The 57,671-nt window shown below is 67.1% G+C and carries 47 protein-coding genes (2 of these 47 only partly in view); 25 read left to right on the top strand and 22 right to left on the bottom strand.

All coding sequences use genetic code 11. The features are described from left to right. Both ligA and Q0Q48_RS17855 read left to right on the top strand, forming a co-directional pair. Window positions 1-1,567, top strand: the 3' portion of a protein-coding gene (gene ligA, locus Q0Q48_RS17860; RefSeq protein ID WP_295140316.1) for an NAD-dependent DNA ligase LigA. 602 nt of this gene lie to the left of the window's left edge; only the last 1,567 of its 2,169 coding nucleotides appear in the window; its start codon lies beyond the left edge, outside the window; it ends in the stop codon at window positions 1,565-1,567. Window positions 1,568-1,727: 160 nt separating this feature from the next. Continuing rightward, window positions 1,728-7,829: an autotransporter-associated beta strand repeat-containing protein gene (locus tag Q0Q48_RS17855; RefSeq protein WP_295140313.1), complete on the top strand. Its 6,102-nt coding sequence runs from the start codon at window positions 1,728-1,730 to the stop codon at window positions 7,827-7,829. Between the two features lie 21 nt (window positions 7,830-7,850). Here Q0Q48_RS17855 and Q0Q48_RS17850 read toward each other — a convergent pair whose 3' ends face one another. Next, window positions 7,851-9,860 carry an aminopeptidase P family protein gene (locus Q0Q48_RS17850; protein ID WP_295140311.1) on the bottom strand — a complete coding sequence of 670 codons (2,010 nt, stop codon included), beginning with the start codon at window positions 9,858-9,860 and terminating at the stop codon, window positions 7,851-7,853. 211 nt (window positions 9,861-10,071) lie between these two features. Here Q0Q48_RS17850 and Q0Q48_RS17845 point away from each other — a divergent pair, with 211 nt between their 5' ends. After that, complete coding sequence (locus Q0Q48_RS17845; RefSeq protein ID WP_295140308.1) at window positions 10,072-10,479, top strand: DUF1127 domain-containing protein; 408 nt, start codon at window positions 10,072-10,074, stop codon at window positions 10,477-10,479. A 72-nt stretch (window positions 10,480-10,551) separates the two neighbouring features. On the opposite strand, the gene Q0Q48_RS17840 is transcribed toward Q0Q48_RS17845, so the two are convergent. From Q0Q48_RS17840 to Q0Q48_RS17820, 5 genes are all read right to left on the bottom strand, one after another. Next, window positions 10,552-11,439: a 50S ribosomal protein L11 methyltransferase gene (locus Q0Q48_RS17840; protein WP_295140305.1), complete on the bottom strand. Its 888-nt coding sequence runs from the start codon at window positions 11,437-11,439 to the stop codon at window positions 10,552-10,554. Beyond that, window positions 11,436-12,449 (bottom strand): ABC transporter ATP-binding protein, encoded by a 1,014-nt coding sequence (locus Q0Q48_RS17835; protein WP_295140303.1) that lies wholly within the window; start codon window positions 12,447-12,449, stop codon window positions 11,436-11,438. The genes Q0Q48_RS17840 and Q0Q48_RS17835 overlap by 4 nt, the downstream gene beginning before the upstream one ends. A 5-nt stretch (window positions 12,450-12,454) precedes the next feature. Beyond that, window positions 12,455-14,131 carry an iron ABC transporter permease gene (locus Q0Q48_RS17830; RefSeq protein WP_295140300.1) on the bottom strand — a complete coding sequence of 559 codons (1,677 nt, stop codon included), beginning with the start codon at window positions 14,129-14,131 and terminating at the stop codon, window positions 12,455-12,457. A 148-nt stretch (window positions 14,132-14,279) separates the two neighbouring features. Beyond that, window positions 14,280-15,605 (bottom strand): extracellular solute-binding protein, encoded by a 1,326-nt coding sequence (locus Q0Q48_RS17825; RefSeq protein ID WP_295140297.1) that lies wholly within the window; start codon window positions 15,603-15,605, stop codon window positions 14,280-14,282. 25 nt (window positions 15,606-15,630) lie between these two features. Further along, on the bottom strand, window positions 15,631-17,922 hold the full coding sequence (locus Q0Q48_RS17820) for an ATP-dependent helicase (RefSeq protein ID WP_295140295.1): 2,292 nt from the start codon (window positions 17,920-17,922) through the stop codon (window positions 15,631-15,633). Between the two features lie 79 nt (window positions 17,923-18,001). Between Q0Q48_RS17820 and Q0Q48_RS17815 the strand changes: the two genes are divergently transcribed. From Q0Q48_RS17815 to Q0Q48_RS17790, 6 genes are all read left to right on the top strand, one after another. Further along, window positions 18,002-19,021, top strand: coding sequence for a S1C family serine protease (locus Q0Q48_RS17815; protein WP_295140292.1), 1,020 nt, complete (start codon window positions 18,002-18,004; stop codon window positions 19,019-19,021). Window positions 19,022-19,112: 91 nt separating this feature from the next. After that, window positions 19,113-20,069 (top strand): MBL fold metallo-hydrolase, encoded by a 957-nt coding sequence (locus Q0Q48_RS17810; protein WP_295140289.1) that lies wholly within the window; start codon window positions 19,113-19,115, stop codon window positions 20,067-20,069. Between the two features lie 67 nt (window positions 20,070-20,136). Next, complete coding sequence (locus tag Q0Q48_RS17805; RefSeq protein ID WP_295140286.1) at window positions 20,137-21,723, top strand: FAD-dependent oxidoreductase; 1,587 nt, start codon at window positions 20,137-20,139, stop codon at window positions 21,721-21,723. 10 nt (window positions 21,724-21,733) lie between these two features. Next, a complete protein-coding gene (locus Q0Q48_RS17800) occupies window positions 21,734-21,952 on the top strand; it encodes a DUF2783 domain-containing protein (protein ID WP_295140284.1) in 219 nt (72 codons plus the stop codon). Further along, window positions 21,949-22,704 (top strand): glucose 1-dehydrogenase, encoded by a 756-nt coding sequence (locus tag Q0Q48_RS17795; RefSeq protein ID WP_295140280.1) that lies wholly within the window; start codon window positions 21,949-21,951, stop codon window positions 22,702-22,704. Before Q0Q48_RS17800 ends, Q0Q48_RS17795 begins: the two co-directional genes overlap by 4 nt. Further along, complete coding sequence (locus Q0Q48_RS17790) at window positions 22,694-23,200, top strand: GNAT family N-acetyltransferase (protein ID WP_295140277.1); 507 nt, start codon at window positions 22,694-22,696, stop codon at window positions 23,198-23,200. Before Q0Q48_RS17795 ends, Q0Q48_RS17790 begins: the two co-directional genes overlap by 11 nt. On the opposite strand, the gene Q0Q48_RS17785 is transcribed toward Q0Q48_RS17790, so the two are convergent. Continuing rightward, complete coding sequence (locus tag Q0Q48_RS17785) at window positions 23,175-23,693, bottom strand: thioesterase family protein (protein ID WP_295140275.1); 519 nt, start codon at window positions 23,691-23,693, stop codon at window positions 23,175-23,177. The two genes, Q0Q48_RS17790 and Q0Q48_RS17785, sit on opposite strands and share 26 nt — an antisense overlap. 8 nt (window positions 23,694-23,701) lie before the next feature. Then, entirely contained in the window at window positions 23,702-24,214 is a 513-nt protein-coding gene (locus Q0Q48_RS17780; RefSeq protein ID WP_295140273.1) for a thioesterase family protein, read from the bottom strand. A gap of 68 nt (window positions 24,215-24,282) precedes the next feature. Between Q0Q48_RS17780 and Q0Q48_RS17775 the strand changes: the two genes are divergently transcribed. Then, window positions 24,283-25,026, top strand: coding sequence for an SDR family NAD(P)-dependent oxidoreductase (locus Q0Q48_RS17775; protein ID WP_295140271.1), 744 nt, complete (start codon window positions 24,283-24,285; stop codon window positions 25,024-25,026). Window positions 25,027-25,035: 9 nt separating this feature from the next. Here Q0Q48_RS17775 and Q0Q48_RS17770 read toward each other — a convergent pair whose 3' ends face one another. Continuing rightward, window positions 25,036-25,758, bottom strand: coding sequence for an alpha/beta hydrolase (locus Q0Q48_RS17770; protein WP_295140269.1), 723 nt, complete (start codon window positions 25,756-25,758; stop codon window positions 25,036-25,038). A 64-nt stretch (window positions 25,759-25,822) separates the two neighbouring features. Here Q0Q48_RS17770 and Q0Q48_RS17765 point away from each other — a divergent pair, with 64 nt between their 5' ends. Beyond that, window positions 25,823-26,851, top strand: a complete 1,029-nt coding sequence (locus tag Q0Q48_RS17765) for an NADP-dependent oxidoreductase (RefSeq protein WP_295140268.1) — start codon at window positions 25,823-25,825, stop codon at window positions 26,849-26,851. Between the two features lie 4 nt (window positions 26,852-26,855). On the opposite strand, the gene Q0Q48_RS17760 is transcribed toward Q0Q48_RS17765, so the two are convergent. Then, a complete protein-coding gene (locus Q0Q48_RS17760; protein ID WP_295140266.1) occupies window positions 26,856-27,440 on the bottom strand; it encodes an HdeD family acid-resistance protein in 585 nt (194 codons plus the stop codon). A 106-nt stretch (window positions 27,441-27,546) separates the two neighbouring features. On the opposite strand from Q0Q48_RS17760, the gene Q0Q48_RS17755 reads away from it, so the two are divergent. The 7 genes from Q0Q48_RS17755 to Q0Q48_RS17725 all read left to right on the top strand — a co-directional run bounded on the left by Q0Q48_RS17755 (window position 27,547) and on the right by Q0Q48_RS17725 (window position 34,365). Continuing rightward, complete coding sequence (locus tag Q0Q48_RS17755) at window positions 27,547-28,386, top strand: NUDIX hydrolase (RefSeq protein ID WP_295140263.1); 840 nt, start codon at window positions 27,547-27,549, stop codon at window positions 28,384-28,386. Window positions 28,387-28,511: 125 nt separating this feature from the next. After that, window positions 28,512-29,954: an OB-fold domain-containing protein gene (locus Q0Q48_RS17750; protein WP_295140261.1), complete on the top strand. Its 1,443-nt coding sequence runs from the start codon at window positions 28,512-28,514 to the stop codon at window positions 29,952-29,954. A gap of 81 nt (window positions 29,955-30,035) precedes the next feature. Next, window positions 30,036-31,235: an acetyl-CoA acetyltransferase gene (locus Q0Q48_RS17745; protein WP_295140258.1), complete on the top strand. Its 1,200-nt coding sequence runs from the start codon at window positions 30,036-30,038 to the stop codon at window positions 31,233-31,235. 83 nt (window positions 31,236-31,318) lie between these two features. Continuing rightward, complete coding sequence (locus tag Q0Q48_RS17740) at window positions 31,319-31,780, top strand: MaoC family dehydratase N-terminal domain-containing protein (protein WP_295140255.1); 462 nt, start codon at window positions 31,319-31,321, stop codon at window positions 31,778-31,780. An 11-nt stretch (window positions 31,781-31,791) separates the two neighbouring features. Beyond that, window positions 31,792-32,220 carry a MaoC family dehydratase gene (locus Q0Q48_RS17735; protein ID WP_295140252.1) on the top strand — a complete coding sequence of 143 codons (429 nt, stop codon included), beginning with the start codon at window positions 31,792-31,794 and terminating at the stop codon, window positions 32,218-32,220. Between the two features lie 22 nt (window positions 32,221-32,242). Then, window positions 32,243-33,067, top strand: a complete 825-nt coding sequence (locus tag Q0Q48_RS17730) for an SDR family NAD(P)-dependent oxidoreductase (protein WP_295140250.1) — start codon at window positions 32,243-32,245, stop codon at window positions 33,065-33,067. Window positions 33,068-33,150: 83 nt separating this feature from the next. After that, window positions 33,151-34,365, top strand: coding sequence for an NAD(P)/FAD-dependent oxidoreductase (locus Q0Q48_RS17725; RefSeq protein ID WP_295140247.1), 1,215 nt, complete (start codon window positions 33,151-33,153; stop codon window positions 34,363-34,365). Here the strand turns inward: Q0Q48_RS17725 and Q0Q48_RS17720 are convergent. Continuing rightward, window positions 34,362-35,165, bottom strand: coding sequence for an AraC family transcriptional regulator (locus tag Q0Q48_RS17720; protein ID WP_295140245.1), 804 nt, complete (start codon window positions 35,163-35,165; stop codon window positions 34,362-34,364). The two genes, Q0Q48_RS17725 and Q0Q48_RS17720, sit on opposite strands and share 4 nt — an antisense overlap. Before the next feature lie 47 nt (window positions 35,166-35,212). Between Q0Q48_RS17720 and Q0Q48_RS17715 the strand changes: the two genes are divergently transcribed. Next, window positions 35,213-35,623: a DUF2000 domain-containing protein gene (locus tag Q0Q48_RS17715; protein ID WP_295140242.1), complete on the top strand. Its 411-nt coding sequence runs from the start codon at window positions 35,213-35,215 to the stop codon at window positions 35,621-35,623. Here the strand turns inward: Q0Q48_RS17715 and Q0Q48_RS17710 are convergent. The 8 genes from Q0Q48_RS17710 to Q0Q48_RS17675 all read right to left on the bottom strand — a co-directional run bounded on the left by Q0Q48_RS17710 (window position 35,620) and on the right by Q0Q48_RS17675 (window position 43,208). Further along, window positions 35,620-36,816: an MFS transporter gene (locus tag Q0Q48_RS17710; RefSeq protein WP_295140240.1), complete on the bottom strand. Its 1,197-nt coding sequence runs from the start codon at window positions 36,814-36,816 to the stop codon at window positions 35,620-35,622. The two genes, Q0Q48_RS17715 and Q0Q48_RS17710, sit on opposite strands and share 4 nt — an antisense overlap. Window positions 36,817-36,829: 13 nt before the next feature. Beyond that, the gene (locus tag Q0Q48_RS17705; protein ID WP_295140238.1) at window positions 36,830-37,198 is read right to left on the bottom strand and encodes a nuclear transport factor 2 family protein; all 369 of its coding nucleotides are present in this window, start codon (window positions 37,196-37,198) and stop codon (window positions 36,830-36,832) included. 28 nt (window positions 37,199-37,226) lie between these two features. Next, complete coding sequence (locus Q0Q48_RS17700; protein WP_295140236.1) at window positions 37,227-37,700, bottom strand: SRPBCC domain-containing protein; 474 nt, start codon at window positions 37,698-37,700, stop codon at window positions 37,227-37,229. Further along, a complete protein-coding gene (locus Q0Q48_RS17695) occupies window positions 37,681-38,061 on the bottom strand; it encodes a metalloregulator ArsR/SmtB family transcription factor (protein ID WP_295140233.1) in 381 nt (126 codons plus the stop codon). The genes Q0Q48_RS17700 and Q0Q48_RS17695 overlap by 20 nt, the downstream gene beginning before the upstream one ends. A gap of 68 nt (window positions 38,062-38,129) precedes the next feature. Then, window positions 38,130-39,944: a patatin-like phospholipase family protein gene (locus Q0Q48_RS17690; protein ID WP_295140230.1), complete on the bottom strand. Its 1,815-nt coding sequence runs from the start codon at window positions 39,942-39,944 to the stop codon at window positions 38,130-38,132. Then, a complete protein-coding gene (locus Q0Q48_RS17685) occupies window positions 39,941-41,032 on the bottom strand; it encodes a M14 family metallopeptidase (RefSeq protein WP_295140227.1) in 1,092 nt (363 codons plus the stop codon). The genes Q0Q48_RS17690 and Q0Q48_RS17685 overlap by 4 nt, the downstream gene beginning before the upstream one ends. Before the next feature lie 176 nt (window positions 41,033-41,208). Beyond that, window positions 41,209-41,736 (bottom strand): adenine phosphoribosyltransferase, encoded by a 528-nt coding sequence (locus tag Q0Q48_RS17680; protein WP_295140225.1) that lies wholly within the window; start codon window positions 41,734-41,736, stop codon window positions 41,209-41,211. A 14-nt stretch (window positions 41,737-41,750) separates the two neighbouring features. Next, entirely contained in the window at window positions 41,751-43,208 is a 1,458-nt protein-coding gene (locus tag Q0Q48_RS17675) for an amidase (protein ID WP_295140223.1), read from the bottom strand. A gap of 63 nt (window positions 43,209-43,271) precedes the next feature. On the opposite strand from Q0Q48_RS17675, the gene Q0Q48_RS17670 reads away from it, so the two are divergent. Next, entirely contained in the window at window positions 43,272-43,505 is a 234-nt protein-coding gene (locus tag Q0Q48_RS17670) for a DUF2798 domain-containing protein (protein ID WP_295140222.1), read from the top strand. On the opposite strand, the gene hrpB is transcribed toward Q0Q48_RS17670, so the two are convergent. Then, on the bottom strand, window positions 43,502-45,970 hold the full coding sequence (gene hrpB / locus Q0Q48_RS17665; RefSeq protein WP_295140220.1) for an ATP-dependent helicase HrpB: 2,469 nt from the start codon (window positions 45,968-45,970) through the stop codon (window positions 43,502-43,504). The genes Q0Q48_RS17670 and hrpB overlap by 4 nt on opposite strands. Window positions 45,971-46,052: 82 nt before the next feature. On the opposite strand from hrpB, the gene Q0Q48_RS17660 reads away from it, so the two are divergent. After that, window positions 46,053-46,457, top strand: coding sequence for a VOC family protein (locus Q0Q48_RS17660; protein WP_295140217.1), 405 nt, complete (start codon window positions 46,053-46,055; stop codon window positions 46,455-46,457). Between the two features lie 7 nt (window positions 46,458-46,464). Next, entirely contained in the window at window positions 46,465-49,884 is a 3,420-nt protein-coding gene (putA, locus tag Q0Q48_RS17655) for a bifunctional proline dehydrogenase/L-glutamate gamma-semialdehyde dehydrogenase PutA (protein WP_295140215.1), read from the top strand. A 9-nt stretch (window positions 49,885-49,893) separates the two neighbouring features. Here putA and Q0Q48_RS17650 read toward each other — a convergent pair whose 3' ends face one another. Further along, window positions 49,894-50,190, bottom strand: coding sequence for a hypothetical protein (locus Q0Q48_RS17650; protein WP_295140213.1), 297 nt, complete (start codon window positions 50,188-50,190; stop codon window positions 49,894-49,896). A 263-nt stretch (window positions 50,191-50,453) separates the two neighbouring features. Between Q0Q48_RS17650 and gltB the strand changes: the two genes are divergently transcribed. The 3 genes from gltB to Q0Q48_RS17635 all read left to right on the top strand — a co-directional run bounded on the left by gltB (window position 50,454) and on the right by Q0Q48_RS17635 (window position 57,102). Next, window positions 50,454-55,094: a glutamate synthase large subunit gene (gene gltB, locus Q0Q48_RS17645; protein WP_295140210.1), complete on the top strand. Its 4,641-nt coding sequence runs from the start codon at window positions 50,454-50,456 to the stop codon at window positions 55,092-55,094. A 65-nt stretch (window positions 55,095-55,159) separates the two neighbouring features. Further along, window positions 55,160-56,611, top strand: a complete 1,452-nt coding sequence (locus tag Q0Q48_RS17640; protein WP_295140208.1) for a glutamate synthase subunit beta — start codon at window positions 55,160-55,162, stop codon at window positions 56,609-56,611. A gap of 53 nt (window positions 56,612-56,664) precedes the next feature. Then, complete coding sequence (locus Q0Q48_RS17635; RefSeq protein WP_295140206.1) at window positions 56,665-57,102, top strand: type II 3-dehydroquinate dehydratase; 438 nt, start codon at window positions 56,665-56,667, stop codon at window positions 57,100-57,102. On the opposite strand, the gene Q0Q48_RS17630 is transcribed toward Q0Q48_RS17635, so the two are convergent. Further along, window positions 57,048-57,671: the 3' portion of a glycosyltransferase gene (locus tag Q0Q48_RS17630; RefSeq protein WP_295140203.1), read on the bottom strand. Its footprint extends 513 nt past the window's final position; the window shows 624 of its 1,137 coding nt (coding positions 514-1,137); the start codon falls outside the window, past its right edge; it ends in the stop codon at window positions 57,048-57,050. The genes Q0Q48_RS17635 and Q0Q48_RS17630 overlap by 55 nt on opposite strands.

Genomic DNA, 57,671 nt, shown 5'->3' with positions numbered 1-57,671 from the left:
CATGGAGCGCAAGGCGTTCCAGGAGATGAACGAGCGCCAGGAGGAGGCGGGCGAGAAGACCTTCGCCAATCCACGCAACGCCGCCGCGGGCTCGCTGCGCCAGCTCGATGCGAGCATCACCGCCAGGCGCCCCCTGCGCTTCTTCGCCTATGCCTGGGGCGAGGCCGAGCAGCGCAGCTGGAAGACGCACAGCGAATACCTGGAACTGCTCAAGGCGTGGGGCTTCAAGACCAATCCCCTGACGAAGCTGTGCCGCACGCCGGACGAGGTGCGCGCCTTCTACGAGAAGATCGGCATCGAGCGCCCGTCGCTGCCCTACGACATCGACGGCGTCGTCTACAAGGTCGACCGCATCGACTGGCAGGAGCGGCTGGGCTTCGTGAGCCGCGCGCCGCGCTGGGCGACGGCGCACAAGTTTCCCGCCGAGCAGGCCCGCACGCGTCTCAACGCCATCATGATCCAGGTCGGCCGCACGGGCGCGCTGACGCCGGTGGCCGAACTGGAGCCTGTGAATGTCGGCGGCGTGATGGTGTCCCGCGCCACGCTGCACAATGCCGACGAGATCGAACGGCTGGACGTGCGGGTCGGCGACATGGTGACGATCCAGCGGGCCGGCGACGTGATTCCCCAGGTGCTGGGCTTCATCGCCGACGAGCGACCGAAGAATGCGCGCAAGTACCACTTTCCCACGCGCTGTCCCTGTCCTCTCGAGACCGAGGTGAAGGCTGAGGAGGGCGGCGTAGTGCGGCGCTGCTCCGGCGGACTCGAATGCCCGTTCCAGCAGGTCGAGCGCCTGCGTTACTTCGTGTCGCGCAACTGCTTCGACATTGAGGGGCTGGGCGGCACGCACATCGAGAATTTCTTCAACGACGGCCTGCTCAAGGTGCCGGGCGACATCTTCCGCCTGCCCGAGCACGAGGCCGACATCAAGAAACGCGAGGGCTGGGGCGATCTCTCGGTGCGCAACCTGATCGCCGCCATCGAGGCGCGTCGCACGATCTCGCTCGACCGTTTCATCAACGCGATCGGTATCCCACTGATCGGCGAGGCCACCGCCAAGATCCTGGCCCAGGAATATGGCGACGCCGATGCCTGGCTATCGGAGATGCTGGCGGCGGCGAAGGAACGCAAGGCGCATCGCGATCCCGTGAAGAAGGAGAAGGCCCTCGAGGCCGTCGGTCCAAGCTATGGCCGGCTGTGCAACGTCGAGCAGATCGGCGTGACGACGGCGGACGCGATGTGTGCCTTCTTCACCGAGGGGCACAATGTGGAGATCATCCGCGACCTGCTGAAGCAACTCACGGTCCAGCCGGTCGAGCGGCGCATCATCGCCGCCGATGCCAAGCTCAAGGACAAGATCGTGGTGTTCACCGGCGAGCTGTCCACGATGACCCGCGATGCTGCCAAGGCGCGGGCCGAAGAGCTGGGCGCCAAGGTCACCGACTCGGTGTCGAAGAGGACAAGCCTCGTCGTGGTCGGCGAAAATGCCGGCTCCAAGGCCCGCAAGGCCGCCGAACTTGGCGTGCCGACGATGACGGAAGAAGAGTGGGTTGAACTTTCGCGTTGATCGTTTGCGGCTTTCCTCCTTTATATTTTCATCGTTGTTGCATTATTCTTCCCTCGATTGATCAGCGTACCTCGGGGGAGGCTCGGCGTTGTCGACTTCAGCTTTGGCATCAACTGCGCCGTCTCGTTCCCGTGCAAACGCGTGGCTCGGCCGCTTCATAGTGGCGCTTCTGGCATCGACGGCGCTGTCCGGCGCCTACCTCGCGTCGCCGGCATTGGCCGACAGTGGAGGAAACGGCGGTCACGATTCCGAAAATAATGGCGGGGTTGGTGGCGCGGGGAGTGCTACCGGGACAGGCGGTACGGGTGGAACCTCCAGCTTCGAGTATTCGGCGGGTGGCGGCGGCGGAGGCGCTGGAACGACGGGCGGCTCCGGCGGGCAAGGCACCGACCAAAGCGGCAACGTTGCAACGGCGGGAGGTTCCGGTGGAGCCGGCGCCGGCGCTTCCGGTTCTGACGGTGCATCGGCCGGATATCAATCTACAAACGGGCAGGCCGGCGGCGGCGGCGGCGGTGGTGCACATGGTGCGGTCGTCATGGCGACCACGACCAGCAATGCGGTTACGGTCGGCGGCAATGGCGGGAACGGGGGAACGGGTGGCGTCGGGGCGACTTCTGGCTCCGGCGGTGGTGGCGGCGAGGGCGGCTATGGCGTCGCCGTCAACGCACCAGTCACATTCACCAGTACGGCCAGCGTCACAGGCGGGACCGGCGGTATCGGAGGTGATGGTGGCGAGGGGGGCGGTGCCGGTGGCAGTGGCGGTGACGGTGGCTATGGCATCGCAGCCACGACCGCCGGAGCCAATGTGAACACAGCCGCATCCGTCGTCGGTGGCCGGGGCGGCAGCGGCGGCAGCAGCGCAGGTTTGAGTAATGGATGGGGTGGCAATGGCGGGGCCGGCATCTTTGGCAACGGGGTCGTCATCAACAACGTCGGCTCGGTCACAGGCGGCAATGGCGGTGCGATCGGAACGGGTAGCGCGACCCAGGGAACGCCGACACCAGGGACCGGCGGCGCCGGGATCGTCGGTTCGAATCTCACCGTCATCAATACCGGATCGATTACCGGCGGCATGGGCGGCAACGGCACCGGGCAGGCCAATGCAATCACCTTCACCGGCGGGGCGAATTCGCTCACACTCGCGGGTGCTTGGAGTCTGTCTGGCAATATCGAGGTCGACAACGGCAGCGTCGCCTTCAATCCGTTGGCCGCCCTGACGGTCGGCAATACGATCGTCGGCACCGGATCGGTGATTCAGACCGGTACCGGGACACTCTCACTCACGGGAACCAACAGCTACAGCGGGGGCACGGCGATCAATGCCGGGACACTGTTGATCTCGTCGGACGCCAATCTCGGAAACTCGGCTGGCGGCCTCGCGCTGAACGGTGGGATTCTGCAGACGACGGCCAGCCTGACGAGCAGCCGCTCCATCACGCTCGGCGGCACGGGCGGCGTCCTAAGCCCGAACGCCGGCACGACCCTGACCCTGAACGGGCCTATAGGCGGCTCCAGCCTGCTTGGATTGACCATGATCGGGGCCGGAACGCTAACGCTCGGGGGCAAGAATACATATGAAGGCGGCACGGTGGTTAGCGCCGGCACGCTGTCCATTTCGTCGGACAAGAACCTGGGCAATGAGAGCGGCACCTTGACTTTGAGCGGCGCGACGCTGCAGTCGACGGCCAGCCTGATGAGCTTCCGCGGTATCAATCTGGGTAGCGGCGCAATCATCAGTCCCGATGCGGGCACGACCCTGACACTGAACGGCCCTGTCGGCGGGAGCGGACTGAATATGGCCGGCTCCGGTACGCTGGTACTCGGAGGCACGAATACCTACACCGGTAATACGACGATCAACTCCGGCACCCTGTCGATCTCTTCCGACGGCAACCTCGGCAATGCAGGCAATTTCCTGCTGCTGAGCGGCGGCACGCTGCAGTCGACGGCCAGCATGGCAAGCGCACGTTCGATCACCCTCGGCGGCGGCACGTTCGCGCCCGACGCGAGGACGACGCTTACTCTGAATGGCAGCATCGGTGGGACCGGCGGGCTGACGATGGCAGGCCAGGGAACGCTGGTGCTCGCGGGCGCCAACACCTATTGGGGCGGTACGACCGTTAATTCGGGCACGCTGTCGATCTCGTCGACCAGCAACCTCAGCGATGAAGTGGGCGGTGTGACGCTCAATGCCGGCACGCTGCAGACAACCGCCAGCCTGGCGACGGCCCGCCCAGTCACGCTCGGCAGCGGCGGTGGATGGTTCACTCCCGACGCGGGGACATCGCTGACCCTGACTGGCTCCATTGGCGGCACTGGCGGCTTGACGATGGCGGGTGCTGGCACGTTGGCGCTGACGGGCGCCAATACCTATCTCGGCGGGACGACACTCAGTTCCGGCACGCTATCGGTCTCGTCCGACGACAACCTGGGCGCCGCGGGCACCGGCCTCACCTTCTTTGGCGGCGCATTGCAGACGACGGGGAGCTTTGCGACCAACCGGTCGATCAGCCTGGAAGTTGAGGGCGGTACGTTCATGCCCGCCGCGGGCACAAAGCTCACTCTTTGGCACGCGGTCACGGGAGCTGGCGATCTGCCGTTCCCCGGGAGCGGCGGACTGACGATGGCGGGAAGCGGCATATTGGAGCTGACGGGGGTCAACACCTTTACCAACACAACCACAATTGCCTCCGGCACGCTGGCGCTTTCCGGTGCCGGCAGCCTCGCGCAGTCGAGCGGCGTCAATCTCATGGGAGCTGGCGCGACATTCGATATCTCGGGCAGCAGCAACAACCAGACGATCCAGGGCCTGTCGGGCGTCACGGGAGCGACCGTCAACCTGGGAGGTCGCAACCTGACGATCGATGGGGCTGCATCGACGACCTTCTCCGGCACGATCGGTGGCGATGGCTCCCTGATCAAGCAGGGCACCGGAACGCTGACTTTGGCGGGCGTCAACACCTACGGCGGTGCGACCAATATCGCCGGCGGCACCCTGTCGATCGCATCGGACGCGAGTCTCGGTGGCCCGCTCAGCTATCTGCAGTTCAACGGCGGCACGCTGCAGACGACGGCAAGCCTGGCGAGCACCAGGTCGATCGTGCTCGGCAATGCTGGCGGATTCTTCACTGCCGGCCTGGGAACGACACTGACCCTCAACGGCACGATCGGCGGCAGCGGCGACCTCACGACCACCGGTCCCGGGACCGTCGCCGTGGCGGGAACGACGGCCTACACCGGCGCCAGCACCATCAACGCCGGTACGTTGGCGCTCATGGGTGCTGGCACCATCGAGCGGTCGAGCGGCGTGAACCTTGCCGGTGCGGGGACGGTCTTCGACATCTCCGGCAGCAGCAGCAGCCGGACCATCCAGGACCTGAACGGCATCACCGGTACGACGGTCAATCTTGGCTCCAATGGACTCGTCGTGGGCACGGCCGGCGCCTCGACTTACGCCGGGACGATTACGGGCTCCGGTGGCCTGACGATGGCGGGCGCCGGCACGCTGACGCTGGCGGGTGGGAATACCTACAGCGGCGGCACGACGGTGACTGCCGGCACGCTATCGATCTCGTCGCAAACCAACCTCGGCCTCACGAGCGGCGGTCTGACGCTCGATGGCGGGACGCTGCAAACGAACTCGAACATGAACATTGGGCATTCGGTGACTCTGGGAGCCGGCGGCGGCACGTTCAGTGCGGGCGGAGTGCTTGGCCTGTTCGGAACGGTTGGTGGGGGCGGTGGGCTGACGATGGACGGCACCGGCGTTCTGGCGTTGCGGGGAACCAATACGTACGGCGGCGGCACGACGGTCAATTCCGGGACTCTATGGATTACTTCGGACGCCAATCTCGGCAGCGCGAGTGGCGGGCTGACGCTGAATAACGGCACGCTGCAGGCCACGGGCACCTTCTCGAGCGATCGGTCGCTCACGCTGGGCGTGAACGGCGGCATCGTCATGAGCGACGCGGGCGGGACGCTGACCTGGAACGGAACGATCGGGGGAGCGGTGGGCTGGGGCTTCGGAGTACAGGGCGCCGGTACGGTCGCTCTCGGCGGGGTCAACACCTATAACGGCTGGACCAGCATCGGAAACGGTGGCCGGCTGTCGCTGGTTGGCAACGGCAGCATCGCCCAGTCAGCCGGTGTGATTTTCATGACTCCTGGTTCTTTCGACATCTCCGGCAGCAGCGGCAACCAGACGATCCAGAACTTGGTGGGCGTCTCGGGTACGACCGTGAACCTGGGTGCCAACACGCTCGCGCTGGGCACCGCCAGCCTGTCGAATTTCGCCGGCACGATCGTGGGCAGCGGTGGGTTGCTCAAGCAGGGCAGCGGCAGGCTGATCCTGTCCGGCCAGAACACCTATAGCGGCGGCACGACGGTCAATGCCGGCACCCTGGCGATCTCCTCGGACGGCAACCTCGGCAATACCGGGGGCATGCTGTCGTTGGACGGCGGTACGCTGCAGACGACCGCCGACCTCACGAGCGCCCGCTCGATCATGCTGGGCGGCGGCGGCGGGACGATCAGCCCCGACGCGGGCAAGACGCTGACCCTGACCGGCCCGGTTGGCGGCGCGGGCGGCCTGACGATGGCGGGTGCCGGCACGCTCGCCCTGACGGGCGCGAACACCTACGCCGGCGGGACACAGGCTGCGGCGGGGACGCTGACACTGAGCAACGCCAGCCTCGCCAGCGGCGTGACGGTCAATGCCGGTGCGACCTTCGGCGGCGTCGGCTCGGTGAACGGCAACGTGACCAACAGCGGCACGATGGCACTCCGCACCAGCGGCCGGATGGATGTCACCGGCACCTACACGAACAATGCCGGCAGCACCTACCAGGTGGAGGTGACTCCGTCGAAGACCGGTCAACTCAACGTCAACGGGAACGCCGTGCTGAACGGCGGCACCGTCGCGGTGATGGCGGGCAACGGCAACTATACGCGCGGCCCCATCTACACGATCCTCAATGCGTCGGCAGGCGTGACGGGAACCTTCGCCGGCGTCACCTCCAATCTTGCCTTCCTGACGCCGTCCCTCAGCTACGACGCCGACAACGTCTACCTGTCGCTCCTCCAGAGCAGCAACGCCTTCTCCAAGGGCGCGCAGACCGCCAACCACGGTGCCGTCGCCGCCGCGCTCGACAGGGCCAACAACAATGTCAGCGGCGATTTCGCCACCGTGCTGGACGCCATCGTGCAACTCGACACGCAGCAGGGACCGGCGGCGTTGAACGCGATCAGCGGCCAGTCCTATGCGAACCTCGGCACCTTCAACACGCAGACCGCCGGCGCCTTCATGTCCGCCGTTGGAGCGCAGCTGAACGCACTTCACGGCGGGCAAGGAAAGGGAGGGACCTACGTGTCGATGGGCTCACCTCTCGACGACGCCTGCAACACGACCTGCGATGTGCCGCCAGAGCCGACGCGCTTCGCCGCATGGCTGAGCGGCGTGGGCGGCCTGGGCTCGGTGCTGGGCAATGCCAACGCCGGGACCATGACCTACAATTTCGGCGGCGCCGCGGTCGGCATGGATTATCGCATGCGGCCCGACCTGCTGGTGGGAGTCGGAATCGGCTATATCGGCGGAACGCAGTGGGTGAACGGCTTCACGGGCCAAGCCTATACGGATGGGGTCAGCGGCAGCGTCTACGCGTCGTACACGCCGGGCAATCTCTACGTCGACGGCCTGGTGGGCTATGGCTACGCGAGCAACCGGATGACGCGCGTGATCGCGATTCCCGGACTGGCCGCGCGCACGGCACAGGGTACGACGGGAGCGAACCAGTTCCTGGGTCAACTCGAGACCGGATGGCGTTTCGACGTGCCGCTGTCGCAGCCCGCGTCGGTCACGCCGTTCGTTCGCGTTCAGGGCTCGACGACGACGCAGAACGGCTTCACGGAAAGCGGCGCCGACTCGCTCAACCTGGTCGTCCAGGAGCAGACGGTGAATTCGCTGCGCAGCACGATCGGAATGGACCTGGCGGCGACCTTCTCCAGGACGACGATCGGCCTGCGCCTCGGCTGGCAGCACGAATTCGCCGACACCAGCCGACCGATGACGGCCTCCTTCTCGGGCGCACCCGGCACGCCGTTCACCGTCTTCGGCGCCACGCCGCAACGGGATTCCGCGGTGCTTGGTCTCGGCGCCACCTTCCAGGTCGCCGACGCGACCGAGGTCAGCCTGCGCTACGACGGCGAGGTCGGCGGCGGCACCAACAACAACGCCCTCACCCTGGGCCTCAGAATGAAGTGGTAGGCGCCGGGCGACCGGCCCGGCTCAGATCGCGCGGGTCGCGCTATCGAGCCAGGCGCGGGTCGCTTCGTCGACGGTCGGACCGACGGTCTCTCGCACCCGGCGGTGATAGTCGTTGAGCCACTGCCGCTCGGCTTCCGTCAGCAGGCCGGTCTCGATGCAGGCGAGGTCGATGGGGGCCAGCGTCAGGGTCTCGAATTCGAGGTAGCGGCGGTCGGCGCCCGCGATTTCGACCTCCTTGACCGCCACGAGGTTCTCGATGCGGATGCCGTAGGCGCCGGTCTTGTAGTAGCCGGGCTCGTTGCTGACGATCATGCCCGGCTGCAGGGCGACCGAATTCGGCATCTTGGAAATGCGGTGCGGGCCTTCGTGTACCGAGAGATAGGCGCCGACGCCGTGTCCGGTCCCGTGATCGTAGTCGAGGCCGACCTGCCACAGTGCGTAGCGCGCCAGCACATCGAGTTGCGAGCCGGTCGTGCCCGCCGGGAAGCGGGCACTGGCCAGCGCAATGTGGCCCTTGAGGACGCGCGTGAAGCGGTCGCGCATCTCGGGCGAGGGCGTGCCGATGGCCACGGTGCGCGTGATATCGGTGGTACCATCGCGATACTGGCCGCCCGAGTCCACCAGATACAGGCTGCCTGGCTCGAGCGTGCGTTCGGTCGCCTCTGAGGCCCGATAGTGCACAATGGCGCCGTTGGCGCCGGCGCCGGAGATCGTGTCGAAGCTGAGGTCGCGCAGCTTGCCCGTTTCCTCGCGAAGCGCCTGCAGCCGGTCCGACACCTCGATCTCGCGCAGGTTCCCGGCGCCTGACTTCCGGTCGAGCCACTCGAGGAAGCGGCTGACCGCGGCGCCGTCGCGACGATGGGCGACGCGAATGCCTTCGAGTTCGACGGCGTTCTTGCAGGCCTTGGGGAGCGCGATGGGGTCGGCGTCGCGAACCAGGATCGCGCCGGCGGCCTGCAGCCGTGTCGCGGCCCAGTAGGGCGCCGTCGAGGTTTCGAGCAGGACGCGCTTGCCCATCTTGCCCAGCATGTCGAGCGCGCTGCCCAGTTCCCCAGGGGGCGCCAGGGTCACCGCATTACCCAGCCACGATACCGTGCGGTCGGGGATCTTGCGGCGGTCCATGTATAGATCGACATGGCCGTCGGCGTGGATCAGCGCGAATCCCAGCGCGAAGGGCGTGCGCGGGACGTCGCCGCCGCGCACGTTCAACAGCCAGGCGATCGAATCAGGTGCCGTGATCAGCGCGACATCGGCGTTCCGCGTCGCAAGCGCCGAGGCGATGCGCGCGCGCTTGCTCTCGCTGGTCTCGCCTGCGAATTCGACAGGATGGGGCAGCACCGGCGCGAGAGGGGCTGGCGGTCGGCCGCTCCACACAGCATCGACGGGATTGGCCTCGACGGGGACGAAGCTGCCGCCGGCCCGTTGGCAGGCGCGGGCGAAACGGTCGTAGCCGTCGACCGTCTGCAGCCAGGGATCGAAGCCGAGCTTGCCGCCCTGGGGCAAGTTGTCGGCGATCCACTGCTCGGCCGACTGTTCCGGAATCTGCATTGGCTCGAAGGCCTGGACGTCGACCTGGTCGCGGACCGCCAGCGTGTACCGGCCGTCGACGAAGATCGCCGCCCGATCGGCCAGCACGATGGCGAGGCCCGCCGAGCCGCTGAAGCCGGTGAGCCACGCCAGCCGCTGTGCGCGGCGCGGCACGTACTCTCCCTGGTGCTCGTCTGCACGGGGCACGACGAAACCGTCGAGGCCGCGCCGCTTCAGTTCGGCGCGCAGACTGGCGAGGCGCTCGCGCGGGGCCGGGCTCGCCTGCAGTCCGTCGTCGGCGGCGGCGAGTTCTGCCCGCCAGTCGGACAGCGCCTTGGTCAATTCGGCGTCAGCTGCCGGATCGACAAGCTCGACCCACTCCGGCCCGGACAGGCTTTCGGGGGCCGCCGCCACGCCTCGCATCAATTCTCCGAGCGCGGCGGGGTCGGCACCGCGGCCGTGGCGGCGGAGGAGGGCAATTACGTCGTCGGGAGCTGAGGTCATGATCGGATGGACCCTACGCGCGGCGATGGGTCCGATCAAATTGAGCAATAATATTTCGTTCGCAAGTGCGAAATGCTCGAATGAAACATCCTATGCATTGGGCGCATATCGACCTTTCGGAGTGCGCACTTATTGTTGTGCCTCAAGGCTCTATATTTGCTGGGTGCAGTGCAGCATCGACTATCGCGCCGCACAATAGAAGGAGAGACACATGATGACCCAGCCGATTCGGACCTTTGAGGATCTGACCAGCGAAACTGCGCCGGCGGGGGGAAACGCGAATACCAAGATCGGCTTCACCCTCGACGATCGCCGCCTGCTCGAACTGCGTGCCCGCTACGCGCGCGCGGAATGGCTGGCGAACGCGATGGGTGACGTGATCCTGTGGGCCGGCCGCCTTTACGATCGCGCCGTCGGCGGGATCAAGGCCGACCTCAAGCTGCGGGCCGCCGAGGCCCAGCTCCACCGCATGAGTGACCGTGAACTGTCGGACCTCGGCCTCTGCCGGGCCGACATCAACTTCGCCGTCCGTGAGGCCGCCGAGGGCGTCACCCCGGACTTCGAGCGGGCTGGCGGGCGGGTTCCTGCAGCAAACCAGAACCTGCGCCGCGCGGCGTAGCGACATTTTCGAGTAGTGTAGCGTAGCGTAAGCGTACGAGGGCCGGCGAAAGCCGGCCCTTTCGCTTTGTACTCACGTCCGGCGCAGGACCAGGCTTCGCCACCAGGCGCCACCCGTTTCGAGATCGATACGACGCTCGAAAGTGAAGCCGTGTCGCTTGTAGCCGGCGAGGATGCCGGCTGCCTGCTCGACCAGCAGCCCGCTCAGCAGCACGCGTCCTCCGGGGCGCACCGCCGCGCCGAAAGACGCCGCGAGATCGAGCAACGGCCCGGCCAGGATGTTCGCCACGATCAGGTCGTAGGGCGCGCGGGCGGAGAGCTCTTCGGCCTGCAGGCCGGCGGAGACGAAGAAGGAGCAGAGTTCCGGCACGCCGTTCAGCGCCGCGTTCTCCTGCGCGACCTCGACCGCTTCGGCATCGTTGTCGCCACCGATCACCGGCCGATTCCACAGCTTCGCCATCGCGATCGCGAGAATGCCGCTGCCGCAGCCCACGTCGACGGTATTGACCGTCTCCGCCGGATCGAGCGTCGCCAGCAGCTCCAGACAGCCGCGCGTGGTGGCATGCGTCCCCGTCCCGAAAGCCAGGCCGGCATCGATGCGCAGCGGAAGCAGGCCGGCGGGGCGGCCTTCACTCACGTGCGACGGGTGCACCCAGAAGGGCCCCACGGCGAAGGGTCGGAAGGAGCGCTGGTTCTCGGCCACCCAGTCGATGTCGGGCAGCTCTTCCCAGCGCCAATCCGGCGCGTCGAGGCCGAGTGCTTCTGCGGCGGCGTCGATCGCCGCCTCGACCAGCGCCTCGTCACCCTCGCCGAAAATGTCGATGCGCCAGGGACCGTCGCGCGAGATCTCGCAGCTCGCGACGATGAAGCCTTCCTCGCCCAGCCGTTCCTCCAGGAGGATTTCCCAATCGACGCGCTGCGCCGCCGGCGCGACGAAGCCCGCCTTGCGTACTTTGCTCATGCCGGAAGGAAGAGCATGCGTTGGGGGGGCAAGTCCACGCCGACCTGGTCGCCCACGTTGCGCAATTCGCTGCCGGACTGGAACGGCGTCTCGATCAGCACTTCATTCTCGCCGATGCGCACGGCATAGCGGACGGTCGCACCCAGGAATTCGCGATGGGTGACGGGGCCTTGCAGCGACGCACTTTCCGGCACCGACAGCGAGGCGTGCTGCGGCCGGAACACCAGGCGCTTGCCGGCGGGAACCGGCACGCCGCACCGCTCGTCGAGGATGTTGGCCGAGCCCAGGAAGTTGGCGACGAACAGGTTGGCCGGGTGTTCGTAGAGTTCCATCGGCGTTCCGATCTGCTGGACCCGGCCGCCATCCAGCACGGCGATGCGGTCGCAGATCGTGTTGGCCTCCTCCTGGTCGTGGGTCACGAAGATCGTCGTGAGGCCGAGCCTTTGCTGCAGCGACCGCAGCTCGCGCCGAACACTGACCCGCATCTTGGCGTCGAGGTTGGACAATGGCTCGTCGAGCAGCAGCACCTTGGGCTCGATGGCAATGGTGCGCGCCACGGCCACGCGCTGCTGCTGCCCGCCCGAGAGTTGCGCCGGCCGACGCTCGGCAAAGGCGGAGAGGCCGACCAGGTCCAGCGCCTGCGAAACCCGCCGGTCGATCTCGGCGCGCGGCAGGCGGCGCTCCTCCAGCCCGAAGGCGACGTTCTTGGCCACCGTCATGTGCGGCCACAGCGCGTAGCTCTGGAACACCATGCCGACGTCGCGCTTCCACGGCGGCAGCGGCGCCACGTCCTGTCCATCGAGCAGCACCTTGCCGCTCTGCGCCTGGGCGAAACCCGCGATCAGCCGCAGCAATGTGGTCTTGCCGCAGCCCGAGGGGCCGAGGAAGGCGAAAAACTCACCGGGCCGGATCGAGAGGGCGACGTCCTTCAGCACGTGGGTCGCGCCGTAGGAGAGGTTCACGCCCGTGATCTCGATGCCCACGGCCCGGGCCGGCTTCGACATGGTCATGTCCGTCATATATCCATGCCCCGCGCTCGTTGCGAGCGATCGACCGCGAGCTGCGACAGGCCCATGCAGACCGCCACGATGAGCACGGCGATCACGCCCATTGCCGCGCCGGCGCCGCGTCCCGCCGGGGTCTGCATCAGCACGTAGAGGCCGTAGGCCAGCGGCGCATCCGAATTCGACTGGACCAGGATCAGCACGGCCGACAACTCGACCGCGGCGGTGGCGAAGCTGGTGACGAATCCTGCCAGGAGCCCGCCGGTCATCAGCGGGATCACGACGCGCCGAACCGTGCGCGCCTTGCTGGCCCCGAGATTCTCCGCGGCTTCCTCGAGCGAAACCGAGATCTGTTGCAGGGCCGCATAGGCGGCGCGCAGCGCATAGGGCAGCCGGCGGATGGCGATGGCCAGCACGATCACGATCCAGAGGGTTGCGAGCGGCGTGCCGTCGGGCAGGCTGACGCCGTAGAAGGCGCGCAGATAGCCGATGCCAAGCACGACGCCGGGCACTGCGAGCGCGGTACTGGCGGCCCAGTCGAGCCATTGCCGGCCGGGCAGGCGCGTGCGCAGGACGAGATAGGCGATCGTGCCGCCGATCGCGACGTCGATGGCCGCGGCGAGGCCGGAATAGAGCAGAGTGTTCTTGATGTAGACCGAGCTGTCGCCCAGCACGCGCGCGTAATGCGCCAGCGTGTAGCCGTCGGGCAGCGGGCTGAACGACCAGACCGTGGCGAAGGACAGGAGCACCAGCCCGACATGCGGCGCCAGGACCAGTGCAAGGATCAGGATCACGACGGCATAGGCCAGCACCTTCTCACGCGGCTTCAGCTGCCGCCGGGCGAGGCCGCCGCCGCCGCGCTGGGTGGTGGCGTAGTCCTTGCCCTTCATGACCAGCGCCGTCGCCCACATGGTCGCCACCGCGACGAGGATCAGCACCACGGAGATGACGTAGCCCATCGGATCGTCGATGCCGATCGAGGTGATGCGCAGATAGGCCTGCGGCGCCAGCATCTCCTTGACGTTGAGCAGCAGCGGCGTCGCCACGTCGTCGAACACCTTCACGAAGACCAGGCTGGCGCCGGCGATGTAGCCCGGCAAGGCCAGCGGCAGCGCGATGCGGCGGAACAGGCGCAGCCCGTGCGAGCCCAGGTTCTGCGCCGCCTCCTCCATGCTGCGGTCGATGTTGCGCAGCGCCGCCGAGAGGTTGACCAGGATGAACGGGAAGTAGTGGATGGCCTGCAGGAAGATGACGCCGTTCAGCCCTTCCATGAAGCCGATCTTGAAGTCGAACCATTCGTCGAGCAGCAGGTTCACCGAACCGTTGCGACCGAACAGGAGCTGCATCGCCACGGCGCCGACGAAGGGCGGCATGATCAGCGGCAGGAAGCCCAAGGTCTGAACCAGCAGGGCGCCGCGGAACTCGAAGCGCGTGGTGAGATAGGCCAGCGGCAGCGCCAGCACCGACGCCCAGACGACGGTCATCCCAGACACGTAGACCGAGTTCCAGAACGAGCGCACGAACAGGTCGGTGCGGCCGAAGTCGAGGAAGTTGACCAGCGTCAGCCCGCCACCGCCCTTCTCGGTGAAGGCGACGTAGACGACGGTCGCCACCGGCACGATCAGGAAGACGCCGAGGAAGAGCGCGATCGCGAGCGCCAATGCGATCTGGCCGGGGGAGCGACTCATGCGCCTCCCCATTCACATGGGGAGGTGCCCCTGTCATCAGGGGCGGAGGGGTCATATGCGGTGACCCCGGACGCGGTGACCCCTCCGCCCGCGTGAGACGCGGGCACCTCCCCATGTGAATGGGGAGGCAGGTGATTTGCAGGCCGCACTAGCGTGCCAGCTTCAGCGCCTCGTCGGCCTTGGCCTTGGCGGCGGCGTACTTCTCCTTGGCGAAGGCGGCCCATTGCTGTTCCAGCTCGGCCTGGCGGGCCGACTTCTCCTTGCCACCGCTGAACGCGGCCTTGATCTCGGGCGAGGCGGCCTGGGCCTCGGTGATTGGCATGGCAGCGATCAGGTCGCGCGCTTCCTTGGCGAGCGCGCGGGCCTGGGCATTGTCCTTCTTCTTCAGTGCCGCATCGACTTCATGCAGCACTTTGGTCGCGGCCTTCAGCGGCTCGAGTTGGAAGGTGATGAGCTGGTCGAACAGCGTGTCGACGGCCGCCGTGCGCTTTTCCGACAGTTCGGCGTTGAACGTCAGCAGCCCCTGGAGGTTCTTGTCCTTGAAGGGGTTGGGATAGTCGGCCGGCGCCTTGGCGTAGGTCTCGGGGCGCACGGGCAGGCGGCGGATCGTCGGTTCGAGCAGCACTTCCTGGCCCGCGGGCGACAGCAGGAACTCGATGAAGGCCTCGGCGCCCGCCTTGTTGGGGGCGTTGGCGACGACGCCGACATTGGCCGGCACCAGGGTCGTCACCGACGGATAGACGAACTTCACCGGGAAGCCCGCTCCCTGCGAGGAGAAGGCGAAGAAGTCGATCACGATGCCGTAGCCGACCTGGCCGGAGTTCACGGCCTCCGGCACGCCGAACGAGCGATCGGTCACGGTGCGCAGGTTGCCGGCGATGTCCTTGGTGGTGCGCCAGCCCTTGTCCCAGCCTTCACCCTGCAGGATCGTCTCGATCGTGAGATGCGTCGTGCCCGAACGCGACGGCGCCGAGATCGACACATGGTCGAAATAGGGCGCCTGCGCGAGGTCCTGCCACTCCTTCGGCGTCGGCAGCTTGTTGGCCTTCACATAGCGCTCGTTCCACATGATGCCGTAGCCCGAGGCCGCGAAGCCGGAATAGAAGCCGTCCTTGTCGTTCACCGGATAGGAACCGACCTTCTCGGCGATACCCGTCGCCTTGGGTTTGTACGCCGACAACAGCTTCTTGCCCTTCAGCACCTCGAAGGCGTCGGGCGCGGAGGCCCAGAACAGATCGACCTGGTTGTTGCCCTTGGTCTCCTCGATGAACTTCACCCCGGCATTGGTGTTGCGGTTTTGCACTTCGAGCGTTGCGCCGGGCACGGCCTTCTCGAAGGCCTTCTTGATCGGGTCGGTGACGTCCTTCGAGAACGAAGTGACGACCGTCACCTTGCCGGTTTGCGCAAATCCGGTACCGGAAGCCAGCACGAGGCCGAGGGCCGAACCGAGGACAAGGGCAGAGCGGCGGAACATGGCGTTTCTCTCCTGTGTTTCTTGCTCAGGCAGCTTCGATGAAGCTGTCGAGGACCTTCTTGGGGCCGGCCTTCTCGAATTCGATGTCGAGCTTGTTGCCGTCGACGGCGACGATAAGACCGTAGCCGAATTTCTGGTGGAAGACGCGCTGGCCGATGCTGAGATCGACCCGGTCGCCTTCGGTCGCGCGGCGATCGTCGGCGGTCTCGTCGCGATAGCGGGTGCGGCGGCCGGTGACGCCCAGGCTCTCGTATTCGAAGCCGCTGGCCTGGTCGCGCAGGCCGCCATGGTGCCCGGCGGAATAGGTCGCGTAGAGACCGGCATCGCTGCTCTGGGCGAGCTGGGCGGGCGGCAGCTCGCGCAGGAAGCGCGACGGGATCGCGGCCTGCCACTGGTTGAAGACCCGGCGGTTGGCGGCGAAGGAGACATAGGCCCGCTTGCGCGCGCGCGTCAGGCCGACATAGGCCAGCCGACGCTCCTCCTCTAGACCCGCAAGCCCCTTGTCGTCGAGCGCGCGCTGGTTGGGGAACAGGCCTTCCTCCCAGCCCGGCAGGAAGACCGTGTCGAACTCGAGGCCCTTGGCGGCATGCAGCGTCATCACGCTCACCATGTCGGTGTCGTCTCGCGATGCCATGTCGGTGAGCAGCGCCACGTGCTCCATGAATGCCGGCAGCGAATCGAATTCCTGCAGCGCGTTGATGAGTTCCTTCAGGTTCTCCAGCCGGCCCTCGGCCTCGGGCGACCGGTCGATCCTCAGCATGTCGGTGTAGCCCGACTCGTCGAGGATGGTTTCGACCACCTCGACGTGGCTCATGCCGTCGAGCATCGCCCGCCAGCGTTCGAAGTTGCGGATCAGGTCGCCCAGCGCCTTGCGCGGCCGGGCCTTCAGCTCGTCGGTCTCAAGCGCCCGCCGTGTCGCCTCGAACAGCGAGATCTTCTGCGTGCGCTGGATCAGTCGCAGCGTTCGCAGCGCCGATTCGCCCAAGCCCCGGCGCGGCGTATTGTAGATGCGTTCGAAGGCGAGGTCGTCGTCGTGCTGGATGGTGACGCGGCAATAGGCCAGCGCGTCGCGGATTTCCTGGCGCTCGTAGAAGCGCGGCCCGCCGATCACGCGGTAGGGCAGGCCCATGGTGATGAACCGTTCCTCGAACTCGCGGGTCTGGAAGCCGGCGCGCACCAGGATCGCGATCTGCGAGAGCCTGTGCTTGTCGCGCTGCAGCGCCTCGATCTCCTCGCCGATGGTGCGTGCTTCCTCGTCGCCGTCCCAGACGCCGCGCAGCGAGATGCGCTCGCCCTCCTTGGCGTCGGTCCAAAGCGTCTTCCCGAGCCGGCCCTCATTGTGGGCGATGAGGTGCGAGGCGGCGGCCAGGATGTGCGGCGTCGAACGGTAATTGCGCTCCAGCCGGACGATCGTGGCGCCGGGGAAATCCTTCTCGAAGCGCAGGATGTTGCCCACCTCGGCGCCGCGCCAGCCGTAGATCGACTGGTCGTCGTCGCCGACGCAACAGACATCCTGCGTGCCCTGCGCCAGCAGCCGCAACCAGAGATACTGGGCGACGTTGGTGTCCTGGTACTCGTCGACCAGGATGTGGCGGAAGCGGCCATGATAGACCGCCAGAATGTCGGGATGCTTCTGCCACAGGGTGACGCAATGCATCACCAGGTCGCCGAAATCGACGGCATTCACCTCCGCAAGTCGCTCCTGGTACTGGCGGTAGATGTCGGCCGCCCGGCCGCCCGCGAATTCGCCGGCTTCGTCGGCGGACACCTTCTCCGGCGTCAGGGCGCGGTCCTTCCAGCGCTGGATGATCCCGGACAGGATGCGTGCCGGCCATTTCTTGTCGTCGATCCCCTCGGCCTGAAGCAGCTGCTTGATCAGCCGCGTCTGGTCGTCGGTGTCGAGGATCGTGAAGTTGCTCTTCAGCCCGATCAGCTCGGCATGGCGGCGCAGCACGCGCACGCCGATCGCGTGGAAGGTCCCGAGCCACATCCCGTCGGCGGCGCCGCCGATCAGGCTCGCCACGCGGTCGAGCATTTCGCGGGCAGCCTTGTTGGTGAAGGTTACGGCCAGGATCTGCGACGGACGGGTCTGGCCGGTGATCAGCAGATGGGCGATGCGGGTGGTCAGCACGCGCGTCTTGCCAGTGCCGGCGCCCGCAAGGACCAGCAAGGGCCCTCCCGTGTGGGTGACGGCCTGGCGCTGCTCGTCGTTCAACCCTTCGAGATGAGCCATGGACGCAACGGCGCGCCGCGCCGGCGTGGGGGCGGCCGGGACGGGGTCGTCGGTGATTTCGAACGGATCGGCGGGAGGCGCCATGACCGTCATATAGCAATCGGGGCGGCGGACGCCTATCTTTGAGACTGTGGACGCGCTTGGTGCGCGCGGAGGTGTGCGGATGGCCCGAGGGTTGAACGGTTCCGCAAACGGTGCCGGCCATTGGCCGCCACCCGGCGAAGAGGGCGTGGTCGCCCGCACGCCGGGAAGTGGCTCGAGCCTGCCGCCGCTCGTTTCGGCGGCTCTGCCGGCCGTGGTCGGCGTCAGGACGACGATTCCGGAGACCCGCCGTTCGGCCCAGACTTTGGGCACGGAGCGTGAAGGTCACGGCATCCTGGTCGACGATGAAGGGCTGATCCTCACAATCGGCTACCTCATCATGGAAGCCGACACGGTGAAGATCACCGACATCGACGGCAACGAACTGCCCGCCCGCATCGTCGGGTACGACTACGAGAGCGGCTTCGGTCTCGTGCGAACGGTGACTCCGATCGCGCAGAAACCGATGGCATTCGGCGACTCCGATTCCCTCACCCTCCGCAGCGAGGCCCATGTCGCGGGCCTGGGGGGCGAAAAGGCGGCGCTGAAGGTCAAGGTCGCCGGCCGCCGCGAGTTCGCCGGCTACTGGGAATACCTGCTCGACAATGCGATCTTCACGGTGCCGGCCTATCCGTTGTGGGGTGGCTCGGCCCTGATCAGCCAGGAGGGCGAGCTGCTGGGCGTTGGCTCGCTGCTGGTGCAGGAGGCCCTGGGTCCGGGGTCGCCGGCGTTCCCGGGCAACATGTACGTGCCGATCAACCGGCTGAAGCCGATCTTCGACGAACTGGTCGCCACCGGCCGGCTGTCCACGCCCCCGCGCCCATGGCTGGGGCTCTATACGGTCGAGCACATGGGCCAACTGGTGGTTGGTGGCATTTCCGACGGCGGTCCGGCCGACCGCGCCGGGTTGCAGCGAGGCGACATCCTGCATGCCCTGAACGGCGAAGTGCTCGACGATGTTGCCGACTTCTACCGCAAGCTCTGGGCGATCGGCCCCGCCGGTTCGGTGGTGAAGCTCCGGTTGGAACGCGACAACGATACGTTCGACGTCACCGTCCGCACCGGCGACCGCGGCAGCTATCACAAATACGGGTCCGACTGACCGGAACCGCGAACCGGCCTGTGAATAGCCACGCTTTGACTTCGCGCCCGCCCGCTGCCTAGGTTCAAGGCAACTGGAACGGGGGATATTGATGGCCAAGGCGTTTGCTTCGCAGGCGGACATGACGGACAAGAAGATCACCTTCAGCCGTCTCTCCGAACACGCCTATGCCTTCACCGCGGAGGGTGATCCCAATACCGGCATCGTGATCGGAGACGACGCGGTCATGGTGATCGACGCCCAGGCGACGCCGAAGATGGCGGAGCAGGTCATCGAGCGCATCCGCACCGTCACCGACAAGCCGATCAAGTACGTGGTGCTGTCGCACTACCATGCCGTGCGCGTGCTGGGCGCCAGCGGCTACGCGCCCGAGCACATCATCTGCAGCGAAGCCACGCGCGAGATGATCGTCGAGCGCGGGGCAGAGGACTACAAGTCGGAGCTGCAGCGCTTTCCGCGCCTGTTCCAGGCCGCGGAGACCATTCCGGGCCTGACCTGGCCCACCATCACCTTCAAGGACCGCATGACCCTGTGGCTGGGCAAGCTGCAGGTCGACATCATCCATGCCGGCCGCGGTCACACCAAGGGCGACACCATCGTCTGGCTGCCCGAAGAGCGGACCCTGTTCAGCGGCGATCTCGTCGAATACGGCGCCACGCCCTATTGCGGCGATGCCCACTACAAGGACTGGCCGGAGACCCTGCAGAAGCTGCGCGACCTCAAGGCCGAGGCGTTGGTGCCCGGGCGTGGCGACGCGCTGATCGGCGAGGGCCCCGTCGAGGAAGGCATCGCCGGAACCCAGGCCTTCCTGAGCGACCTCTACAAGGTCGTGGAGAAGAGTGCCGGGGCCGGTGACTCGCTGAAGCAGGCCTACGACAAGGCAATGGCGACGCTGCAGCCGCGCTACGGCAACTGGGTCATTTTCGAGCATTGCATGCCATTCGACGTCAGCCGCGCCTACGACGAAGCCAAGGGGCTCGACCATCCCCGCATCTGGACGGCCGAGCGCGACATCGAGATGTGGGCGGCGCTGGAAAAGGGCGCCTGACGATGCCTTCATGGGAGCGCGCCACTCCAGTGGCGCATCATGAGCGCCACTGGAGTGGCGCGCTCCAATGAGTTCCTACACCTATCGTCACTACGAGTACCGGAGGCCGCCTGAGCTCGATGGCGGCAGCGAGCGCCGGCCGGTTGTGATCGTAGGGGCCGGCATGGCCGGGCCGACCTTGGCGCTGGCGCTGGCGCAACGCGGCGTGCCGTCGGTGGTGCTGGACGAGGACGACACGGTGAGCCTGGGCAGTCGCTCGATCTGCCAGGCCAAGCACAGCCTTGAAACCTGGGATCGCTTCGGCGTCGCGACCCGCATGGTCGAGAAGGGCATCACCTGGGAGCAGGGTGAGCTTTACCTTCACGACAAGCCGGTCTTCCGCTTCAACCTGCAACCGGAGCCGGGGCACAAGTTCCCGGCCTTCGTGAACCTGCAGCAGTATTACGTCGAGGAGTATCTCTTCGAGCGCTGCCTCGCCGAGCCCCTGGTCGAGATGCGCTTCCGCAACAAGGTCGTCGGCATCACCCCAGGCCCTGACGGCGTCGCCGTCGAGGTCGAGACGCCGGACGGCCGCTACTCGCTCGACGCCGAATGGCTGGTCGCCTGCGACGGCGTGCGCAGCACCGTCCGCCATCTGATGGACCTGCCCTATCCCGGCGAGGTCTTCCACGACCGGTTCCTGATCTCCGACATCCGGCTGCTGAGCGAATTGCCGAAGGAGCGGCGCTTCTGGTTCTACCCGCCGTTCCATCCGACCAATTCCGTGCTGCTGCACCGCCAGGCCGACGACGTGCTGCGCGTCGATTTCCAGCTCGGTCCCGACGCCGATCCGGAAGAGGAGAAGAAGCCGGAGAACATCGATCGGCGCCTGCGCCAGATGTTCGGTCCCGAAGCGCGCTGGGAACACGAATGGACCAGCGTCTACACCTTCACCTGCCGCATGATGGAGCGCTTCGTCCACGGCCGGGTGCTTTTCGCCGGCGACGCCGCGCATGTCGTCTCGCCGTTCGGGGCGCGCGGCGGCAACGCCGCCATCGCCGATGTCGACAACCTCGCCTGGAAGCTGGCGATGGTGCTCGGCAAGACCGCTCCGGTGTCGTTGCTCGACAGCTATTGCAGCGAGCGTCGCGCCGCGGCGCGGGAAAACATCCTGAACTCGACCCGAAGCACCGACTTCATCACGCCGAAGTTTCCAGCCTCGCGGGCGTTCCGTGACGCAACGCTTTCGCTGGCACGCGACTTCCCCTTTGCGCGCGCGCTGATCAACAGTGGCCGCCTGTCGGTGCCGACCGTCCAGCCGGACTCGCCGCTCGATACGGCGGATACCGATACCGACTGGGCGCGCGGGCCGGGACCCGGGCGGGCGATGCTCGACGCACCGATCGGCCGGGAGGGAGAGGGCTGGCTCATCGATCGGCTGGGCGCGGACTTCACGGTGCTGACCTTTGCCGATTTCGATACGCCGGTACCGGATTTTCCGGCCGGGGCGACCGGCATCCGCATTGCGGGCGACGGGCTGGCGCGCCAGCGCTACGATGCGCGGCCGGGGACGACCTATCTCATTCGTCCCGACCGATACGTCGCCGCCCGCTGGCGCCGCTTCGACGGCGCCGCGATCGTCGCGGCGATCGGGCGGGCGACTGGCAACGGCTGAGGAGACCACCATGGCCGACACCTCGACGGGTGCGTTGCGCCGCACCTTGAACCTCGCGCGCCCCGACGACGTCTATAACGCGATCGTCGATGCGCATCGTGATCTCAGCGACGAGCAGTGCCGCGCCTTCGACGCGCGGCTGATCCTTCTGCTCGCAAACCATGTGGGCGACGAGGCGGTGCTGCGCGAGGCGCTGAGGGCCGCACGCGAGACGATGGAGGAGGCATGAAGGACACGCTCAAGGGCCGGTTGGCGCTGGTCACCGGTGCGGGCCGCGGCAACGGCGCCGCCATCGCGCGCGGTCTGGCGGCCGCGGGCGCTCGCGTCATCGTCACCGACGTCGATCTGGAGGCCGCGCGCGCGATTGCCGACAGCATCGTCAAGGCGGGCGGCGAGGCGCGCGGCCATGCGCTCGACGTCACGGACGAGGAAAGCTGCGCCAAGCTCGCGCAGGACATCTCCCTGCTGGTCGGCCCGATCAGCATCCTGGTCAACAATGCCGGCATCTTCCTGCGCGGCGGCCTGACCGAGCCGGATGGCCGGGCGCGCTGGGAACGCACGATGGAGGTGAACGTCCAGGGACCGTTCAATGTCACCATGGCCTTCATCGAGCAGCTGAAGCACACGAAGGGCAGCATCGTGAACATCGCCTCGATCAACTCCTTCGTCGCGCCGGCCGGCAGTGGTGTCTATCCCGTCTCGAAGGGCGCACTGGCCCAGTTCACGCGGGCGCTCGCGACCGAGCTGGCGCCCGACGGCGTGCGGGTGAACGCGCTGGCGCCGGGTATCATCGCCACGGCGATGACGGAGGTGACGCGTGCCGATCCGAAGAAGCTGGACGGCTTCCTGGCGCACGTGCCGATGAAGCGCGTCGGCCAGCCGGAGGAGCTGGCCGGGCCGGTGGTGTTCCTTTGCTCCGAGGCCGCGAGCTACATCACCGGCGCCATCCTGCCGGTCGATGGAGGCTATCTTGCCGTCTGATCTGCAGAAGCTGGTGGTGCGACCGGCGACGATCGCGGACGTCGACACGCTGCATCGTTTCTCGGTCGATCTCGCGACCTACGAGGACGAGCCCGACGCCGTCGGCTCGACGCCTGAGACCCTGGCGCGCGACGGCTTCGGCGAGAACCCGCAATTCGCCGCCCTGATCGCCGAGCGCGGGACCAGGCCCGTGGGCTTCATTCTCTACACGTTCAACTACTCGGTCTGGACCGCCGCCCGCGGCATCTTCATCGAGGATATCTGGGTCGTGCCCGAGGAGCGCCGCGGCGGCGTGGCCCGCGCGCTGATGCGGGGCCTCGCCCTCGAATGCGCGGCCAAGGGCTACAAGCGCATCGACCTCAACGTCCTCGACTGGAACCCGGCGCGCGGCTTCTATGAGCGCCTGGGCTATCGCTGGATCCGCAACTGGCTGCCCTATCGCCTGAGCGGCGAGGCGCTGGCCGCGCTCGCTAGCTCTTCTTCGAAAGACCCATGACGCGGCCGGCCTTGGCTGGCTTGGGCAGAACCTTGTGGGTCTCCCAGATCGCGTCGAGGCGCTCGGTCACCGGGACTGGCCACGGTGCGGAGCGGCGCGATGTGTAGTCGATGTTCATCAGGATCGTCTCGTTGGTTGCCGCCAGATAATCCTGCTCGGAATGGTACATCTCGTGGAAGAGATGGACCTTCTTGGCGTCGCGCCCGAGCAGCTGGGTGGTGAAGCGCATCGGCGCGCCCTCGCGCAGCTCGCGATCGTAGGTGACGTGGGTCTCGAGCACGAAGGTCATGCCGAGTTTGCCGTCGACGTAGCGGCGGCCCAGTCCCATGTTGCGCATGAAGGCACCGGAGGCCTGGTCGAAGGCGGTGACATAGAAGGCCACGTTCATGTGGCCGTTCCAGTCGACCCATTCGGGAAGGACGGTGGAGCGGTGGGTGTCGAGCGGGGCGCGGGTGATCAGTTCGGGAAGTTCGTACGGCAGGGACTGAAGCATGGACGCTGTTACTTCTTCTTGATTCCGATGAGGCGGCCGGCCTGGGCCGGGCGGGGGAGGGCGGCGTGGGCCGCGGCGAGCTTCTCGATGCGCTCCATGGCGAAGTCGGGCCACGGCGCCGAGCGGCGGGTCTTGTAGTCGATGTTCATCAGCATGAGTTCGTTGGTGGCGGCGAGATAGCCTTCCTTCGCGTGATACATCATGTGGATGTAGTGGATGCGCTTGGCGTCGTGGTCGAGGATCTGCGTGGTGATGCGCAGGGGATCGCCTTCCTTGACCTCGCGATCGTAGGTGACGTGTGCCTCGAGCACGAAGGTCATGCCGATCTCGTCGCGCGTATATTCGTAGCCGCAGCCGAATTGCTGGCACAGCGTGTCCGTCGCCTTGTCGAAGGCCACGACGTAGTAGCCGACGTTCATGTGACCGTTCCAGTCGATCCAGTCGGGCAGCACGGTGGCGTTGTGCCGGTCGAGCGGCGCCGCGAGATCGAGATCGATCATGGGGTATGGAGCTAATTTCATGCGACCGACCGTAGCGAAGCGGCCCCGCGCACCGCAAGTTCCGTGCAACGGCGTTGCGAGGAGCGAACATGGCGAAGAAGACGAAGGCGGTCGTGCTGGGCGTGGGCGCCGAACGCGGCCTGGGCGCGGCGGCAAGCCGCCGCTTTGCGAAAGAGGGCTATCACGTGCTGGTGGCCGGTCGCACCGGGCCCAAGATCGACAAGGTCGTGCAGGGAATCTGCGAGGCCGGCGGCTCGGCGACGGCGGTCGTGGTCGACGGCACGAAGGAGAACGAGGTCGTCGCGCTGTTCGACCGGGCGATGGCAGACGACGCGGACGGCGCGCCGGCCGACCTGCTGGTGTTCAACATGGGCAACAACGCCGCCGTGGATTTCCGCGAGATGACGGCGCAGCATTTCGAGGACTCGTGGCGGGTCGGCTGTTTCGGCGGCTTCCTGTTCGGCCGCGAAGCCATGCGCCGGCTGGCGCCGCTCGGACGCGGCACGGTGATCTTCACCGGCGCCTCGGGCTCGTTGCGCGGCCGGCCGCGGTTCGCAGCCTTCAACGCGACCAAGGGCGGGCTCAGGCTGATGGTGCAGTCGATGGCCCGCGAATTCGGCCCGCAGGGCATTCATGTCGCGCACGCGATCATCGACGGCGGCATCGAGGGCGAGCGTCTGCTATCGCGCATGCCCGACCGCGCCGAGAAGGCCGGTCCGGACGGACTGCTGAACATCGACGCGATCGCCGACAGCTACTGGCACCTCCATCGCCAGCACCGCAGCGCCTGGACGCACGAGATCGACCTGCGGCCGTATAAGGAGTCGTTCTAACAGTCCCCGCTAAAGCGGAATCGCCAGCAGCTCCGCGGCCACCAGGTCCGGCGCCGAGAGGATGCAGTTGTGGCCGGCTTCTATCGAACGGTAGCGGACATGCGGCATCGCCTGGACCTTCTCGTGCATGCCGGCCGACACAGGATAGCGCGGCTTGGTGCAGGCGATGTAGGTCATAGGGCGGCCGTTGCCGGCAGGATGATGGAGCGTGATCGGCTTGGTGTAGCAGGCGAGCGGATGCGGCGTGAGCTGGCTGTGCGTCCAGGCCGCCAGTTCCGGATCGTCGATGATCAGGCTGCCGACCGGCGCGAAGGGCAGCACCTCGGTGTCGTTCACGATCTTTATCAACTTCTTCCGCTTGGCCACGATCTCGGGCGGAATGCGGCCGAAGATCGACTGGCCGTCGGTCGCAATGCCGCCGTCGACGATGACGAGATGGCCGATCCGCTCGGGGATGCGATCGGTCACCAGCGTCGCGATCAGGCTGCCGAAACTGTGGCCGACCAGCACGATGTCGCGCAGGTCTTCCTTCTCCAGGGTGGCGATCGTGTCGGCGAGGAACACGTCGTTGTCGAGTTCGGGCGACAGTTCCGCCGCGCGCTCGCCGACGCCGCGAAAGGTCAGCGCGCGGGCGTCATGGCCCGCCGCGGTCAGGCGTTCGATCACGAATTTCCAGGTCCAGGCGCCCATCCAGGCGCCGGGTAGACAGACATAGGTACGGGACGCGGTCATTCAGCTCAGCGTTTTCGGGGTTTTCATTGGCATGATACCGTGCCGCAAACCAACGGAGGATTCCATGGCCACCAATCGTCGCGTCTTGCTGAAGTCACGACCGCAGGGCGAACCAACGCCCGGCAATTTCGAGGTCGTCGACCAGGCGATTCCCGAGCCGAAGGACGGCGAATACCTGTCGCGCACGATTTGGCTGTCGCTCGATCCCTACATGCGCGGCCGCATGGCCGAGGCCAAGGGCTACGCGTCGAACGTCAATCTCGGCGACGCGATGGTCGGCGGCACGGTGGGCCAGGTCGTGAAGTCGAAAAACCCGCGCTTCAAGGAAGGCGACTATGTCGTCGAGTATGCCGGCTGGCAGAGTTACGCCTGCTCGACCGGCGACATGTCGATGAAGCTCGACCCCGACCCCGACGCCGCGCCGCTCTCGACTGCGCTGTCGGTGCTCGGCATGCCGGGCATGACGGCGTGGTGGGGCCTGATGGAAATCGGCAAGCCCAAGGCGGGCGAGACCGTCGTGGTTTCGGCGGCGTCCGGCGCCGTCGGTTCCGTGGTCGGGCAGCTCGCCAAGCTCAGAGGCTGCCGCGCGGTCGGCATCGCCGGCGGCAAGGAGAAGTGCGACTACGTCGTGAACGAGCTGGGCTTCGACGCCTGCGTCGACTATCGCGCGGCGGGGGGGAACCTGTTCAAGGAGCTGCGGGCGGCGGCGCCCAAGGGCATCGACATCTACTTCGAGAACGTGGGCGGGGCGGTACAGGCGGCCGTCGTACCGCAGCTCAACGACTTCGCGCGCGTGCCGCTCTGTGGCCTGATCTCGCAGTACAACGACATGCAGATGAACCCCGGTCCCGACTGGCGCCTGCTGCTGATCAAGCGTGCCACCGTGACCGGTTTCATCGTCTCCGATCACTTCGGCCAGATGGCCGACTTCTGGAAGGAAGTGCCGCCGCTCGTGAGGGCCGGCAAGATCAAGTACCGCGAGGATGTCGTGAAGGGCATCGAGAACGCGCCCGAGGCCTTCATCGGCCTGCTCAAGGGCCGGAACTTCGGCAAGCTGCTGGTGCAGGTCGCCGAGGATCCGACCCGGAAGTAGCGCCTCAGGCGGCGGGGCGGTTCTTCAGCGCCAGCCCCATCGTCACCCAGCCCGAGCCGATGAAGATCAGGTCGATGCCGAGGAAGATGCCCAGCACGAAGAAGCTGGAGGCCGGCCACTGGGCGATGATCATGGCGCCCAGCAGCAGGGTCACGAGTCCGGAGACGACGACCCAGCCCCACGGCTTGCCGGCGGACTTCATGCTGAAGGCGAGGAAGATGCGGAGAACGCCACCGGCCACGAGGGCCGCGCCCAGCATCAGTGTGAGGATGGTGGCCGCGGCGAAGGGGTTGCCGATGGCGATGACGCCGGCGCCGACATAGAGCAGGCCGAGCAGCATCCAGACGGCGAACTTGCCCCAGCCCTTGACGCTGAAGGCGGCGACGATTTCCGCGACGCCGCCCATGATCATCATGATGCCGACGATCATGACGGCCGAGGCGGTGGCGGCGACGGCGCTGCCCAGCGCGATGAAGCCGGCGATCAGGAACACGACGCCCAGCGCCACGATCCATCCCCACTTGGCACGAAGGACCTTGAGGCCCTCCGCCAGATTGGGCGGAAGCGGAGTGTTGGTGGACATTGTCATGGCGATGCTCCTTCAGAGCGGAATGGACAATGTCAGGATACACCCGCGCAATGGCACTGTCGCCGGTTGTATGGGACACTGAAGCGTCACAGGAATGCAGGAAGACATGAACGATTCTAAGAATGAGGCATCGCCTCCGCGGCCCGCCACTACCGTGCTGCTGCTGCGGCCGTCGAAGCCGGGAGATGCCGCCTCGCCGCTCGAAGTCTTCATGGTCGTGCGCCATCACCAGATCGACTCCTTCTCCGGCGCGCTCGTCTTCCCCGGCGGCAAGCTCGAGGAAGCAGACGGCGCTCCGTCGCTGCGCGCCCGCTGCGGCGGCGCCGACAAGATCGACGACGCCGAGCTGAAATTCCGGGTTGCCGGCGTGCGCGAGGCGTTCGAGGAATGCGGCGTCCTGCTGGCGCGCAAGCGCGGCCATAAGGCGTTGATCGGGGCGGCCGACCTCAAGGGCATCGAGGAGCGCTGGCGCGTCAAGCTCGCCAAGGACGAGGCGAGCATCGTCGACATGGTCGAGGCCGAGGATCTCGAGATCGCAACCGAGCTGATGACGCCGTACGCGCACTGGATTACGCCGACCTTCGTGCCGAAGCGTTTCGACACCTGGTTCTTCCTGGCCGAGGCGCCAGAAGACCAGATCGCCCTGCACGACGGGTCGGAGTCGACGGACTCGGTCTGGATCGGACCTCAGGAAGCAATCGAAGAAGCGAAGGCCGGCAAGCGGACGCTGGTCCACGCCACGACGAAGAACCTCGAGCTGCTGGCCGAGGGCAAGACGGTCGCCGGCGCAATCTCCGCAGCGAGTGCCCGCAAGATCGTCACCGTCCAGCCCTGGGTCGAGGTGAAGGACGGCAAGAAGTTCCTCCACATCCCCGAGGGCGCGGGTTACCGCAACCTCGTCCGCGAGATGCCGCCGTCCGGTGGCGTTCCGCAGACCGGAAGATAATTCCGCCCATTACGATGCGGACAAAGAAAGCGGCTCGCCCGACCGGGGCGACCGCGCTAAGAGCGACGACATAAACGCTCGTTCATGAACCGACTTCGGTCGGACCAGGTGGAGGAAGAAGAACGATGGTCGGAATCGTGGCCTATGGCGCCTATGTGCCGCGCCTGCGTCTCAACCGGCAAGCCGTGTACGAGGCCAACAAGTGGTTCGCCCCGGGCCTGCGCGGGCTCTCCAAGGGCGAGCGTTCGATGGCCAACTGGGACGAGGACTCGATTACCATGGCGGTCGAGGCGTCGCGCGACTGCCTGACCAGCCACAAGGCGGAGGACGTCCGCAACATCTACTTCGCCTCAACGACCCATCCGTTCAAGGATCGCCAGAATGCCGGCGTGATCGGCACGGCGCTCAACGTCGAGCAGAACCTGTCGGCGATGGACGTCGGCGGTTCGCTGAAGGCCGGCACCTCGGCGCTGATCGCCGGCCTCAACGCCTCCCGGGACGGCGCACCGTCTCTGGTCGCGGCCGCCGACAAGCGGATGGCTCGCGTCGCTTCGGCCAACGAACTCAACTACGGCGATGGCGCGGCGGCGCTGCTCTGCGGCACCGAGAACGTGATCGCCAGGCTGGTCGGCCACCATTCCGTGTCGATGGACTTCGTCGATCACTTCCGCGGCGAGGACGCCGAGTTCGATTACGGCTGGGAAGAGCGCTGGATCCGCGACGAGGGCTACGCGAAGATCGTGCCGCCCGCGATCAAGGCGGCACTTGCGGCCTGCAAGCTCACCGGCGGCGACATCACCCACTTCATCATGCCCAGCCTGATGCCGGCAGTGCCCAAGCTGATGGCCAAGATGGCGGGCATCGGCGAGAGCACGGTGCGCGACCTGATGGGCGCTTCGCTGGGTGATACCGGCGCGGCCCATGCGCTCGTCATGCTGGTCGATGCGCTGGAAAGCGCCAAGGCGGGCGACAGGATCATGGTCGTGGCCTTCGGCCAGGGCGTCGATGCGCTGGTCTTCGAAGTCACGGCCGAGAAGGACAAGCTGCCCGCGCGCAAGGGCCTGTCCGGCTGGATGGCGCGTCGCAAGGAAGAGAAGAACTACATGAAGTTCCTCGCCTTCAACGACATGCTGCCGATCGACAAGGGCATGCGGGCCGAGTTCGACAAGAAGACGGCCCTGTCGGTCCTGTGGCGCAAGCGCGACATGATCTACGGGCTGGTCGGCGGCAAGTGCAGGGTGTGCGGCACCGTGCAGTTCCCGCGCAGCCAGGTCTGCGTCAATCCCAACTGCCATGCGATGGACAGCCAGGATCCCTACGCGATGGCCGGGCTGGAATGCTCGGTGATGTCGTTCACTGCCGACTCGCTCACCTATTCGCCGGACCCGCCGGCCTACTACGGCATGATCACCTTCCCCGAGGGCGGGCGCTTCATGGCCGACTTCACCGACAGCGACAAGGACCAGGTGAAGGTCGGCGCCAAGATGCGCATGACCTTCCGCATCCGCGACAACGACCAGATGCGCGGTGGCTTCAAGCGTTACTTCTGGAAGGCGACGCCGGTTTGAGCCTGTCGGCCCGGATCGCCTTCCCGGTTCAAGAGTTTCGTTAGTTTCAAGAGTTCAACCTCACCACCAAGGAGACCTGCAATGGCTCGTGGTATCAAGGACAAGGTCGCGATTCTCGGCATGGGCTGCTCGAAGTTCGGCGAACGCTGGGACAGCGGCGCCGAGGAGCTGATGCTCGAAGCCTACAAGGAATGCCTGAAGGACGCCGGCATCGACCAGAACCAGCTCCAGGCTGCCTGGTTTTCGACCGCCATCGACGAGGTCCATGTCGGCAAGTCGGGCATTCCGCTGTCGATGACGCTGCGCCTGCCCAACATCCCGGTGACGCATGTCGAGAACATGTGCGCCTCCGGTACCGAGGCCTTCCGCGGCGCCTGCTATGCCGTGGCCTCCGGCGCTGCCGACTTCGCCCTGGCGCTGGGCGTCGAGAAGCTGAAGGACACTGGCTATGGCGGCCTTCCAGGCGGCCGTGGCGGCCCGCTGCAGGCCCTGTGGAACGCCAATGGCACGGCGCCCGGCAACTTCGCCCAGCTCGCCACCGCCTACATGACCGCCCATGGCGTGTCGGGCGAGGACCTCAAGAGGGCGATCGGCCATGTCTCATGGAAGAGCCACCAGAACGGCGCGAAGAATGCAAAGGCGCATCTCCAGAAGGCCGTCGAGATGGACACCATCCTCAACGCGCCGATGATCGCGTCGCCGCTTGGCCTGTTCGACTGCTGCGGCGTGTCCGACGGCGCCGCTGCGGCCATCGTGACGACGCCGGAGATCGCCAAGGCGCTCGGCAAGCACGACATCGTCAGCGTCAAGGCGCTGCAGCTCTCGGTCTCGAACGGCTCGGAGTCGGGCCACAATTCGTGGGACGGCAGCTACTTCCACACGACGCGCATCGCCTCGAAGAAGGCCTATGAAGAGGCCGGCATCAAGAACCCGCGCGACGAAGTGTCGATGTTCGAGGTCCATGACTGCTTCTCGGTCACCGAGCTGGTGACCATGGAAGACCTGCACATCTCCGAAACCGGCAAGGGCTGGAAGGACGTGCTCGACGGCTTCTACGACGCCGACGGCAAGATCCCCTGCCAGATCGACGGCGGCCTCAAGTGCTTCGGCCATCCGATCGGCGCCTCGGGCCTGCGCATGCTCTACGAGATGTACCTGCAACTCCAGGGCAAGGCCGGTCCCCGCCAGCTCAAGGACCCGCGCATCGGCATGACGCACAATCTCGGTGGCGCTCCGCGCGAGAACATCGCGAGCGTGGCCATCGTCGGCCGCTACGAGTAGTCGCCAATCGCGAAGCCCTCTCTCCGACTCGAAGGCAGTCGGGGAGAGGGCTTTTCTTTGCATCCGATCAGGAGGAGACATCCATGGAGCTCGACAAGAAGCTCATCGGCCACCAGTTCAAGCCGTTCACCGCCACCGTCGAGGCCGGCAAGATCAAGCTGTTCTGCAAGGCCATCGGCGAGGAAGACCCGATCTATTCCGACGAGGCCGCGGCCAAGGCGGCGGGCTATCGCGGCATCACCGCGCCGCTTACCTTCCTGCGCGCCCTGCAGGCCGACGATCCCAACAAAGGCGGACTCCTGCGCCTGCTCAACGTCGATATCGGCCTGATCCTGCACGGCGAGCAGCACTTCGAATACTACGCGCCGGTCGTGGTGGGCGACGTCGTCACCTGCCAGGAGAAGGTCGTCGACATCTACGACAAGAAGGGCGGCGCGCTGTGGTTCGTTGTCCAGGAGATGGAGATGAAGGACCAGGCGGGCAAGCTGCTGGCCAAGGGCCGCGGCGTCACCGTCGTTCGCAACCCCGACGCGGCGAAGAAGTAAGGGAGGCACTCATGGCAACTGCGACCGCTCCGAAATTTGCCGACGTGAAGGTCGGCGACGAACTCAAGCCGCTGGTGCTGCCGCCGATCAGCCGCCACCAGCTCGCCCTCTACTGCGGCGGCTCGGGCGACCACAATCCGATCCACGTCGATCTCGACTTCGCGAGAAAGTTCGGTTTCAAGGACGTGTTCGCCCACGGCATGCTGTCGATGGCCTTCCTCGGCCGCCTCGTCACCAGCTGGGTCCCGCAGAAGCAGGTCCGCGGCCTCGGGACGCGCTTCACCTCGATCACCTGGGTGGGCGACGTCATCACCGTCTCCGGCAAGGTCACGGGCAAGCGCGAGAAGGACGGCGAGAAGCTGGTCGATCTCGAGGTCAAGTGCACCAACCAGAACGGCCAGGACACGCTTCAGGGCACCGCCACGGTCGCGCTGAACTGACGTCGAGCATCAGGAGACAGACATGGGTCAGATGGACGGCAAGGTGGCGATCGTCACCGGTTCGGGACGTGGCATCGGCAAGGAGATCGCGCTGCGCCTGGTGCGCGACGGCGCCAGCGTCGTGATCAACGACATCGACGACGCGCCGGCCGAGGAAACCGTCGCCGAGATCATCAAGATGGGCGGCAGGGCGGTGGCCTGCAACGGCGACGTCGCCAAGCCGGATTTCGGCGACCGCATCGTGAAGACGGCCGTCGACGCGTTCGGCGACTGCCATGTCGTGGTGAACAATGCCGGGTACACCTGGGACTCGGTCATCCAGAAGATGAGCGACGAGCAGTGGTACGCCATCCTCGACGTCCACCTGACCGCGCCGTTCCGCATCCTCCGCGCCTTCCAGCTGCACTTCAAGGATGCCGTCGAGAAGGAGCGCGCCGAGGGCAAGCGCATCGTGCGCAAGGTCGTCAACATCTCCTCGACTTCGGGCGTCAACGGCAATGCCGGCCAGTCCAACTACTCGGCGGGCAAGGCGGGCATTATTGGCCTGACCAAGACGCTGGCCAAGGAGTTCGGCCGCTACGACGTCACGGTCAACGCGGTCGCCTTCGGCTACATCCAGACGCGCCTCACCAAGCCGCTGGCCCAGGGCGAGTCCGGCGAGATCGAGGTCCAGGGCCGCACCGTGAAGATCGGCGTCCAGGGCGGCCGTCTCGCCGCACTGAACCAGATGATCCCGCTCGGCCGCGGCGGCCTGCCCGAAGAAGCGGCCGGCTCGGTCTACCTGTTCTGCAGCCCGGACAGCGATTACGTCAGCGGCCAGTGCCTGGTCGTGAACGGCGGCCTCTGACGTCCAACTGGCAAAATCGACCGAAGGGTGGCCTGTTGGCCACCCTTTTTCGTTGTATACGCTTCCCGGGCTAGAATGGTGGGATGGCGTTGGGGTCTCTCGATATCGGAATTGTAGGCTGCGGCGTTGCGGGGCAGGCCGCTGCGAGTTTCCTCGCCGATGCCGGGCATCGCGTCACCGTTCTGGAACGGTTCGAGCAGCCGCACCCCGTGGGAGCCGGCCTTCTGCTGCAGCCCACGGGTCTGTCGGTCCTGCGGGCGCTTGGCCTGGAGCGGGGCGCCCTGACGGCAGGTGCCCGGATCGACGGGCTGGTCGGCGAAAACCAGTGGGGAATCCGGATCCTTGATCTGGCCTATGACGACCTGCATCCTGCCGCCTTCGGCCTCGGCATCCGCCGGTCGGTCCTGTTCGATCTGCTGCATCGCCGCCTTCTCACGGGAGGCGCCCGCCTGGTTTCCGGCGTGGAGATCGTCGACGTCGAGCGCGAGGGCGCCCGTGCGGTCGCGCTCGACCGGAAGGCCCGCCGGCACGGTCCGTTCGACCTGCTGGTGGTGGCAGATGGTTCACATTCGACGCTGAGGGAACGCGTGTTTCCTCGGGCCCGGGCGCCGCTCTATCCATGGGGCTGCATCTGGGCGACCGTCCCCGACCCCCTGGCGTCCGGTGCCGTCAGACTGCTTCGCCAGCGCTTCGCCGACACGACGACGATGATGGGTATCCTCCCGGTGGCGCCGGACGCGGTCACCATGTTCTGGAGCCTGCGGACGCCCGATCTCGCGCCCGATCGGCCGCTCGACCTGGAAAGTCTCCGGCAGGAGGCGCTGATTCTGTGGCCGGAAGCAGCGTCGATCATCGAGCGTGCGGTCGCTGCAGGCGAGTTTTCGCGCGCGACCTATCGGCACGTGTCGCTGCCGCGCTGGTATAATGGGCCCGTCGTGTTGCTGGGCGATGCGGCCCACGGCACCAGTCCGCAGCTGGGGCAGGGCGCCAATCTCGGCCTGCTCGATGCCCATGCCCTGGCGCGCTGCCTGGCCGGGGCGGCCGATGTCGCCCAGGCGCTGGAACTTTTCTCGCGCCGGCGCGGGCCGTCGAACCGTTTCTACCAATCCGCCAGTCATCTGCTGACGCCGTTCTTCCAGTCGGACAGCGTGCCTCTCGCCATCCTGCGCGACCTTCTGCTTCGCCAGGCCTGCCAGACGCCGGTCGTGCGGCCGATGTTGACGGGCGTGCTGGCGGGTCTGCGCCGGGGCTGGCTGTCGGTCGAATCGCTCGATTCCGACGGCCGCTATCCACTCTAGCTTCGTCGCGACAGGGCGGCCCAGCGGCCTGGCGTGACGCCGAAGCGGGCGGAGAAATGCCGCGTGAGATGGCTCTGGTCGGCGAACCCCGCGGCGGCGGCAGCGTCGGACAGGGGACTGCCCTCGGCGATCAGGGCCTGGGCGCACATCAGGCGCCGGCCGACCTGGTAGCGATGCGGCGAAGTGCCGAAGGCCGACCGGAAATGGCGGGCGAGCGTGAAGCGGTCGAGTCCACTGACGCCCTCCAGCTCATCGGAGCCCACGACACGATGGGATTCGGCCAGCAGGAAATCGCGGGCCAGCCGCACCGCGCGAAGGGCGACGCGACCGCGTCCACGGCGCGGGCCGCCGTCGCTGCGCCGCGCGAGCAGGTCGGCGATCCGGCCGATTGTGGCATCGATCGCCAGCGGTTCCAGCGGCTGCGGAAAATCGACGAAGGCCTCCTCGATGACCTTCGCGATTGCTGGATCGTATGCGACGGCCTCCACGACATGGGGCGGGCTGGCGCCATCGAGGGCCTGGGAGACCGAAGCGGGATCGAGATAGAGCATGCGATAGGCGAAGGCGCCGCCTTCGCCGGCATGGCCGTCATGCGCCTCGTCGGGATGCAGGACCAGCACCTGCCGCGCGCGGCTCGCCCGCAGGCAGCCGCGATAGTGGAACTGCTGCACGCCGTAGAGGGTGAGGCCGACGCCATAGGTTTCGTGCCGGTGCAGATCGTAGGCATGGCCGCCGAAGCACCCTTCGAGGCGCTGCAGGCCCGACGTCGGTCGGTCGAGGTGGATCCGGTCGAAGGTCATGCACGAATGTTCAAGACGATGGGAACAGCATGCCCCATATCGGCGGCATGATCTACGAAACCAAGACCGCACTCGTCCTGCGCAAGGATCTGGCCGCCTGGCAGATGGCCAACGTCTCCGCATTCCTCGCGGGCGGCCTCGCCGGCACCCATGCCCATCTGTTGGGAGAACCCTATCGCGACGCGGGCGGGCGGGCCTACACCGCGCTGATCCGCGAGCCGATGTTCGTCTATGGCGCGACGCTGGAGGAGCTTCAGCGCACCCATCAGAGGACCCTGTCGCGTGAGCTCGTGCCTGCGATCTATATCGAGCCGATGTTCACCACGACCAACGATGTCGACAACCGTGCCGCCGTGGCGGCGGCACCGGTCGATGCGATGAATTTCGTCGGAATCGGCGTGCATGGCCCGCGCAAGACCATCGACAAGGTGGTCAACGGGTTGAAGTTCCTGGCTTAGGCCGGGCGCCGCACACGCATCAGGATGAGAGCGGCGGCCGCGAGGTTGAGGCCCATGCAGGCTGCCAGCGGCACGCCGTAGCCACCCGATGCGTCGCGCAGGACGCCGAGCAGGCCCGGACCGAAGGCATAGAGGGTCTGCACGACGGCGGTCGAGAGGGCGACGATCGCGGGAAACTGGTCGGGCGTGTATTCGCGCTGCACGATCATCGGCGACAGGGTGATGTTGTTGCCGACCGAGAAGCCGTAGACCGCACAGGCGGCATAGACCGCGAGCGGCGCCTCGGCATAGGCGAGCACGGCGATGGCCCCGACCTGGACCAGAAAGCAGATTGCCGAGGCAGGCCGTGGCTGGAGCCGGTCGATCACGAGGCCCAGCACGACGCGGCCGACCAGCGCCATCACGGCATTGATGCCGACGGCGAACGCTGGGTCGATCGCCGGACCGCCGCCGGCCGAGCGGGCGGTGACCAGCGGCACGAGATGAGTGAGGAAGCCCACCTGGGACAGCAGCACGAAGGCGAAGGGGGCGGAGATGCTCCAGAAATGCCACTGGCGTAGCGCCGCGAGCCGCGTCGGACGCACGGCCGTGGGCCTGGGCGACAGGGGGCCGCGGCGAATGAAAAGCGCGACGGTGCCGGCCGCCAGCACGATGCCGATGGCGACCAGCAGCCGCTCCGCCGTCGCGAAGCCGAGCGTGGGGATGGCCGCGAGCAGGACGGGCGTGACGACGAGGCCCGCGACCGTGGCGCCGCTCAGCGCGAGATTGAGGGCGAGGCCGCGCTTGCGGTCGAACCATTGCCCGACCGTCGCGGCGATCGGCGCCACGCTGGTCGCGTTCCAGCCCGGCGCCATGACGATGTAGAGCATGACCAGCTGCCACGGTTCGGTGACCGACGGCAGCAGCATGAGAGAGGCAGTGGTGATCGATAGACCGGCCAGGAACACGGTGCGCGGCCCGAAGCGGCCGATCGCCTCGGCGATGCGCGGCAACAGGAAGGCGCCCAGCACGTAGTGCGCGGTGACGACCGACGAGATGAAGCCGGTCGACCAGCCGTGCGCGCGCTGCAGCTCGACGAGATAGATGCCGTGGGCATAGAAGCCGAAGCCCCATGCGAACACGGCCGACACGAAGCAGGCGAAGACGACGCGCCAGGCGGCGGGCGACGTGTCCGCTGCCGCATTCGTCGTCATGGCCGGCTCGCGCTCACAAGCGGCTGACGTGGGCCGAAACGCAGCGCCAGCCCTCCGGCCGCAGCTGCCAGTCGTCGGTGTACCAGCCGGCGCCCGGGCTGCCGTCGGGCTTCGTGTAGCTCGTTCGGGCGTGGATGATGGCGAAGTCGCCCAGCAGCCGGATCTTCACGTCATGCTCGCGCAGGTCCTTCACCGCCGAGCCGCGGCCGATCTGTACCAGGAAGGCCGCGCGTTCGATCAGCCCGCCGTCGGGATTGGTATTGTGGAAATCCTCCGACAGATGCCGGTCGAACCATCCCACGTCGGCTTCGGCAACCGACCGCACGTAGTGGTGATTGAGTTGCTGCAGGGTCGCCAGATGCCGGGCCTTGTCGTCGGTCACGATGCTTCCTCCGTCCTGCCGGCTGCGTTCACAGGCGTGGCGCGTACTTGGTGAGCTGCTCCAGGGACGAGTTCCAACCCGCCTCGTGCGACCGGCAGAACTCGGGCGAATGGAAGTCGGATTGGGTGAAGCGGACCTCCGTGCCCTCACCACGCTCCGCGAAGGTCACGGTGACGAGGGTCGTCGGCGTCAGCGACCCGTCGCGGCGGACCCAGGCATGGGTGAAGACGAGACGCTCGGGTTCGGAGATCTCGCGATAGCTGCCGACTTCGGTCTGTATGGCGCCGGTCTCGTCCGACTGGATCCGCATGCGCCAGGCGCCACCTTCGCGCAGGTCGAGGGCGCAGGACAGGATGTGGAAGCCGGGCGGCGCCCACCATTGCTTCATGCGCTCGGGTTCGATGAAGGCGCGGAAGACGAGCGCGCGCGGCGCCGCCAGCACGCGGTTCAGCGTGAATTCTCGGCGCGCCGGGAAGCTCGATTCACTTGCTCTTGCGGGCATTGGTCCGTTTCCTCTTCCTGGGCGCGGGCAAAGGCGCCTGGGCCTGGTGCAGATAGGTTTCCAGCTGGTCGAACCGCTGTTCCCAGAAGCGGCGATAGGTGGCCACCCAGTCGGAGACCTCGTGCAGTGGTCCGGCGGCGAGGCGGCAGGGGCGGCGCTGGGCGTCGCGCCCCCGCGCGACGAGCCCGGCGCGCTCCAGCACCTTGAGATGCTTGGAGATCGCCGGCAGCGACATGTCGAAGGGCTCGGCCAGTTCGCCGACCGAGGTCTCACCCCGGGCCAGGCGCGCCAGGATGGCCCGTCGCGTCGGATCGGCGAGGGCGGAGAAAGTGGTGGTGAGGCGATCGCTGACAGGAGTCATGGCCGTTCTTCATTATTAACCGTAGGGTAAAATAAAGGCGGCCAGCCACCGGCTGTCAAGCGAAGCCGCTACGACAGGAAGAGCCGGGCTCCGATCGGAAGCGTGCGGGCTTTCTCCAGCCCCTCCAGGGTCGTGCGGTAGCCGAGTTCGATAGCCGCGTCGAAGCTCGTCCAGTCGAGCAGGTCGATGTGGGTCATCGGCGGCACGATCAGCAGCTCGGCGGCGGCGCGATCCTCCGCCGCGCGCGAGGTGCTGGCGACCAGCGCCGAGCGCAGCAGGATGCGCACGATCGATGGGATCGGCAGAGTCTCGTTGCGCTTCCACACGAGGCGCCGGAAGAACTGCCAGGCCGACCAGGGTTCCATGACGCCCTCGCCGGCGGACAGAGCGCCGCCGGTGTCGATGTCGACGCCGATGGTCACACCGCGGCCCAGCCGTTGCATCGCGCGCACGGGAAAATTGTCGATGACGCCGCCGTCGACATGCACTTCGCCCGCCTCGTTGAAGGGCGGCATCACCCCGGGAATCGACACCGACGCGCGCAGCCACCGCCAGAGACGCCCGACCGTATGGATGTCGGCCTTGGACGTCGTGAGATTCGCGGTCATGCAGTAGTAGGGGAGGATCAGGTCCTCGATGTCCCTCTCGCCGAAGGCCATGCGCAGGAGGCGCGTGACGCGGCGGCCGGCAAAGAGGGAGATCAGCGGCACCGTGTAGTCGCTGAGGGGATTGTTGTCGACGAAGGCGCGGCGGAATCGCGCGTCGAGTTCCTCGTCGTTCCAGCGCGCTGCGACGCCGGCCGCGACGATCGCACCCATGCTGGTGCCGCCCACCAGGTCGATCGGCACGCCGCTCTGGCGCAGCGCCTTGACCACGCCGATATGCGTGAAGGCGCGCGCGCCGCCGCCCGCCATGACGACCCCCACCGCATGGCCGGTCAGGGTGCGGGCCAGCCGGTCGATGTCGGCATGGACGTCGAGGCGCACGTGATGGTGGTTGCCGTAGAGCCCGCCCGCCAGGAGCGGCGCGGTGGAGCCCGCCCTCGGATCGTGACCTTCATGCAGCAGCACCAGCTCGCGGCGCCGGTGGAACACCGCGCCGCTCTGCGCCGTCTCGATCTCGAAGGGCACCCTGGTCGGCGCGTCGTTGTCGGCGTTGCGCATTACCACCAGGCAATCGGCCTGGCGCAGGCAGAGCTCGGTCCATGGCGTCAGGGTCGGATCGGCTCGGTAGAGGACGAACGACGATTCCATCTCGCAGCGCGCGAACCATTCGGGCTCCTGGTCGAGCGATTCCGATCCCAGCATCTGCACCTGGGTGCCGATGCGGCCGAGGGCGTTGGCCAGCATCACTGCGAATCGCGCCGAGGGAACGTCGGGGCCGCTCGGCAGCAGCGCGAAAGTGCGCGGCTGGCGGCGCGCGCCCCCGGCGTCCTGCGCGTTGCGCGCCACGACGCTGCGCATCAGCGCCGGCAGGACCTGGGGATGGTTGGAGGTGAGGGCGTGGAAGCTGCTTTGGGGCAGCCGCCAGACCTCGCTGTCGCGCAGCGCCGCGACGCTGCGCGTGCGCTTGCCCTGGGACAGGAGCGACATCTCGCCGACCAGATTGCCCGGCGGGATCTCGGCGATCAGCACAGGCTCGCGGGCGTCGCCCGCTTCGTGATGACGAAAGACCCCGAGCGAGCCGCTCGTCACGACATAGACGGCGTCGGCGGGTTCGCCTTGGCGGAACAGCGGCGCGCCCCCGGGCAGCACCAGGAGCGTCAACTGGTGTTCGACGGCTGCCAGGACTTCGGGAGCGAGGTCGGCGAACAGCGGAGTCTGCTGCAACACCTTCTGCAGCCGCAGCCGGGCGGTATCCTCGCTCGGCACGGCGAGACTCATCCCCCGGTCATTCCCTTCAGCGCCCAGCCGATCGTCTGGTCGGCGCGCGTCCACACCATCTCGCGCCATTTGTCGCCGGCGGGGAAGAAGCGCTCCTTCATGTCGGCTTTCAGCGTGCGACCCAGCGGCGAGCCGGGTTCGCCACGATGATGCAGCCAGTTGTCGGCGCGCACCGCGTTCAGCACTTCCGGTACGGTGTAGGTGCCGTATTCCAGCGCGACCGGCGTAACCTCGGCATCGGGCAGCTCCTGCGGGAAGGCGTCGGTCATGACTCCGACCACGACCGCCGAGGTGGAGGTGCCGCCTTCCGGGGAGGTCATCTCGTCACCGTACCAGGCCTTGGCGCGGGCGAACGACTTGGCGCCGGGCGACACCGCGCAGATCAGCTCGCCATGGCCGAACGGGCCGAGGCCGGTATGGAAATCGATGATGCCGACACGTTTCGCCCGCGACAGCTCCTCGCGGGCGACGGCGCGGACCGTGCGGTTGCTCCAGCTGGGCGCAGTGCCGCCGAAGAAGATCCCATCGGGGTGCGTGTACTGGCCGCCGCTGATCGCGCTCTGCAGGCCGAAGGCGCCGTGCTTCTGCGCGAAGGCGCCGAACACGCGTTCGGTCTCGGCGGCGCTCGCCTCGTTCCATTCGACCGGCAGGACGGCATTCGCGATCTCGAGATAGCCGTCGTTCTTCGGATAGCCCTTGTCGTGGTCGACGAAGTTGCGGTTGAGATCGACATTGTCCTCGGTGACGCGGCGCGTCCATGCGAAGCCATAGGGGTTGAGCGCATGGATCAGGAGCGCGCCGGTATCCTTCGGAAGCTTCGCCGGACCGCCCGAGCGCATCCACGCGATCTCGGCACCCGAGCCGCAATGACCCTCGACACCGTGCGTGCCGGCGATCAGCACCAGCATGTTCTGGGCATCGTCCGCCCCGAAGCGCGCCGTGTCGAGGAACAGTCTCTCGCCGTTGGGGCCGTGCGCCTTCGGGTTCAGCCAGGACCGCAGCGCGCCACCGGCTTCGGCGGCGGCGGCGCAGAACTTGGCGCGCGCCTCGGCATAGGTTTCAGAGAAGCACCCGGACACTGAGAACATGCATTTCCTCCGGCCGTCATCGTAGCCGGTTTGGCGACGAGGCGGAAAGCGTGGCCTTCCTCCCCATTCAGATGGGGAGGTGCCCCGGAGGGGCGGAGGGGGCATGACCCCATCGCACTCGCAAGACAAGGACACTTCCCCTTTGCGGAATCCGCAAAGGGGAAGAGTTCGAAACTCTAACTGTCGTACTGCAGCAGCGTTTCGACCCGCGGCGCGAGCTTCTTGCGGCCTTCGAGGAAGGTGAGCTCGATGATGACCGCGGTCGCGGGTACGACGGCGCCGACTGTTTCGAGCAGGTTCACCGCGGCGGCCATTGTGCCGCCGGTCGCCAGCAGGTCGTCGACGAGGACGACGCGGGCGCCCTTGTGCACCGCGTCCTGCTGGATCTCGATCGTGTCGGTGCCGTATTCCAGCGAATAGGTGTGGCGCACCGTCGTGCCGGGCAGCTTGCCCTGCTTGCGCATCATCACGAAGCCGGTACCCAATGCCAGGGCGAGCGGGGCGGCCAGCAGGAAGCCACGCGATTCGATTCCCGCCAGAACGTCGGGCTTGTGCGGCCGGATCAGGTCGGCGAGCCGTTCGATGGCGGTGTGCCAGGCCTTGGGATGCGCCAGCAGCGTCGAGATGTCGTAGAAGAGGATGCCCGGCTTGGGGAAGTCGGGAATCGAGCGAATGTGCTTCTTGAGGTCGATATCCTTGGACATTCTGTCTCCTGAACTCAGCTATAGGCCGGCGGCGGCACGAAGCCGCGATATTCCTTCTCCAGCAGCTTGGCGAACTGGATGCACTCGTAGTCGCCGTACTGGCGGCCGATGATCTGCACACCGATCGGCAGGCCTTCCTTGCTCTGGCCGATCGGGGCGACCGTCGAAGGCAGCCAGGTGACGCCCGAGTAGCCGGCCCAGAAGATCTGGTCGACCACCGGCACCTGCTTGTTGTTCACGACGATCGTGCGCTTGTGGCGCAATCCCGCCTGGTCGTGCGGGAAGGCCGCGGTCACGGCAACGGGGCAGAGCATCAGGTCGTAGTCCTGGAAGAAGGCATCCCAGGCGAGCCGCATCCTGTGGCGCTTCTCGTTCAGCTGCAGCCAGGTGCGATGGGGCAGCGAATTGCCGCGCTGCATCTGGGCGAAGTAGCTCATGTCGTCGGCCGGCAGGCTCGCGGCGTCCTTGATCGCCTGCTCGTAGACGGCGTCGCTCATGCGGCCCGAGGTCGCCGCTCGCAGCAGCCGGATATAGACGTCGTTCAGCTCGACCGTGTCGATCTCCGGCCGCGCCTTGTCGCTCACCTTGACCTTGTTCTTGGCCAGGAACGCGGCGAGCTTCGAGATCTGCTCCTGCACCGAATCGTCGACTTCTGCGTTCGGGTCGGTCAGCAGCACCGCGACCTTGAAGTCGCGCAGCTTCGTCTTCTTCGAGCGCGGCAAGGTGAGCGTCCAGCCGCGGCCGTCGACCGCATCGGGGCCGGCCATCGCGCTGAGCGCGATCTCGAGATCCTCCGCGCCGCGCGCCAGCGGACCCACCACGCCGATGTCGCCATAGGCCACGGCGCCCGCCAGGGCATGGCCCTTGGGCGAGACCACGCCCCAGGTCGGCTTGTGACCCCACACGCCGCAGTAATGGGCGGGGTTGCGGATCGAGGCGCCGATGTCGCTGCCGGCTTCGATGCCGGTGAGGCCGGCGGCCAGTGCCGCAGCCGACCCGCCCGAGGAGCCGCCCGGCGTGCGGCCGAGATCCCAGGGATTGTTGGTCGAGCCGTAGACTTCGTTGTAGCTCTGCCAGTCGGCGAGGTTCAGCGGCACGTTGGTCTTGCCGAACAGAGTGACGCCGGCATCCATCATGCGCTGTGTGACCAGCGAATTCTGTGTCGCGACCGTGTCCTTGAAGGCGGGATCGCCCCAGGTGGTGGGGAAGCCCGCGACGTCGAAGGATTCCTTGATGGTCATTGGCACGCCGTGCAGCGGTCCGAGCTTCTTGCCGGCCCTGACCGCGCGGTCCGCGGCCTTGGCTCGCTTGCGGGCGCCTTCGATGTCGGTCGCGATGATGGCGTTGAGCTCGGGATTATAGGCCTCGACGCGCTTCAGGTAGAGGTCGAGCAGTTCGAGGCAGCCGATCTTCTTCTTCCGGACCGCAGCGGCGAGCTGCTTGGCGGTCTGGAACGGGAGGGCGAGGGACATGGGGGAGGGTTCCGCAACGGGGATGGACGAGATCCAAGCCCGTACCATATTGTCCGGCCCGCCGTGAAGAAACTCCCCGCCCGTACGATGCACATCGCCATGCCCCTGGCGCTGACCTTCGTCATGACCTTCATCGTCTCCGGGATCGCCACCTTCCGGGCGATGGGTCTGGAGCCCGGCATGACCGCGCGCTGGATGGAATCGTGGATGGCCTCCTGGATGGTCGCCTTCCCGACGATGCTGTTCCTGATGCCGCTGATGCGCCGCCTGCTGTCTCTGCTGATCGAGGTCCGCTAACGCGGTCTGGGCCGGGCGCGCGCGGTGGGTTCGGCGACCAACGGATCGTCCGGCCAGTAGTGGCGCGGATAGCGACCCTTGAGTTCGGATTTCACGGCCTTGTAGCCATTGGCCCAGAAGCTCGCGAGGTCGCGCGTCACCTGCACCGGCCGGCGCGCGGGCGACAGCAGGTGGATGGTGAGCGGCACCTTGCCGCCGGCGACGCGCGGCGTCTCCGTGAGGCCGAACATCTCCTGCAGGCGTACCGACAGTGTCGGCTCGTCCGGGTTGGCATAGTCGATCGCCACCCGCGATCCGCTCGGCACCTCGACATGCGTCGGCACCAGCCGCTCGACCTCGCGCTGTTTCTCCCACGGCACCAGCGCTTTCAGTGCCGAACCAAGATCGATGCGCGTGAGATGATCCCGGCGCGACACACCTTCGAGATGGGGGCCAAGCCACTCCGCCAATGACGCCAGCAGGGCCGCGTCCGAAAGATCGGGCCAGTCCTCGCCGGCATGGCGGCGCAGGAAGCCGATGCGCTCGCGCCAGCGCACGAGGTCGTCGCTCCAGGGCAGGGCGCCGAGCCCGAGTTGGCGCACGCCGTCGAGCATGGCGGCCCGCACCTTCTCCGGATCGGGCTGACTGAGCGGCTTGTCCTCCAGCGCGAGCGCGCCCAGCCGGCGCCGCCGTCGCGCCAGCACTGCGCCGTCGCGCGCGCTCCATTGCACGAGCTGCTCGTCGACGATGCGGTCGGCGTAGAGTTCCTCGATCTCCGCGGCCGTGATCGGCGCGGCAAGGAAGATGCGCGATACCTGCGCCGAGCCATCGAGATCGGCCACGACCAGGAATTCCTCGTTTGCCATCGGATCGCCTTCGGGCAAGGCCGCACCACGGCCGCCCGACAGGAGATAGCGGCCGGCCGTGCCGGGGCGGCGGCGGCCGACCCGGTCGGGGTAGGAGAGCGCCAGCAGCGCACCCGTCATGGCGATGTCGGGTCGTTCCTCGCCCCCGTTGCGTGGCATCAGGCGACGTGCTGCCTCCTGAATCAGCCGCAAAGTACCGTCGCGCCGGCCGCTCAGCGCGATGTCGACCCGGTGCCGGAGATCGGCGTCGCGCTGGCCGGGTGGCAGGCGCAGAAAATCGCGCTCGCCCAGGATGGCGGCGAGCAGGGCGGCGACCTTGCCCTGTCCCAACTCGCGACCTTTCAGGACAAGATGGGCGATGCGCGGATGCTGGCCGAGCCGCACCATGGCGCGGCCATGCGCCGTGATCGCGCCCGCGGCATCGATCGCGCCGAGATCGGCCAGCAGCGTGCGCGCCGTCGCGAGCGAGGCGGCGGGCGGCGGCGTCAGCCACGGCAAGCTCGCGGCATCGCCGGTGCCCCAGGCCGCCAGCTCCAGCGCCAGCGGCGCCAGGTCGGCGTCGAGGATCTCGGGCGGCGTGAAGGGCAACAGCCCGCGCTGCGCCTGCTCCGGCCACAGGCGATAGCAGATACCGGGTTCGAGACGGCCGGCGCGGCCGCGCCGTTGGTCGGCCGAGGCCTGGCTGACGCGCACGGTTTCGAGCCGCGTCATGCCCGAGCGCGGCGAGAATTTCGGCACCCGCATCTGGCCGCTGTCGATCACGATGCGCACGCCTTCGATGGTGAGGCTGGTCTCGGCGATCGACGTCGCCAGCACGACCTTGCGCCGGCCCGGCGGCGAGGGCGCGATGGCGCGGTCCTGGTCGGCAGGCGACAGGTCGCCAAAGAGCGGCGCCACGTCGACGTCGGCGCCGATGCCCTGCAGCCGCTCCTCGACCCGGCGGATCTCGCCGACGCCCGGCAGGAAGACGAGCACGCTGCCGCTTTCCTCCGCGATCGCACGACGCACGGCCGCGGCTACATTATCCTCTACGCGACCGGCCGGCTCGCGATCGAGATAGCGCGTATCGACCGGGAACATGCGGCCCGCACTTTCGATCACCGGCGCGCCGCCCAGCCGCGCCGACACCGGGCCGGAATCGAGGGTCGCCGACATCGCCACCACGCGCAGATCCTCGCGCAACGCGGCCTGCGCTTCGCACACCAGGGCAAAGGACAGGTCGGTTTCGAGGCCGCGCTCGTGCAGCTCGTCGAAGATCACGCAGCCCACGGACTCGAGCGACGGGTCATCCTGCAGCAGGCGCAGGAAGAGGCCGTCGGTGACAACCTCGATGCGGGTCTTCGGTCCGACTTTGGCATCGAAGCGCACGCGATAGCCCACGGTCTCGCCGACCGACTCGCCCAGGCTCGCGGCCATGCGACGCGCGGCGGCGCGCGCGGCCAGCCGTCGCGGCTCCTGCATGATAATCTTGCGCCCGCCGAGCCACGGCGCATCGAGCAGCGCCAGCGGCACGCGCGTCGTTTTGCCGGCACCCGGCGGAGCCACCAGCACGGCGGCAGTGCCGCCCACCAGCGCGGCCTTGAGACGCGGCAGCGCCTCGTCGACGGGAAGCGGCTCCACCGATCCCTTTGTCACGGCGCAGGCGGATGGACGGGAGGAGGGGGCGGGTTCACTCTGGCGTTCTTACGCTCGAGGTCATGCAATGGCTATTGTCGTCGAGGCCCTGGATCATATCGTCATCAACGTACGCGACATCGAGGTCGCCGCCGCCTGGTACGAGAGGGTGCTTGGCATGGTGCGCAAGGTCACCGAGCCACGACCCGGCCATCGCGTCATGTCGATGCATTTCGGCCGCCAGAAGATCAACCTCCGGCCCATGACCGCCACACAGGAGCAATGGTTCACGGGCAGGACGGTGGCGCCGGGCAGCGACGATCTCTGCTTTCTCACGCAGTCGACGCCCCAGGCGGTGGCCGACCATTTCCGGAGCTGTGGCGTGGCGATCGAAGAGGGACCGGGCGAGAAGATGGGCGCGATGGGAACGATCGTCTCGGTCTATTGCCGCGATCCCGACGGCAACCTGATCGAGGTGTCTTCGTACAAGTAGGCCGAAGATGACGGCACCGTTTGAAACCTTCGTCCGTTCGCTGAGACTGCAGCCGCCGCTGCGTGCATCAATCACGGCGGCCTGTCGCCGGCCCGAGCCCGACTGCGTGCCGCCTCTGCTCGATCTCGCGACCCTGACGCCCGCGGCGACGGCCAGGGCGCGTGCGCTGGCCGTGCGGCTGGTCGAAGCGCTGCGGGCCAAGGTGCCGTCGGGCGGCGTCGAAGGGCTGATCCACGAATATGCATTGTCGAGCCAGGAGGGCGTGGCGCTGATGTGCCTCGCCGAGGCACTGCTGCGCATTCCCGACGACGAAACCCGCGACGCGCTGATCCGCGACAAGATCGGTGGCGGCGACTGGCGCGCGCATCTCGGGCAAAGCCCGTCGCTGTTCGTCAATGCCGCGACCTGGGGCTTGATGCTGACCGGCCGGCTGACCGCGACCAGCAGCGAGAACACCTTGTCGGCGGCGCTCACGCGGCTGGTCGCGAAGGGTGGCGAGCCCTTGATCCGCGGCGGCGTGAATATCGCCATGCGTCTGATGGGCGAGCAGTTCGTTTCCGGCCAGACGATCGAGGAGGCGTTGGGCAACGGCCGGCGCCTCGAGGCCGAGGGCTTCCGCTATTCCTACGACATGCTGGGCGAGGCCGCGATCACCGCCGGTCAGGCCGAGCACTACCGCCTGGCCTACGAACGCGCGATCCATGCCATCGGCAAGGCGTCCGCCGGCCGCGGCATCTACGAGGGCCCCGGCATCTCGCTGAAACTCTCGGCGCTGCATCCGCGCTACAGCCGCTCGCAGGCCGAGCGCGTCCACGCCGAACTCTATCCGCGCCTGCGCGACCTCGCCATGCTCGCTCGCAGCTACGACATCGGCGTGAACATCGACGCGGAGGAGGCTGACCGGCTCGAACTCTCGCTCGACCTGCTGGAGCGGCTCTGTTTCGATCCTGCGCTCGAAGGCTGGAACGGGATCGGCTTCGTGGTGCAGGCCTACCAGAAGCGCGCGGCCTTCGTGATCGACCATCTGATCGATCTCGGCCGCCGCAGCCGGCACCGGCTGATGATCCGGCTGGTCAAGGGCGCCTATTGGGATAGCGAGATCAAGCGCGCGCAGGTCGAAGGGCTGGAGGACTTCCCGGTCTTCACGCGCAAGATCCACACCGACGTCTCCTACCTCGCCTGCGCGCGCAAGCTGCTGGCCGCGCCGGATGCGGCGTTCCCGCAATTCGCCACGCACAACGCGCTGACGCTGGCGTCGATCCACGCAATGGCCGGCGAGAATTTCTATGCCGGCCAGTATGAGTTCCAGTGCCTGCATGGCATGGGCGAGCCGCTCTACGAGGAAGTCGTCGGGCGCGACAAGCTCAACCGGCCGTGCCGCATCTATGCACCCGTCGGCACGCACGAGACCCTGCTCGCCTATCTGGTGCGCCGTCTGCTCGAGAACGGCGCCAACACCTCCTTCGTGAACCAGGTCGCCGATCCCGACGTGACGACCAGCAGTTTACTGGCCGATCCGGTCGAGCGCGCCCGCGCCCTCACGCCGGTCGGTGCGCCGCATCCGATGATCCTGTTGCCGCGCGACCTGTTCGGGCCGCAGCGCGCCAATTCTCGGGGCCTCGATCTGGTCAGCGAGGACGTGCTCGCCGTGCTGGCGCACGAACTGACCGGGAGTGCGTCGACGCCGTTGCGCGCGATGCCGGTGCTGGCCGATGGCCCGCGCGACGGTACAGAACGCGAGGTGCGGAACCCTGCGGACAAGGGTGATCTCATCGGCACTGTCGTCGACGCCACGCCCGAGCTGGTCGATGAGGCTTGCGCCACGGCCGAGCCCTGGTCGGCGGCGCCCGCCGATCGGGCCGCGATCCTGCGCCGGGCGGCCGACCTGATGGAAGCTCGCCTGGAAAAGCTGTTGGGGCCGATCATGCGCGAGGCCGGCAAGACGCTGGGCAATGCCGTGGGCGAGGTGCGCGAGGCGGTCGATTTCCTGCGCTACTACGCGGGCAACATCGCAGGATTCGACAACGAGACGCACCGGCCGCTGGGTGTCGTCGCCTGCATCAGCCCGTGGAACTTCCCGCTCTCGATCTTCACGGGCCAGGTCGCCGGCGCGCTGGCGGCGGGCAATGCCGTCATCGCCAAGCCGGCCGAAGAGACGCCGTTGATCGCTTCCCTTGCCGTGGCGATCCTGCGCGAAGCCGGCGTGCCGGCCACGGCGCTGCAGTTGCTGCCGGGCGACGGCGAGGTCGGCAAGCGGCTGGTCGCGAACGCGAGGGTCGCCGGCGTCGTCTTCACCGGCTCGACCGAGGCCGCGCAATCGATCAACCGCACCCTGGCGCGCCGTCTCGGCGCCGACGGGAAGCCGGTGCCGTTGATCGCCGAGACCGGCGGCCAGAACGCGATGGTGGCGGATTCCTCGGCGCTGCCCGAACAGCTGGTGATCGACGTACTGTCCTCGGCCTTCGATTCGGCCGGCCAGCGTTGCTCGGCGTTGCGCGTCCTCTGCCTCCAGGACGACATCGCCGACAGGGTCGTGCCCCTGCTGCAGGGCGCGATGGCGGAGCTGGGCATCGGCAATCCGGATCGGCTCCCGGTCGATGTCGGGCCCGTCATCTCGACGGAGGCGCGGAAGCGCCTGCTCGATCATGTCGACCGCATGCGAGCGGCCGGCCATCGTATCCATCAGGCGCCACTTCCGGCCGAAGCGGTGCAGGGCACTTTCGTGCCGCCGACCTTGATCGAGATCGGCGCGGTTTCTGACCTGCCGGGCGAAGTGTTCGGCCCGGTGCTGCATTTCCTGCGCTACGCGCGCGATGACATGGAGAAGATCATCCGCGCGGTGAACGCGACCGGATTCGGCCTGACCTTCGGCGTCCAAAGCCGCATCGACGAGACGATCGACCGGGCGACGGCGGCGAGTGCGGCCGGCAACCAGTACGTCAACCGCAACATGATCGGCGCCGTCGTCGGTGTTCAGCCGTTCGGCGGCCATGGCCTGTCGGGCACGGGCCCGAAGGCGGGCGGGCCGCTCTATGTTCATCGCCTCCTGTCGCGCCGACCCTCGATCGACGTGAGCCAGGGCGAACGCGCCGGACCGGTCGGCGAGCGCAACAGCTACGCGCTGCGGCCGCGCGGCACGATCCTCTGCGTTGCGAGCGATGGGGCGGAGTTGAAGGCACAGCAAGCGCTCGTGCAAGCCACGGGCAATCGTGTCGCCGCGAGCGAATCCGAGGACATCGCCGCCGTTCTTTTTGCTGGCAGCTCGGAGGAGCTGGTGACGCTTACCCGCCGCATCGCGGACCGGCCGGGCCGAATCGTGCCGGTCCATGTCGCGCCCTATCCGCGCGAGCTCCTGTTCGACGAGGTGTCGCTCAGCGTCAACACCGCCGCTGCCGGCGGCAATGCCAGCCTGATGGCGGTCGGCTAGAGGTCGAGGCTAGTAACCGCCGTATTGCTTCGGCTTGCCGGGATGGTTCACGCAGAGCATTTCCGGCGAGGTGATCGGTCCCATCTTGATGCGTTCTTCCTCGCACTTCTCGTAGGTGAAGGGGCCGCCGAACACCTTGGGACCGCCGCCGACGATGATGTAGGACTTTTCGAGGTACCAGCCGGGACCGGTCCAGGCCTGGGTGGCGCCCGGGCCGTTGCAGGCCCCCAGGGTCGTGGCCAGGGCAGCGGCCAGCAGGGGAGCCACGAGCAGGGTCGTCCTGCGACCGATCGAACGTTCCGGCATCAGCTCAGTCTCTCCCCCGGGGCAATGAACGCCGCCCCTGTCCGGCCGGCAAGTTAGGCCATGGGCGCGACCTCTTCAATGCATCGCCGGCGGTCGCCGGCAATCTCCCGTCGAATCCAAGCCGGTAGCGCCGCTTTCTCAGCCCGGCTCTCGCGATGCAACGAGGGCTTTCGTTCGGATGGGCGCCCGGGCTAATAATGCTTGGATAAGCGAACGCATCCGGGGGGATGCTGGACCAGCTAGCGCGCCAGCAGGGTAGAATTATGGCATTGCCTGAGAAGCAGGGACTGTACGACCCACGCAACGAACACGATTCCTGCGGCGTCGGCTTCGTGGCCGACATCAAGGGCCGGAAAACGCACGCCATCGTGCGCCAGGGTCTCCAGATCCTGGTCAATCTCGACCATCGCGGCGCCGTCGGCGCCGATCCGCTGATGGGCGACGGCGCGGGCGCGATGATCCAGATCCCGGACGCGCTGCTGCGCGACTGGGCGCGCAAGGAAGGCGTCGATCTGCCGGAGCCCGGCCATTACGCCGTGGCGATGTGTTTTTTGCCACCTGATGAGAAGGCAAGAGCGTTTGCAATCAAGCGCTTCGAGCACTTTGTTAAGGTTGAAAAGCAGAAGCTGGTGGGGTGGCGCGACGTGCCGACCGACCTCACGGGTCTCGGCAAGGCCGTCATCGACTCCATGCCGGTCATCCGCATGGCGATCGTCGGGCGGGGGGCGAAGCTCGCCGATCAGGACGCCTTCGAGCGCAAGGTTCTGGCGATCCGCAAGCAGACGCAGAACCCGCTGGCCGACCTTGAGAAGAAGCACAAGCTGCCGGGCCTGTCGCAGCTCTACATGCCGTCCTTCTCGTCGCGCACCGTGGTCTACAAGGGCCTGCTGCTCGCGCACCAGGTTGAGAGCTTCTATGAGGATTTGAGAAATCCTCTTTGCGAATCAGCGCTTTGCCTCGTTCATCAGAGATTCTCCACGAACACGTTCCCGTCGTGGAAGCTGGCGCATCCGTATCGCTTCATCGCCCATAACGGCGAGATCAACACGGTGCGCGGCAACGTCAACTGGATGTACGCCCGCCGGCGCACCATGGAATCCGACCTGATCGGCGCAGATCTCGACAAGATGTGGCCGATCATCCCGCACGGCCAGTCGGACACGGCCTGCCTCGACAATGCGCTCGAACTGCTGGTGGCCGGCGGCTATTCGCTCAGCCACGCCATGATGATGTTGATTCCGGAGGCCTGGGCCGGCAATCCGCTGATGGATGGCAGCCGCAAGGCCTTCTACGAGTATCACGCGGCGCTGATGGAGCCGTGGGACGGCCCGGCCTCGATCGCCTTCACCGACGGCCGCCAGATCGGCGCCACCCTCGACCGCAACGGGTTGCGGCCGGCACGCTTCCTGATCACCGAGGACGATCTCGTGGTGATGTCGTCGGAGTCCGGCGTCCTGCCGATTCCCGACGAGCAGATCGTCCGCAAGTGGCGCCTGCAGCCCGGCAAGATGCTGCTGATCGACCTGGAGCAGGGCCGCATCGTCGAGGACGAGGAGCTGAAGCGCAGCCTGGCCGAGGCCGAGCCCTACGAGGAGTGGCTGAAGGAGACGCAGCACAAGCTCGAGGAGCTGTCGGAGATCCCCGATGCGCCCTCGCCGGTGGCGTCGAACGACCCCTCGACCCTGCTCGATCGCCAGCAGGCCTTCGGCTACACGCAGGAGGACATCCAGTTCTTCCTCGAGCCGATGGCCAGCGTGGCCGACGATCCGATCGGTTCCATGGGCACCGACACGCCCATCGCCGTGCTCTCGAAGAAGCCGAAGCTTCTCTACAACTACTTCAAGCAGAACTTCGCGCAGGTCACCAACCCGCCGATCGACCCGATCCGCGAGGAGCTGGTGATGTCACTGGTCTCGATGATCGGCCCGCGTCCGAACCTGCTCGGCCGCCACGCCGGCATGCACAAGCGCCTCGAAGTGGCGCAGCCGGTGCTGACCAATGCCGAGTTGGAGAAGATCCGTTCGATCGAGGACCTGCTCGACGGTTCGTTCCGCACCGCCACGATCGACACGACCTGGCTCGCCTCCGAAGGCGCGGCCGGGCTCGAGGAGGCGCTGGACCGGGTCTGTGCCGAGGCGACCGACCATGTCCTGGCCGACCGCAACATCCTGATCCTGTCGGATCGCGCAGTGTCGGCCGAGAGGGTGCCGATCCCGGCGCTGCTGGCCACCGCCGCCGTGCACCACAGCCTGATCCGGCGCGGCCTTCGCACCCAGACCGGCCTCGTCGTCGAGACCGGCGAGGCGCGCGAAGTCCATCACTTCTGCTGCCTTGCGGGTTACGGCGCCGAGGCGGTGAATCCCTATCTCGCCTTCGAGACGTTGGAGACGCTGCGCGTCCAGAACGGCCTGCCGCTGAAGCCCTACGAGGTCCAGAAGAACTTCATCAAGGCGATCGGCAAGGGCCTGCTCAAGGTCATGTCCAAGATGGGCATCTCGACCTACCAGTCCTATTGCGGCGCGCAGATCTTCGACGCGGTCGGCCTGCATTCGGGCTTCGTCGAGAAGTACTTCACTGGCACCGCAACCACGATCGAGGGCGCGGGCTGGCAGGAGATCGCCGAGGAGACGGTGCGCCGTCATCGCAACGCCTATGGCGACAATCCAGTATACCGCACCATGCTCGATGTCGGCGGCGACTATGCCTTCCGCCTGCGCGGCGAGGAGCATGCCTGGACGCCCGAGAGCGTGTCGCGCCTGCAGCACGCGGTGCGCGGCAACTCGTCGGACGACTACAAGGCCTTCGCGACCTCGATCAACGAGCAGAGCGAGCGGCTGCTCACCATTCGCGGCCTGATGCAGCTCAAGTGGGCCGACAAGCCGATCCCGGTCGAGGAGGTCGAACCCGCCGCGAGCATCGTGAGGCGCTTCGCGACCGGCGCGATGAGCTTCGGCTCCATCAGCCGCGAGGCGCACACCACGCTCGCCATCGCCATGAACCGGATCGGCGGCAAGTCGAACACCGGCGAGGGCGGCGAGGAGGCGGACCGCTTCAAGCCGCTGGCCAACGGCGATTCGATGCGGTCGGCGATCAAGCAGGTCGCGTCGGGCCGGTTCGGCGTGACGGCCGAATACCTGGTCAATGCCGACGACATCCAGATCAAGATGGCGCAGGGCGCCAAGCCCGGCGAGGGCGGCCAGCTGCCCGGCCACAAGGTCGACGAGAACATCGCCCGCGTGCGCCGCTCGACGGCCGGTGTGGGCCTGATCTCACCGCCGCCGCATCACGACATCTATTCGATCGAGGATCTGGCGCAGCTCATCCATGACCTGAAGAACGTGAACACGAAGGCGCGTGTCTCCGTGAAACTGGTCTCCGAGGTCGGCGTCGGCACGGTCGCCGCCGGCGTCAGCAAGGCGCGCGCCGACCATGTGACGATCTCGGGCTACGAGGGCGGGACCGGCGCCTCGCCGCTGACCTCGCTCACCCATGCCGGCTCGCCGTGGGAGATCGGCCTTGCCGAGACGCAGCAGACGCTGGTGCTGAACGGGCTGCGCGGCCGCATCGCCGTGCAGGTCGATGGCGGCCTGCGCACCGGACGCGACGTCGCCATCGGCGCGCTGCTGGGCGCCGACGAATTCGGCTTCGCCACCGCGCCGCTGATCGCGGCGGGCTGCATCATGATGCGCAAGTGCCACCTCAACACCTGTCCGGTGGGCGTGGCGACGCAGGATCCGGTGCTGCGCAAGCGCTTCACCGGCCAGCCCGAGCACGTGATCAACTACTTCTTCTTCGTCGCCGAGGAACTGCGCGAGATCATGGCGCGCCTGGGCTTCCGGACGCTGAACGAGATGATCGGCCGGGTCGACCGGCTCGACATGCGCAAGGCGATCGACCACTGGAAGGCCGGCGGCGTCGACCTCTCCAAGCTCCTGCACCAGGCACCGGCGCGCGAGGGCGTGGCGATCTGGAATGTCGAACGCCAGGACCACGGCCTCGACAAGGCGCTGGACCACAAGCTCATCGAGGCGGCACAGCCGGCGCTCGAGAAGGGCGAGCCGGTGCAGATCGACCTGCCGGTCACCAACGTGAACCGCACCGTCGGCGCCATGCTGTCGGGCGAGGTGGCGCGGCGCACCGGCCATGCCGGACTGCCCGAGGACACGATCTCCGTGCGCCTCACCGGCACGGCCGGCCAGAGCTTCGGCGCCTTCCTGGCGCGCGGCGTGTCGCTCGAACTGTCGGGCGACGCCAACGACTATGTCGGCAAGGGCCTGTCGGGCGGCCGTGTCGTCGTGCGCCAACCGAAGGACTGCGCGCGCGATCCGCTGAAGAATATCATCGTCGGCAACACCGTGCTCTACGGCGCCATCGGCGGCGAGGCCTACTTCGAGGGCGTGGCCGGCGAGCGCTTCGCCGTCCGCAACTCGGGCGCGGTCTGCGTCGTCGAGGGCACGGGCGACCATGGTTGCGAGTACATGACCGGCGGCGTCGTGGTCGTGCTGGGCGATACCGGGCGCAACTTCGCGGCCGGCATGTCCGGCGGCATCGCCTACGTCTACGACCCCAGGGGCCGCTTCAAGGAACTCTGCAATCCCTCGATGGTCGATCTGGAGAAGGTCGGCCCGGCCTCGACCGATGGCGACGAGACCGGCCGGCCGCGCCAGCGCGCGACCGACGTCGAGGACAACGGCATGGGCGATGTGTTGCGCTTCGACGCCGAACGCCTGCGCATCCTGGTCGAGCGCCATCATCTCCATACGGGCAGCGCGCAGGCACGTGCGCTGCTGGAGGATTGGGACAACGCGCTGCAGAGCTTCGTGAAGGTCATGCCGCGCGACTACAAGCAGGCCCTCCTGCGCGCGCGCGAGCGGGCGGCGGCGAAGGCCGTCGCGGCGGAATGACGGCCCTCGCCGTCATCCCGAGCCCTCGCGATCATCTGCAAAGGTTTTGAGCTGGAGTTACTGACATGGGCCTAGCCACGGGCTTCCTCGAGATCGAGCGCAAGGACCGGTCCTACGAACCGGTCGAGCAGCGCCTGAAGAACTACAAGGAGTTCGTCCTGCCGATGCCACCGGCCGAGGTGTCGCGGCAGGGCGCGCGCTGCATGGATTGCGGCATCCCGTATTGTCACAACGGCTGCCCGGTCAACAACATCATCCCGCAGTTCAACGAGCTGGTGCGCCGCGACCGCTGGAAGGACGCGCTCGAAGTCCTGCACTCGACCAACAACTTTCCCGAGTTCACCGGCCGCATCTGCCCCGCGCCCTGCGAGGCCTCGTGCACGCTGAACATCGACGACAACCCGGTGACCATCAAGTCGATCGAATGTGCGATCGTCGATCGCGGTTGGCAGGAGGGCTGGATCCAGCCGCTCGTGCCCGTCCAGAAAACGGGCAAGCGCGTCGCCGTCGTGGGCTCGGGGCCGTCGGGTCTCGCCTGCGCCCAGCAGCTCGCGCGGGCCGGCCATTCGGTGACCGTGTTCGAGAAGGCCGACCGGATCGGCGGTCTGCTGCGCTACGGCATTCCCGACTTCAAGATGGAGAAGCACCATATCGACCGGCGCATGCGCCAGATGGAGGCCGAGGGCGTCGAGTTCCGGACTGGCGTCGAGGTCGGTGCCACCCTGTCGATCAAGTCGCTGCTCGAAGGCTATGACGCGGTCGCGCTGACCGGTGGCGCCGAGCTGCCGCGCGATCTCGAAGTCCCGGGCCGCGAGCTGAACGGCATCCATTTCGCGATGGATTTCCTGACCCAGCAGAACAAGCGCAATGCCGGCGACGACGAGGCGCGCGCCGCGCCGCGGGGCACGCTCACCGCCAAGGGCAAGCACGTCATCGTGATCGGCGGCGGCGATACCGGCTCCGATTGCGTGGGCACCTCGAACCGCCATGGGGCGGCCTCGGTAACGCAGCTCGAGGTCATGCCGCAGCCGCCGGTGCGCGAGAACAAGGCGCTGACCTGGCCGGACTGGCCGCTCAAGCTGCGCACCTCGTCGAGCCACGAGGAAGGTGCGGCGCGCGATTTCGCGGTGCTGACCAAGCGGGCGCTTGGCAGCAATGGCAAGGTCGAGGCGCTGGAGTGCGTGCGCGTCGAATGGGTCAAAGGCGCCGACGGGCGCATGGGCATGCAGGAGGTCGCGGGCAGCACCTTCGAGCTTCGGGCCGACCTGGTGCTGCTGGCCATGGGATTCCTCGGGCCCCGCCGACCCGGCTTGGTGGAGCAGGCGGGCGTCGCGCTCGATCCGCGCGGCAACGTCGCGGCCAATATGAAGGACTACCAGACTTCGGTGCCGAGGCTGTTTGCCGCCGGCGACATGCGTCGCGGCCAGTCACTGGTCGTCTGGGCGATCCGCGAGGGTCGCCAGTGTGCCCGCTCGATTGACGAAAGCTTGATGGGATCTTCCACCCTGCCGCGTTGATCCGCGGAACTGTTGTGGTTCGCTTGCGGGCAAAATTGTCCTAGCATTGCCTGATGAAGCTTCTGCTGATTCAGGGCGCGAACATGGAGTATCTGGGCCGTCGGCAGCCGGAACTCTATGGCACGACCACCGCCAAGGAACTCGACGCCGCGATCCGGCGTCGGGCCAGGGATATCGGCGTGGAGATCGAGATCTTCTATACGAATACGGAAGGCGAGGCCGTGTCGGCGATCTACAAGGCCGACCGCGCCAAGGTCGACGGGCTGCTGTTCAATCCCGCGGGCTTTCTCCACGCCGGTCACGCGCTGCGCGATTGCCTGCGATCGATTTCCATGCCGGCGATCGAGATCCACATGACCAACATCGAGAAGCGCGGCTTCGGCTCCATCACCGCCGAGGCGGCGGTGGGGATGATCGCGGGCTTCGGCGTCGACTCCTATCTGTTGGCCCTCGAGGCCATGGTGGCGCGGGTGCGTCCGGCATCGGTCTGAGAACCGCTTAGGGCTTCGTAGTACCGTATGTGGGCGGCGTCTTGGCTGTCGGTCCTCGTGGCGGGGGCCTGCAGCGTGTCGAGGTAGGACTTCCCCGTGCGCCGGAGCGAGTCGACCAGGCCGAGCAGGCGATGCAGGGCCGGAAAGCCACCGAAGTTCACGACGGCATTGCCGATGGCCCGCTTCAGCCGGTTGCGCGGTCGCGGGGTCACGTAGAGCCTGCCGCCACCCCACTGGCGGAACGCCGCTTCGAGTTGCGGCATATGGGCCTGGCCGGCGGGACGGTTGGACAGTCTGATCCGGCAATCCATCAGGCCGTCGCGCAGCACCTGCGCGTACGCGCGATGCTCGAGGCGATGGTGCAGCAGCGCCGCCCATTTCAGCCAGTATCGTGCCGAGGATACGAGTTGGGCGGTGTCGTCGCCAGCGGCACTCAGGCGGGGCCCCGCATGCACGCGGATGTAATACATGCCGACCTCCCGTCCCCGCATATGCAGGCCGGCGAGGATCGCGCGCCCGCACAGGTCGAAATCCTCGTAGAAGCTGAGCGTATCGTCCCATTTCACCCT

The organism is uncultured Reyranella sp., assembly GCF_945957355.1.
Taxonomy (GTDB): Bacteria; Pseudomonadota; Alphaproteobacteria; order Reyranellales; family Reyranellaceae; genus Reyranella.
This window is presented reverse-complemented; position numbering and strand designations above follow the sequence as displayed.

Coding starts and splice junctions, on each gene's coding strand:
- Q0Q48_RS17850 (WP_295140311.1), bottom strand. CDS start 9,860: ATGACCTCAGCTCCCGACGACGTAATTGCCCTCCTCCGCCGCCACGGC.
- Q0Q48_RS17845 (WP_295140308.1), top strand. CDS start 10,072: ATGATGACCCAGCCGATTCGGACCTTTGAGGATCTGACCAGCGAAACT.
- Q0Q48_RS17840 (WP_295140305.1), bottom strand. CDS start 11,439: ATGAGCAAAGTACGCAAGGCGGGCTTCGTCGCGCCGGCGGCGCAGCGC.
- Q0Q48_RS17835 (WP_295140303.1), bottom strand. CDS start 12,449: ATGACCATGTCGAAGCCGGCCCGGGCCGTGGGCATCGAGATCACGGGC.
- Q0Q48_RS17830 (WP_295140300.1), bottom strand. CDS start 14,131: ATGAGTCGCTCCCCCGGCCAGATCGCATTGGCGCTCGCGATCGCGCTC.
- Q0Q48_RS17825 (WP_295140297.1), bottom strand. CDS start 15,605: ATGTTCCGCCGCTCTGCCCTTGTCCTCGGTTCGGCCCTCGGCCTCGTG.
- Q0Q48_RS17820 (WP_295140295.1), bottom strand. CDS start 17,922: ATGGCGCCTCCCGCCGATCCGTTCGAAATCACCGACGACCCCGTCCCG.
- Q0Q48_RS17815 (WP_295140292.1), top strand. CDS start 18,002: ATGGCCCGAGGGTTGAACGGTTCCGCAAACGGTGCCGGCCATTGGCCG.
- Q0Q48_RS17810 (WP_295140289.1), top strand. CDS start 19,113: ATGGCCAAGGCGTTTGCTTCGCAGGCGGACATGACGGACAAGAAGATC.
- Q0Q48_RS17805 (WP_295140286.1), top strand. CDS start 20,137: ATGAGTTCCTACACCTATCGTCACTACGAGTACCGGAGGCCGCCTGAG.
- Q0Q48_RS17800 (WP_295140284.1), top strand. CDS start 21,734: ATGGCCGACACCTCGACGGGTGCGTTGCGCCGCACCTTGAACCTCGCG.
- Q0Q48_RS17795 (WP_295140280.1), top strand. CDS start 21,949: ATGAAGGACACGCTCAAGGGCCGGTTGGCGCTGGTCACCGGTGCGGGC.
- Q0Q48_RS17785 (WP_295140275.1), bottom strand. CDS start 23,693: ATGCTTCAGTCCCTGCCGTACGAACTTCCCGAACTGATCACCCGCGCC.
- Q0Q48_RS17780 (WP_295140273.1), bottom strand. CDS start 24,214: ATGAAATTAGCTCCATACCCCATGATCGATCTCGATCTCGCGGCGCCG.
- Q0Q48_RS17775 (WP_295140271.1), top strand. CDS start 24,283: ATGGCGAAGAAGACGAAGGCGGTCGTGCTGGGCGTGGGCGCCGAACGC.
- Q0Q48_RS17770 (WP_295140269.1), bottom strand. CDS start 25,758: ATGACCGCGTCCCGTACCTATGTCTGTCTACCCGGCGCCTGGATGGGC.
- Q0Q48_RS17765 (WP_295140268.1), top strand. CDS start 25,823: ATGGCCACCAATCGTCGCGTCTTGCTGAAGTCACGACCGCAGGGCGAA.
- Q0Q48_RS17760 (WP_295140266.1), bottom strand. CDS start 27,440: ATGACAATGTCCACCAACACTCCGCTTCCGCCCAATCTGGCGGAGGGC.
- Q0Q48_RS17755 (WP_295140263.1), top strand. CDS start 27,547: ATGAACGATTCTAAGAATGAGGCATCGCCTCCGCGGCCCGCCACTACC.
- Q0Q48_RS17750 (WP_295140261.1), top strand. CDS start 28,512: ATGGTCGGAATCGTGGCCTATGGCGCCTATGTGCCGCGCCTGCGTCTC.
- Q0Q48_RS17745 (WP_295140258.1), top strand. CDS start 30,036: ATGGCTCGTGGTATCAAGGACAAGGTCGCGATTCTCGGCATGGGCTGC.
- Q0Q48_RS17740 (WP_295140255.1), top strand. CDS start 31,319: ATGGAGCTCGACAAGAAGCTCATCGGCCACCAGTTCAAGCCGTTCACC.
- Q0Q48_RS17735 (WP_295140252.1), top strand. CDS start 31,792: ATGGCAACTGCGACCGCTCCGAAATTTGCCGACGTGAAGGTCGGCGAC.
- Q0Q48_RS17730 (WP_295140250.1), top strand. CDS start 32,243: ATGGGTCAGATGGACGGCAAGGTGGCGATCGTCACCGGTTCGGGACGT.
- Q0Q48_RS17725 (WP_295140247.1), top strand. CDS start 33,151: ATGGCGTTGGGGTCTCTCGATATCGGAATTGTAGGCTGCGGCGTTGCG.
- Q0Q48_RS17720 (WP_295140245.1), bottom strand. CDS start 35,165: ATGACCTTCGACCGGATCCACCTCGACCGACCGACGTCGGGCCTGCAG.
- Q0Q48_RS17715 (WP_295140242.1), top strand. CDS start 35,213: ATGATCTACGAAACCAAGACCGCACTCGTCCTGCGCAAGGATCTGGCC.
- Q0Q48_RS17710 (WP_295140240.1), bottom strand. CDS start 36,816: ATGACGACGAATGCGGCAGCGGACACGTCGCCCGCCGCCTGGCGCGTC.
- Q0Q48_RS17700 (WP_295140236.1), bottom strand. CDS start 37,700: ATGCCCGCAAGAGCAAGTGAATCGAGCTTCCCGGCGCGCCGAGAATTC.
- Q0Q48_RS17695 (WP_295140233.1), bottom strand. CDS start 38,061: ATGACTCCTGTCAGCGATCGCCTCACCACCACTTTCTCCGCCCTCGCC.
- Q0Q48_RS17690 (WP_295140230.1), bottom strand. CDS start 39,944: ATGAGTCTCGCCGTGCCGAGCGAGGATACCGCCCGGCTGCGGCTGCAG.
- Q0Q48_RS17685 (WP_295140227.1), bottom strand. CDS start 41,032: ATGTTCTCAGTGTCCGGGTGCTTCTCTGAAACCTATGCCGAGGCGCGC.
- Q0Q48_RS17680 (WP_295140225.1), bottom strand. CDS start 41,736: ATGTCCAAGGATATCGACCTCAAGAAGCACATTCGCTCGATTCCCGAC.
- Q0Q48_RS17675 (WP_295140223.1), bottom strand. CDS start 43,208: ATGTCCCTCGCCCTCCCGTTCCAGACCGCCAAGCAGCTCGCCGCTGCG.
- Q0Q48_RS17660 (WP_295140217.1), top strand. CDS start 46,053: ATGGCTATTGTCGTCGAGGCCCTGGATCATATCGTCATCAACGTACGC.
- putA (WP_295140215.1), top strand. CDS start 46,465: ATGACGGCACCGTTTGAAACCTTCGTCCGTTCGCTGAGACTGCAGCCG.
- Q0Q48_RS17650 (WP_295140213.1), bottom strand. CDS start 50,190: ATGCCGGAACGTTCGATCGGTCGCAGGACGACCCTGCTCGTGGCTCCC.
- gltB (WP_295140210.1), top strand. CDS start 50,454: ATGGCATTGCCTGAGAAGCAGGGACTGTACGACCCACGCAACGAACAC.
- Q0Q48_RS17640 (WP_295140208.1), top strand. CDS start 55,160: ATGGGCCTAGCCACGGGCTTCCTCGAGATCGAGCGCAAGGACCGGTCC.
- Q0Q48_RS17635 (WP_295140206.1), top strand. CDS start 56,665: ATGAAGCTTCTGCTGATTCAGGGCGCGAACATGGAGTATCTGGGCCGT.